The following is a 57671-nucleotide window of genomic DNA, read 5'->3' on the forward strand; positions in this document are numbered from 1 at the left end:
CACCACCGAAATGCCCGAACGTTGCTACGTCATCGGCGACCGGGGAATGATCGCGACCGTGTTGCGTAACCTGATTAATAATGCCGTCAAATTCTCACACCCCGACAGCGAAATACATATATCACTCGTCAGCAAGAGAACATCAGTCCTTATCAGTGTAAAAGATTCGGGTACAGGTATGACGGAAGCACAAGTCGAAACCATACGCGGCGGAGCGGTATCCGGCATCTCGTCGGCCGGCACGCAGGGCGAGAAAGGCAGCGGGCTTGGACTGATTATCTGTAAAGACTTTCTTCGCCGCAACGGCAGCCGTCTCGTAATCGAAAGTCGAAAGGGCGAAGGAACCCGCATGAGTTTCGAACTGAATCAAGTAAATTTTTGAACGTAAGATAATTTCTGTTTATAACCGAAAAATAATATGGACGGATTACGCATTGCATTAGTAGATGACCACGAACTTTTTCGTCTGGGAATACGTACCACACTTGGTCAAAGCGAAGACATCAAACTGCATGTGCTATATGAGGCAGGATCGGGTACCCTGTTTTTTGATCTACTCGAAAAAGAAACGCCTCCGGACATTGTTCTGCTGGATATTATGCTGCCGGATATCTCCGGAGTCGAAATCGCGCGACGTTTAAAAAACGATTATCCATCCGTCAAAATCATTATTCTCTCGTCCGAAGTATCGGAAGAGTTAATCACCGAGCTGCTGGATATCGGTGTGAACGGGTATATGAGTAAGCTGGGAAGCCAAGACGATTTGTTGCGAGCTATCCGGATGGTCTATCAGGGTAATCCGTATTACGGCCACAGCGTCTCGAAAATGATGTACGATATCTATCTACAACAGCGTTATATGCAGGAAAAGCCGAAGACTCGCTTTTTTCAGAAAAAAGAGGCTCCCTCCGACCGACTTTCGGAAAAAGAAATTATGGTCCTGAGCTTATTGGGTGATGGGCTGTCAGTAAAAGAAATGGCCGATAAAATGAATGTCAGTCCACGTACAATCGATACGCACAAAAGCGCGATCCTCAATAAACTGGGCTTTAAACATACGATCGACCTGATAAAATATGCTATCCGTGAAGGGATCGTGAAACTGTGATTCTCGACGACCGGATATTTTACAAGAGCACAGATCTGCTAAAAAATGATTTTTTTGTTTCATGGCAGCGTTTGGCGTATTTTTGCCGTCATGATAGTATATAAAAAGCTACAACATGAAAAAGATCGGACGTAAATTTTTGAAAGGCACGAACTGGGCACTGGCCGGGTTACTGTCGTTTTTAGGGTTTTCAGGGTGTGACCAGATCGGGGCAGATGAATATGGGACTCCCCATGCCGAATACGAAGTGAAGGGTACGGTAACCGACGAAGTCGGCAAAGCGATATCGGATATTCAAGTCGATCTTGCCCAACGTGTACAGGAATATCGCTATATCAAGTTAGGCTCCCCCTCGATAACGAACAGGGCCGGGCATTATGCCGTCTCTGCCGATACTTTTCCCGGTGAAGAACTAGCTTTGATTGTTACCGACACGGATGGAGAGAAAAACGGTAGTTATGCAACCGATACGATTGCGGTTCGGTTTGAAAAAAAAGATTACTACAAGAAAGGAAAGGGCTGGTTTGAGGGAGCTGCCAGAAAAACTGTCGATATCAAGTTAAAACCGAAGAAATAAAGGAGAATCAGAAGATGAAAAAGTGGAATCGCAGGTTCGTGAAGGGTACGAACTGGGCCTTGGCGGGGTTACTGTCGTTGCTCGGTTTCTCATGCAGTAAAGAAAACGGAGGAGAAATGCCGCTTGAGTATGGCACACCTTACGCCACGTTTTCCGTTTCGGGAAACGTGACGGACGAGAGTGGTAAGGCGCTTCCCGGTATTCGCGTAGTCGTTCCCGACGTGGTGCATATTACGGCGGCGAAGGCTTCTTTTGTTCCGAGTCAGCCCAGTCATCGTGTACCTGTGCGAGATACGACATACACTTCGTCGAAAGGGACGTTTGAATACACGTATAACGGTTTCCCGACAGATACGGTACTTGTGAACATGCAGTTTGAAGATGTGTCTGCGCATCCGGTCTATGAAAAGCAAGAAGGAACAGCCGTATTCGTATCGTCAGAAGCAAAAAACGGAAAAGGTTGGGATCGCGGTCAGATAAAGAAAGAAGTTAGAGTCACGTTGAGAAAGAATAACAATGATGGAAAGTAAGCCGGGGCTACGCAAGCGACTGGCGCTCGAAGCTTTTCGCAAGATGCATCGCAATCGTGTGAAGCTACACGAATTGCGGACACTCTTTTGGGAATGTACGTTGCGCTGCAATGTAGCATGTCGTCATTGCGGGAGCGACTGTCGCGTGTCGGCGGTACATCCCGATATGCCTGCGGCAGATTTTCTGCGGGTCATTGATGAAATCACCCCTTTTGTCGACAGACATAAAGTGCTGGTGATTTTTACCGGTGGAGAAGCGCTTGTACGTCCCGACATCGAAGCATGCGGACGCGCGCTTTACGACCGTGAATATCCGTGGGGCATCGTATCGAACGGAATGTTGTTCGTGCAGCGATTGAATGGGCTCCTTGCCGCGGGGATGCGTTCGGCAACGATCAGCTTTGATGGCTTCGAGGAGTCACACAACTGGCTTCGAGGCAATCCCCTCAGTTTTTGCCGAGCCGAACAATCGGTGAAGGCATTGGTGCAAACGGAAGGAGTGAATTGGGACATTGTCACCTGTGCGAATCGCAAGAACTTCGATGAGCTGCCGCGCTTTAAGAAATATCTGCGCGGTTTAGGCGTGAAGCAATGGCGAATCTTTACCGTCTTTCCTGTCGGACGCGCTGCTGATGTGCCGGAATTACAGTTGAGCAGCGTGCAGTTTGTACAACTGATGGATTTTATCCGTGAATGCCGTCGTGAAGGTTTTCGTGTATCGTACGGCTGCGAAGGCTTTTTGGGAGGCTACGAAATGGAGGTGCGCGATCACTTTTATGAATGCAGTGCAGGTGTCTCGACCGCGTCGATACTGGCCGACGGCTCTATCTCCGGTTGTCCGAGCATCCGTGCAAACTTTCATCAGGGAAATATCTACCAAGACCGGTTTATCGACGTCTGGGAAAACGCGTTCGTTCCTTATCGCGATCGTGAATGGGCGCGACGCGGCGCATGTGCCGAATGCAACATGTTCCGGTATTGCGAGGGAAACGGCATGCATCTGCACGACGACAACGGCGATTTGCTCGTCTGCCATCATCGCCGGATCATCGAAGGGCTTACCGCTCAATCGCCTGAGAAAGTCCCGACGAGCACTTCGCGATAAGCATTGAAGATTTTCGACTTCGAGACGAAGCCGATATATTTCCCTTCTTCGTTAACGACCGGCAGGTTCCATGCTTTGGTATCGTCGAAGATACGCATGATTTGTTCCATGGGCATTCCGTCAACGATTTTAGCCGGAGCCGAAACCATAAAGCGCGACACGTGGAAACGTTCGTACAGCTCGGGGCGGAACATGATATTGCGGATATTGTCTACCAAAACGAGTCCTAACAACACGCCGTCTTTATTCACAACCGGAAACATGCTCCGCGAACTTTCGGCGATCGCATTCTTCACAAGATGCCCGAGCGTCATTTCCGGGCGCACGGGGATGAAATCCGTTTCGATAACGCTGTTGACCGTCATCAGTGTCAGTACCGCCTTATCTTTATGATGCGTCAGCAGTTTTCCTTTCTGTGCCAAGCGCATGGAGTAAATACTGTGCGGTTCGAAGGCTCTGATCGTTGCATACGAACTGATGGATACGATCATCAGCGGAAGAAACAAGTCGTATCCGCCCGTCAGCTCGGCAATGAGGAACACGCCTGTCAGCGGAGCATGCATCACGCCGGACATGGCGCCGGCCATGCCCATCAGCGCAAAATTCTTTTCCGACAGTTCGATGGAAGGACCGAAATAGTTTATTATATGTGAGAAGAGAAAACCGGCAATACATCCGATGTAAAGACTGGGCGCAAAGATACCGCCACATCCGCCTCCTCCGTTGGTGGCGGCCGATGCCAACACTTTCGTGAGCAGGATTAAACCCAGAAAGATGATGATGCTCCAGTAACCGATATCAACCTGATGAAACGGACTGCGGTCGATCAGATTGGCAAACCGTCCGTCGAGAAGCGATTCGATCGTGTCGTATCCTTCGCCGTAGAGCGGAGGAAAGAGGAACAGCAGGATACTCAACATCGCTGCACCCAGAATGAATTTTTGCCATTGGTGCGAGAGCTTGCGATACCAGCCTTCGATGCGAATCATGCTGCGGGTGAAATACAGGGAAATGCCTCCGCAGAAAATGCCCAGTAGCAGCACGTACGGGATGCGTCCGACGTGAAACGCCTCGGTTTGTGAGAACTGGAACATGGCCTCGGTGCCGGAAAAGATGTACGACATCGTGGCAGCCGTTACCGAAGCAATCAGCAGCGGCAACACGGAGGTCATGGTCAGGTCGAGCATCAGTACTTCGATGACGAAAACGAGTCCGGCGATGGGTGCCTTGAAAATACCGGCTACGGCGCCGGCCGCTCCGCATCCGACGAGCAGCATCAGGGTCTTTTGCTCCATGCGGAACAGTCGTCCCAGATTCGAACCGATAGCGGCGCCTGTCAACACGATGGGGGCTTCGGCGCCGACAGATCCACCGAACCCGATGGTGACCGAGCTGGCTACTAACGAGCTCCACATGTTGTGCGGCTTGATCCGGCTCTTCCGTTGCGAGATCGCATACAGGATTTTCGTGACTCCGTGACTAATATCGTCGCGCACGATGTAACGCACGAACAAACCGGCCAGCAAAATACCGATAATCGGATAAACAAGCAGCCAGTAGTTCGCTCCTTCCTGAAAGTGTCCCATCAGCAAGTGCTGGATGGAATGGATGAGGAACTTGAGGATGAGCGCAGCCATCGCGGCGGCGATTCCTACCAAAAAACTGATGAGAAGAATAAAAGTTCGCTCTTTGATATGCTTTTCGCGCCAGAGCAGAAATTTATAAAATCGTCCTTCGTTTGTCAATGTTGTCAATTTATACTCCTTTCCCCGTAAATACAATCTTTACGGTATAGATTAAAATCGTAATATCAAGAGCCAGCGACATGTTTTCGTAATAAAGGATGTCGTAGGCGAGACGTTCGATCATTTTGTCGACCGTTTCGGCGTATCCGTATTTCACCATGCCCCATGAAGTGATGCCCGGACGGACATTGTGCAGGAGGTAATAATACGGTGCTTTGCGAACAATACGGTCGATGTAGTAGCGTTGCTCGGGACGAGGTCCGACGAGCGACATATCGCCTCGGAGCACGTTCCAGAACTGAGGTAACTCGTCGAGACGGTACTTACGCAGGAAGCGGCCGAACGGCGTCACGCGCGTATCGTTTTGGGCCGTCAGCATCGGTCCCCGTTTTTCCGCATCGGCATACATCGTGCGGAATTTATATATCGTAAACGGCTTGCCCCTGTATCCGATACGTTCCTGCCGGAAAAGGACAGGACCTTTCGAGCCTTTCCGCACGCGCACGGCAATGTAGGCGTAGAGCGGTGAGAGCAAAACGAGCGCAAGCAGGGCCGCGACCTTGTCGGCCAACCATTTGATGTTTTTGCCAGCTTCGGAAAAATTGTTACTTGTGACGTCGATCAGCGGAATGCCGTGTATGGTCTTCACCTCCGCGCGGGTCAACGGATTATTTTTGTCTGCCCAGATTTTGATGGGGCATTTGTAATGGTAAAGCGAATAGAGGATGCGTATGGCCTCTTCGTGGCGTTCGGGATCGGGAACGAGGATCAGTTCGTGTACCGAGCTTGTGGTCATAAGTTCGGGCAAATTGTCCATGGTGCCGGCTATCTCCTGCGGGTCGATGACCATATCGGCGGGCGCATGATCTTGTACGAAACCGAGCACCCGGTAACCTAACCTTGTCAGATCATTACGCACCCGGAGCGCTTGTCGTCCCGTTCCGATTACCAATACGTTCGTTGCCCATTTCCGTAGCTTCACCATGTGAAGAGCGTGGCTCGTTATCAGATAACGACACGTATAAGTGAGGATGAACTGCAACGCACCGAACGAGAAGAATATCTTGTAATAGATTTCAAAAGAACGAGGTAGGTCGTTGAGGATAACGGAAAAGAAAATCAGAACAACTCCGACGGTAATGCTGACGAATGTCGTGAACCATTCGATGATACGCGACTTCCCGAAAGGACGGTTGTAGTACCCCGAAAGATAGTACAACGCAAGCCAGAAGAGCGGGATAAAGAGCTGCATCTTAATGACCTTATGAAAGGTCAGAAACTGGCCTAAAGAATGAAAACCTTCGTACTGTGCTACTTCGTAGTAGCGCAGTATATTTATGACGCACCACACGATGGCCGCCGTCACGAAATCGGAAAGGAGGTATTTCAGTCTTTGCCTGTGCTTGTTCATTATTCCCGTATTACTTGAATCAGTCCGCCCCGTCCGACTTTGATGATGCCTGACGGCCGTGCCTGTATCTGCTCCGTCTGCCGATAGCGAACGATGTAATCTACTCCGTCACGGATCGATTGCGGGATGTCGCAGTACGATGCGGGCGAAGGTTCCCCGCTTTTATTGGCCGAAGTAGAAACGACAGGTCTGCGAAACCGTTCGCACAGGTTGTGTGAGAATCGCTCGCGTGTGATGCGTATGCCTACGCTTCCGTCTTCGCCCACCAAGTTAGGCGCTAAGTTTTTGGCATTGGAATAAATGATGGTCAGCGGCTTGTCGGAAAGTTCGATCAGGTCCCATGCCACATCGGGCACTTCGTCTACGTAGCCGTTCAGTTTGGCGGGATTGTCGACCAGTACCAGCATCGCCTTATGGTCGGCGCGTTGCTTCAGCTCATACACTTTACGCACGGCTTCCTCGTTCGTCGCGTCGCAACCGATGCCCCAGATCGTATCCGTCGGGTAGAGAATCAGTCCGCCTGCCTGTAACACCCGGCATGCTTTTTTTAAATCGTCTGTTATGTTTTCCGTTATTTTTTCCATGCTTTTTAGAAAAGACAAAAGTAGAAAAATATTAAATGAGCTCCAAAATTATACCGGAGAAACGACGGGAGACTTGGATGGCGGTTTCTGATGAAACGTGGATAAGCCGATAAGATGAAGAAGAGCGTCCGTTAAAAAGGAGGAAAATACAGCGTATTGGGAGCTTTATTAATCCATATTCAAAAGTTTGAAAACCATTTCGTTGAATCGGTCTACTTTAAATTTGTAGCCAATGTATAAAATGCCTGTCGTATTGCTTTTTCTGAAAATAAATCGTCCGGTTTGGAGGATATCAAGCTCATTATGCGCATGCAGTCCGATGAAAAAGTTCTTATTGTAGTAACATGCCCCTAACCGTGCGTAGTTGCATCCGCCGAACGTGGTTTTCCGGGTTGCTCCTTCGTCATGAAGCATTTCGTAGCTATAATGTTTGGCCGATAGCCCGATCATATCCGAGACGAAAAGTACCCAATGTCGACCCGTCACGAAGTTGTAAGAATATCCGGCGGCGACTTCGTACTTGAATAATTTCAGATAGTCGATACCGACCATTTCCGCAGTCCGAGCTACTTCATGTCCGTCTTTTGGGTTCGTTTCGAAGTTCATATCGAGCCGGTAATCCGAGTAGGTAAGTGCGAAGGCGAAGGTGCCCGCACTCTTAATTTGCCGGTAGACGGGGTTGATCGTGTTTCCGTATGCCATTTTGCGGCCGTTGGTAAAGAAACTTACTTGTGCGGAGCGGGAACGGAAATAACTTCCGCCCAATCGTGTTTCGTCCGGCGCGGAGTCTTCATAGTTCGAGGTGTGTAACTCTTTCAACCAATAGGCTTCGAGGTTGAGGGCGAAGAAACGTGTGTACGTATTGAAACTGAATCGTTCATTGCTGCTTTTGCGCGTTCTGTTCAGGCCGATGCTGTATCCTCCGGAGAAGATGTTCCACCCTAAATCGAATCCGATATATTCGAGCGGTTCGGAGCGAAACAATATTTCCCTGTTTCGGTTGCTCAGAGGAGAAATCCCGAATCTCGGTGCCTGAATCGTGTTGATGATACGAACTTTGAGCATATTACCTTCGTATTTCAGATAGGCTGAGTCCGGCTTGTTCTTTGCTTGTTGTCGGGCATATCTTGCGTACAGTTCGGAGGCGAAAGGGCTGAACGGTTTCGTTCCATCGGGTTCTTGTGCGTACAGGCTGTACGGAACGGTCAACAGTATGGCTGCAATCACGCAGACAGTAAGTCGGTAAAAGCCGATAAACGATTTAGCACAACCGTACTTCGCACCGCTTGCGTGAGTTACCCGGTGTAAAAAAGAGAACCGATGGTCAAACTCTCCCAAGAAGTTCTTATACCCGAAGGTTATCGGGTAGCTTGTCTCTTTCAATAGCCGAAGTTTATCAATCATCTCCGAAGATATTAAAAAGGCTGTGCCGAGAATCCATTTCGACACAGCCCGATCTTTACTTACGGCCTGTTTATTTCAGCAACGATTTCGGATCGAGGTTGTTTTTCTCGATATCCTTGAAATAGTTGTACGTTCCGACTTTGATTTCGGCACATGCGGCCTCGTCGCATACGATGATACCCTTCGGATGCATCTGCAAGGCCGTGATCGTCCACATCTGATTCACACTGCCCTCGATGGCTTGCTGCAAGGCGCGCGCTTTGTTATGACCGTTGGCGAGGATAACGACCTCTTTCGCGTCCATAACCGTTCCGACGCCGACGGTGAGCGCCGTTTTCGGCACCTTATTCACATCGTTGTCGAAGAAACGCGAATTGGCGATGATCGTATCGGTTGTCAACGATTTGATACGGGTGCGCGATGTCAGCGACGACCCCGGTTCGTTGAAAGCGACGTGCCCGTCCGGGCCGATGCCTCCGAGGAACAAGTCGATTCCTCCTGCTTTACGGATCCGTTCTTCGTAACCGGCACATTCGGCTTCGAGGTCTTTGGCGTTACCGTCGAGGATGTTTACGTTCTTTTCCTGAATGTCGACATGACTGAAGAAGTTCTTCTTCATAAACGTATGGTAGCTCTCCGGATGATCTTCGGGGATGCCTACATATTCGTCCATGTTGAACGTAATCACGTGTTGGAACGAGATTTTCCCACTCTTATACAGGTTGATCAACGCTTTATACGTACCCAGCGGCGACGAGCCTGTCGGCAATCCGAGTACGAACGGTTTTTCGGCCGTCGGTTTGGCCTGAATCATTTTTGCGGCGATATAATTCGCTGCCCATTGAGATATTAACTCGTAAGTCGGTTCAATAATTACTCTCATAAGAATATATATTGGATTAGTTTAGTTGTTACTTGTTTTTCTTTAACGCTTCCGCCATCGACCGGCCGAGGGAAATACATTCCTCTTCCGAACTGATGCTTTGTTTCTGTTCGACCGGAGTGCCGATGCACTCCCATTTCATGCTCTCTCCGAATGCTCCCAATCGTTTGACGGCCGCACCGGCCCAGGTGAACGAACCGAAATAGCCATATACCCTGTTTTTGATTTCGCGCAGTTCGATTTTCTGAAGCAACGCGTCAATTTCGGGGAACAACTGATTGCTGTAAGTCGGACAACCGATAATTACGCCCTTATAATTGAATAAGTCGCGCAGGATATAGGAAGAATGGCTCTTGCTCACGTTATGCATGGCGATGTTTTTGACACCTCCTTCGGCCAGTGCCGTCGCGATGGTCTCGGCCATCAGTTCGGTGTTTCCGTACATGCTTCCGTAAACGAGCGTCACTCCTTCGATGCCTTCGTAGCGGCTGAGACGGTCGTAAATTTCAATGACGCGACCGCGTTGTTCCGTCCAGACAGGGCCATGCGTCGAACAGATCATTTGCACATCGATTCCCGAAAGTTTCTGCAACGCTTTTTGCACCGGGCCACCGTATTTTCCTACGATATTCGAATAGTATCGCATCATTTCGCTCCAATAACGGTCCGTATTCATCTCCGTATCGAGTACTCCTCCGTCGATAGTGCCGAACGTACCGAAAGCATCGGCCGAGAACAGTACTCGTTCCGTTTCTTCGTACGTAAACATCACTTCCGGCCAATGTACCATCGGAGCCATGTAGAATGTCAGCTTATGTGTGCCCAAATCGAGGCTCTCGCCGTCTTTTACTTCATGCAGTCCTTCCGTGATGTTGTGATAGCCGGCCAGCATGCCGAACGTCTGCCGGTTTCCGACAATCTTCATGTCCGGATACTGCTGGCGCAGCAGGCGGATACTTCCCGCATGGTCCGGCTCCATGTGACCGACAATGAGATAATCGAGCGTGCGCCCATTTAAGATTTTGGCGATTTTTTTGAAAAACATATCTGAGTAGCAGATATCGACGGTATCGACGAGCGCGGTTTTCTCGCCGTCGATCAGGTACGAATTGTACGAAACACCACCCGGAAGCGGCCAAATGTTCTCAAACAATTGTTTCTGGCGGTCATTGACGCCTACGTAATAAATATTCTTCGCAATAGCTTTCATATCGTGTATATTAGCCTCATATATAGAATTAAAATTGTTTATGTCCTGTTGGGTTTTACGATGTTGAGATTCGAATGTCTCCATGCTCGCACGATGAAATAAATGCCCATCACGATGAACGGGATACTCAGGCATTGTCCCATGTTGATCGGCATGGCCGCCTCGAAGTCTTCCTGATTATTTTTCAGAAACTCGATAAAAAACCGTGCCGTAAAGATACAAATCATAAAGATACCGAAGATCAAACCTTCTTTTTTCCACGCATCTTTCTTGAAGTAAAGCCACATGCAGAGTACGAACGTAAGCAGATAGCAGGCGGCTTCGTAAATTTGCGTCGGGTGAGAGGGTGCCGAGAAGATCGGCTCCGCGCCTTGTCGCCATGCGTGCAGATTTTCAATGAACCGGAAACCCCACGGGAGATCGGTCGGCAGACCGTACACCTCGTGGTTCATCAAGTTGCCGATGCGTATCAGAGCGGCAACGAGTCCCGTCGGTACGACGAGTTTATCGAACGTCCAGAGCATGCTTTGTCGTGATACGTGTTTGGAATAGAAATAGATTGCGACAATAATCCCGAGTACTCCTCCGTGGCTGGCCAAACCGCCTTCCCAGACTTTCAGGATCTCGAAGGGATGGGACAGATAGTAGCCCGGATCGTAAAAAAGACAGTGTCCGAGGCGCGCGCCGACGACTGTACCGCCGAGGGTATAATAAAGCAGCGGATCAATCCATTTCGGATTGATGTTTTCGCGTTTCCACATCCGCTCCACGATTTTATAACCGATGCCGAACCCGATGATAAACATCAACGAGTACCAGCGTATTTCCTTCGATCCGATGGTGAAAATTGCCGGGTCTGCTGTCCAAGTGATTTCTGATAACATGTTCTTATAAGCTGATAATCGAAGCCGCAGGCCACCATTATCCGATAAATTGATTTGTTCGTATTTTTGTTGATTTAGATGCGCATTAAACGAGTTTCTTGATCCATTCTTCGCGATCGCCGGGGAGCAAGTCGATCACCGGTATTTCGATCATCGTGTAAGCGCCGGGGGGCTGTTTCATCGATGCCCGGGCGGACGCTACGAGAATCTGAGCCGTCAAAGCGGGGTTGTTGATCTTCATATCGAACGCGATCTGCTGATTTTGCGTTTTGCCCGAAGCGCCTTTGCGAACGAGATGAACGCCATGTCCCATGTCTTGTAAATCTTCGACCGAATCGACTTGCATCACGTGTGTCTCGTCGTGTGCGAAGTAGTCGTCTTTCTTGATGGCTTCGGCAACGGCAGCAAAGTCATGTCCCTCGTCCAACTCGATGTAAACCATCCGCCGATGAACGCCCGTGCCTAACGGAATCGTCATGCTCAACGCCGCTTTAACCCCTGCGATGGCTTTGACGGCGACGGTGTGTCCCATGCTCATGCCGGGCCCGAAGTTGGTGTACGTAATGCCTTTCGGTATGATGGCTTGCAACAAGGCGCGAATGACGGAGTCGCTTCCCGGATCCCAGCCGGCCGATACGACCGATACGACACGATGCTTTTTAGCTTCTTCGTCCAAGGAGCGACGCAGTGCCGCGATCCCGGTATGGATATCGAAACTGTCGACGGTGTTCATGCCGAGTGCGATTGCCTCTTTGGCGTAAGTTTCAACTTGTCGGGTAGGAGTGGCCAGAATGGCGACATCGGTATCGTTCAGTTTTTTCAGAGCGTCTGTTACGAGATAACCGTTCAATTCTGCCGGAACGTTTTCCGGATTGCGGCGTACGATGCCCGCGACCTCAAAATCGGGAGCTGTTTCCAGCGCCTCCAGTACATATTTCCCAATATTGCCATATCCTACGATGGCGGCTCTTATTTTTTTCATTTCTACGTGAATCCGTACTTCTTCATCGAATGGTTTTTATTTCATGTGCCCTGATGGTCGCGCCGGATGATACTTCGGTGCAGTGATCAGGCCGGTCATTCATATCCCCATCTTTTTTATTTTTCTGTTGCCTATCTATCATTTCAATCGGAAAGCGCCCAAAGCGCTTTCTTTGCTCCCCAAACGGGGCGATTTGAGGGTTCAAAAGTATTCTTTTTTTGAACATTCTCCAAGCTTTTGAACGAAAAATATGTATTGGCTGAAAACCGACCGCTGACCGCCGAATATACGAACGCGAATAACGCAAAAGGCGCAAATTAGCGCAAATGAAAACTTGCGAACTTAGCGAAACCCCTTGCGAACCTTGCGGTTTATCCGAATACCGGCGGCTAAACAACAAATACCTAAACAAATTAAACGTTCGAAAGACCGAATGCGCAAAAACGATCAACTCTTTCGCAATTATTCTGTGTTGAGCGCTTTTCGGAGTTTGTGCAGAAACTCGTCTGCTTCCGTAAACGAGAGCGAGAGGGGAGGAAGCAGGCGCAGGATATGCGTACCCGAGCTGCCGGTAAATACACGCTGTTCGTAGATGAGGCGTTTGCGTAGCGCTTGGATCGGGAAGTCGAATTCGAGGCCGAGCATCAGTCCTTTGCCGCGCACTTCTTTGATCTGCGGGAACCGGACGAGTTCGTCGAGCAGGTATTTTCCGACGGAGGCGGCATTTTCGACGAGATGCTCCTGTTCGATGACGTCGAGCACGGCCAAGGCTCCGGCGCACGCGAGATGATTGCCTCCGAAGGTGGTGCCTAACTGTCCGCGCACGGCCGTGAAACGTGGCGAGATGAGCAGAGCGCCCATCGGGAAGCCGTTGGCGATTCCTTTGCCGACGGTAATCAAGTCGGGCTTGACACCGAGATGCTGATGCGCAAAAAAGAGGCCTGAACGTCCGTAGCCGCATTGTATCTCGTCGCAGATAAGGAGGGTGCCGTATGCGTCGCACGCTTCGCGCAGTCCCTGCATGAATGCGCGCGTGGCCAGACGGATGCCTCCGACGCCCTGAATGCATTCGACGATGCACGCGCACACATCGCCCTTGGCCAGTTCGGTATGCCACGCTTCGAGATCGTTCAGCGGCACGAAGGTGGCGTGTCCGTTCGCGTTGACGGGCGCTGTGATTTTTGCGTTATCCGTTACTTCGACGGCCAGGGAGGTTCGTCCGTGAAACGAATTCGTGGCGCAGAGTACCCGTCGGCGTCCGTTGTGAAACGAAGCGAGCTTGAGAGCGTTTTCGTTCGCTTCGGCGCCGCTGTTGATCAGAAAGAGCGCGTAATCATCGTATCCCGATACGTGTCCCAGCTTTTCGGCAAACGATTGTTGGAGTCTGTTTACGACGGAATTCGAATAAAACCCTAACGTTTGCACTTGCCGGGCGATGGAAGCCGTATAAACCGGATGACTGTGCCCGATGCTGATCACGGCATGGCCACCGTACAAATCCAAATACTCATTACCCTGATCGTCCCAGATACGACAGCCTTCACCTTTCGTGATGGCGATGTCGAAAAGAGGATATACGTCGAAAAGATTCATGCTTTTGTCTTTGTTTTTAGGATGTTTGATCGTTAAAATGCCACGGGCTTCAACCGCAAGCCCGCTGTTTCGTCCAGACCGAACATCAGGTTCATGTTTTGAACGGCTTGTCCGGACGCGCCTTTAAGCAGGTTGTCGATAACCGCTGTGACGAGCCATTTATCCTCGAACGCATCGGCGTGAACCAGTGCCTTGTTGGTATTAACCACTTGCTTCAGGTCGGGAACCTGCGGGAGGTAGTGCGTAAAGGCGGCATCGGCATAGAAATCGGCAAAGAGCTTGTCGGTTTCTTCCTGCGTGAACAGTTTTTCCGTTCTGACGACGGCGGTACTGAAAATGCCTCGTGTGAAATCGCCGCGATAGGGGATAAATTCGATATCGCCGGCAAAAGCGGGTTGCAGTTGCCGCAGCGACTGTTTGATTTCGGGCACATGGCGATGCCGGAAGGCCTGATAGATGCTGATGTTACCGTTTCGCCAGCTGAAGTGCGTCGTATCCGTAGGCTTGACGCCCGCACCCGTCGATCCGGTGATGGCATTCACCGCAACATAACCGGAAAGCAGGCCGTGGGCTGCCAAAGGAAGCAGCGCGAGCTGGATACACGTAGCGAAGCAGCCGGGATTGGCTACGTGTTGTGCGTCGCGGAGCGCGTCGCGGTTTATTTCCGGCAGGCCGTACACAAAATCATGATTGGGCGAGGCCAAACGGAAATCCTGTGCCAAATCGATGATCTTGACGCGCTCGGGAATGTCGTGCGATTGCAGAAAACGCGTGCTTTCGCCGTGTCCGGAGCAGAGAAACAGCACGTCGACCGTATCGAGCGGCATTTGATCGGTAAAACGCAGGTCTGTTTCGCCATAGAGTCCGGCATGGACGTCGGTCAGGGCGTTGCCGGCGTTGCTCGACGAGTGCACGAAGGCAAGCGTCGCCTGCGGATGGTGTAGCAGCAGGCGTATCAGCTCGCCGGCGGTATAGCCTGCGCCACCGATGATTCCCACATGTATCATATCAAGCTCCGTTCTTCCTGATGGTTCGTATAATAGACGCGCAACGGAGTGGAAAGGACTTTGATGAAGCCTTTTGCTTCGTCGGCCGTCCAGCCTTTCTGTGTCTCTCCGTATTCTCCGAACTTCGTCTTCACCAAATCGTCTTTCGACTCGACGCCGACGGTCGAGAAGGAGTAGGGACGCAGTTCGAGCGTAACGGTTCCATTCACGTTGCGCTGACTTTCGGTCAGCATCGCTTCGATATCGCGCATCACGGGTTCGAGATACTGGCTCTCGTGCAAAAACATCCCGTACCAGTTGGCTACTTGGTCTTTCCAGTATTGCTGCCACTTGGAGAGCGTATATTTTTCGAGGAAGCGGTGCGCGGCAATGATCAGCATCGGCGCGGCGGCTTCGAAGCCCACGCGTCCTTTGATTCCGATGATGGTATCGCCCACGTGCATGTCGCGCCCGATCGCGTAGGCGGCGCCGATTTTCTCGATGGCGAGAATGGCTTTGATTTTGTCGGTGTATTTTTTGCCGTTCACCGCGACAATTTCGCCTTGCTTGAATTCGATTTTCAGTTGTTCGCTTCCGGTTTTCTCCACTTGCTTGAGATAAGCCGTTTCGGGCAGTCCCTGAGCCGAGTCGAGGATTTCGCCTCCGCAGATCGAGGTGCCCCAAATGCCTACGTTATATGAATATTTGAGTTTCTTGAAGTCGGCTTTGAAGCCGTTTTGGTTCAGATAATCGATTTCGAACTGGCGGGTCAGGTTCATGTCGCGCGTAAGCGTGATGATTTCGACGTCGGGGCACATGACGAGGAACGTCATGTCGAAGCGCACCTGATCATTGCCCGCACCGGTCGATCCGTGAGCGATGGCATGCGCCCCAATCTCGTTGGCGTAGCGCGCGATGGCCATACCTTGAAAGATTCTTTCGGACGAGACGGACACGGGGTAGGTGCCGTTGCGGAGAACGTTGCCGAAGATCATGTATTTTAAACTCTTTTCGTAATATTCTTTCGTGACGTCGAGTGTAACGTAGGCTTTGGCGCCGAGTTTGTAGGCATTGGCTTCGTTTTTGCGGAGTTGCTCTTTGGTAAAGCCTCCCGTGTCGGCACATGCGGCATAGACTTCGTAGCCTTTCTCACGCGCCAGGTACATAACGGTAAACGACGTGTCGAGTCCGCCGCTGAAGGCGACGACGACTTTCTTCTTTGCGCTCTTTGCCGTCGAGGCGGCGTTTTTACTTTCTTTTTTCATCTGTTTTGAATGATTGCGTTGTTTATGATTTTGTTTCTTTAGGCTTGGAACGTGAGGCGCCGCGCCGTTTCGCCCATGTCTTGTTCAGTTTTTCGAGCATGAGGCATCGCGGATCTTCGGGATCGAAGAGCATGGCGGTGCAGATGCAGTATTGACGCTGCGTGCGCGTAAGCACATCGTGGTTGACGCAGCCGTTACAGCCGCGCCAGAACGCTTCATCGTCGGTGAGGTCGCTGAACGTGACAGGCACGTAGCCTAATTCGGTATTCATCTTCATGACGGCGCTGCCCGACGTCAGACTGAAGAGCTTCGCCTTCGGCCATCGCAGCCGCGCCAGCTGAAACGCCGCCTGTTTAATGCGTTTCGCCAGTCCGTGGTTCCGGAACTTGTCTGCCACGATAAGTCCCGATGTGGCTACGTATTGTTTGTTTCCCCACGACTCGATGTAGCTGAATCCCGCGAATTCATCGCCCGCGAGCGCGATGATTACCTTACCTTCGCGCATTTTTTGAGCGACGTACTCGTGCGTACGCCTTGCGATGCCCGATCCGCGTTTGCGAGCGGCGATTTCGATCGTATCGAGGATGGTGCCGACGTATTTCTCGTGACTTTCGTCCGCTACCATTACGTCAAAATCCACTTCGTCCGTTTGTTTTTTTGTTGTTTTCGTCATTTTTTTTCTGCTTCATGGGCCTACCGGCCGGTTAAAAACGGTTCTAACGCTTTTGCTATCTGTGTATTCGAATATCCATCGCGCGGAATGACGAGGATGGTGTCATCGCCGGCAATCGTGGCAAGAATTTCGTGCGGCGCAATGCGGTCGATGTCCGACGCGATGGCCATAGCATAGCCCGGCGGCGTTTTGAGCACGGCCAGATGTCCCGAAAATTCAACGGCCGTTTTGCCGGACGGCGTCGCATCGGGTAAAACGTAGATATACCGGTTATCGCCGTCGTGCCTTTTCACGATTTTCAGTTCGCGAATATCGCGCGAGAGGGTGGCCTGCGTCACTTCGAATCCTTTGTTGCTCAATGCTCTCTGTAACTCGTCCTGATTTCGTATCATCTCCGAACGGATGATGCTCGTAATCGTGTTCAAGCGTTTTTGTTTAATGTTCATGATGAATAAATATTCAAAATTCGATGCAAATATACGTATATTCTCGAATAAATATTCTGAAATCGTATTTTTTTTGAATTTTTATTCTACTTGGAGTATTCGATTCTTTCCTAAAAGCGATGGAAAGGGTATGTATTTGCTCTTTTTGAGCATGAATATAGTCCGAACAGACAGGCAACGCGTCTTATTGGATATTGAAGTCGTCTGATTCGATGCTCGATGTGTCATTTTGGGTCGTGTCGGCATCATGATAAGGAATGAATGGAACTAAATCGACAGTGAGGAGGTCATACTTTGTTGTTTGCCTGTCAGAATGAACAGGCGAGTCACAAAAAATGAAAAGAAAAGCAAAATAATTGACAGGAAAGACGTCATAATCGATTATGAAGTCTCCATATTTCGTTGTGAAGGTCTCATATTCGATTGTGAACTGACAATATTTCATGCTTCACGCATCATATTTGATTGTTCACGCATCATATTTGATTGTTCACGCATCATATTTGATTGTTCACGCGTCATATTCGATTGTTCACACGTCATATTTGATTGTTCACACGTCATATTTGATTGTTCATGCGTCATATTCGATTGTTCACGTGTCATATTCGACTGTGAACTGACAATATTTATATCGCAACTGACAATATTTCATAGTTCACGTGCCATATTCGATTGGTAAGGTGTCATATTTCGTTGTAAAGGCGTCATAATTGAATGCGAACGGGCCATAATTGATTGTAAAGACATCTTAATTGATAGTGGAGGCTTCATTATTCGTTGTGAAGGTGTCGTCATTGAATGGAAAGGCGTGAAAATGGATGATGAAGGTGTAATAAATATAAGGTGTCATATATCGAAAGGGAACGTAGGCTGTTCAAATCATTCGTCGCGGAGCATTGTTGGCTTCCGCCTCGGACAAAGAGGGAAAAGAGGCGGATCTTATTTTTAAATCCGGATGAAACTGCTATTTTTGCATGGATTTTAGAAATGAACAACGTATGAAACGATTATTACTATGGATTTGGGTCGCTTCGCAGAGTGTGTCTTTGATGGCGCAGAAGCAAATACCGAAATGGGCGGAGAAAGCTAAAAAGGCCGTTTTCACGATAGAGGCGGTAGACAAGAGCGGAAACGTAACGAAAGGTACGGGATTCTTTATCAGTGAAACGGGAGAGGCGGTATCGGACTATTCGCTGTTTATCGGAGCGGAAAAAGCGACCGTGACCGATGCGGAAGGGAAGCGCTTGCGCGTGACGCATATTCTCGGCGCCGACGAAATGTATGATGTTGTTCGTTTTATGGTATCCGTGCCCAAAAAAACGGCTTGGCTGACGGTTACAAATGAGTTGCCTCCCGTCGGAGCGGCAGCTTATCTGCTTCCGGCCGGATTGTCGAAAGGGGCTTCGCTTCCGAACGCGACCGTTTCGGAAGTGTCGAAAGTAAAAGACCGTTACGGATATTACAAAGTCGAGATGCCGCTGAGCCGGGAGCAAGTGAGCGCGCCTTTGTTGACCGAGAACGGCGAGGTTTTCGCGATGGCGCAGGCCGATGCGTCGGGGAAAGGGAAAACATACGGTATCTCGGTGCCTTATATTCAAGATATCCGTATCGGACAAATGGACATCCTGAACAAAGCCTATTCGTCGATCGGTATACGGAAAGCGTGGAGCGACAGAGTGGAAGACGCGCAGGTGGCTTTGATACTCTACTCGTCGCAACAGGACGCGCCGACGTATTTAGAGACACTCAACGAGTTTATTGCCAAATTTCCGAACGAACCGGACGGTTATCTGAGCCGCGCATCGCATTATGTCTATCAGCGAAAGCAGTTGACCGACGTGGGAACCGAAGCGGAGCTGCTCGAACGTGCCCGCGCGGATATGGAAATGTCGCTGAAGTATTTCGGAGACAATCGGGCCGAAGGCTATTACAATCAGGCGAAGCTGATTTACGGCGTGGCGGCCGGCGATACGACGCTCAAGTCGGCCGAATGGAGCATGGAGCGAGCAGCCGAACTGATCGGCAAAGCGCTTGCCGCAACGGATATGCCGCTATACCGACAATTGGAGGGCGATATCGCTTTCTTTCAGGAAGATTACCGTAAGGCGGCGGCATCGTACGCGTTGGTGAATCAAAGTCCGATGGCTTCGGCCACCTCATTCTATATGGCGGCAAAAGCAGAAGAGCAGATCGAAGGGGCAAACCTCGGCAAGGTGATCGCATTGATGGACAGCGCCTGCGCACGCGCCATGACGACGAACCCAACCGATGCGGGAGCTTACCTTCTCGAAACCGTCGACCTGAAAATGCGGATGGGACAGTATGAAGCGGCAGCGAAAGACTATGATCGGTATTACGAACTGGCGGGAGGCAATGTAAACGCTTCGTTTTATTATTATCGCGAGCAGGCTAAGTTCCGCGCGGGCGATATGGACGGAGCGCTGGCCGATATTCAGTCGGCGTTGGCCAAGGAACCGGAGAACGCGCTGTATTATGCCGAAGAAGCGTCGATTTATCTGCGCAAGCAGGAGCTGGAAAAGGCTCAGGCAAGCCTTGAGAAATCCATCAGCCTGCAACCCGACTTTGCGGCGGGGCATCGTTTGTTAGGACTTTGCCTTGTTCGTCAGCATAAGAAGGAGGAAGGTTGTCGGGCTTTTCAGAAAGCGAAGGAGCTGGGCGATCCCGTCATCGACAAGTTGATGAAAGAGCATTGTTTTTAATGGTAATTGTCTGTTAGCGTTCAGCCATCGTCTGCCGCGTAGGGGCGAACCCATAGATTAATTGTTAATTGTCAATTGTTAATTGTTATGCCGGGTACACGTTGTAGATACGCAATGAATTGCGTCTCTACGGGGCGTACCTATACATTTCTTTTCTGTCACTTTTGGCTTGACCCAAAAGTAACCAAAAGGTCAAGGCTTCGTGCGCTTCGCACGCCTTCGCTACGCTCGCAGGTCGGAAAATCAGGTAACTCGCTTCGCTTCGGACAGCCTGATTTTCTTTTGTCCTGCTCGCTGCTCCGTCGGCTCACCGCCCGAGGCCGAATGACGAACGCCCATATTAATGTTAATTGTCAATTGTTATGCCGGGTACACGCCGGATCATGTACCCGGTAAATAACCATTAACCATTGACCATTGACAATTAAATAATTGTTATGCGTGGTACATGTTGTATTCGCGTTCGGACATTTGTCATTCAGAGCGAAGCGATGAATCTCTTTCCTCTTTCGGGGTGGGATTCCTCACTCTGTTCGGAATGACAGATTAATGGTCAATGGTTATGCGTGGTATATGCTAAGCCCTGAAAGGGCGTGTTAATTCAGCCCAATGCGAAGCGTTGGGAAAGAGGTAACCCCCCATTGGGAGGGCTGAAAGCCTGAATTCATTCAGTGATCAGTGATCAGCAGTCTGATTAAACTTGCCGTGTCCTGAGTTCTTTGCCGGTTCGTGTTTATACCGGAAGAAGATGGCGAAAAGAATCGTGACTACGAGTGCATAACCCGCGAAGATGTACCATGCCGTCTGCCAGCCGGCCAATTGCGCGGCCGGGTCGGCGATTTGCGAATAAACCGTGCGATTAACGACTGTTTGCGCGGCTAACATCCCAATCGATGCTCCCAAACCGTTTGTCATCATCATAAAAACGCCTTGCGCGCTGCTGCGAATCTCCGGATTCGTTTCCCGATCGACAAACAACGAGCCGGAAATGTTGAAGAAGTCGAACGCGATGCCGTACACGATCATCGAAAGGATAAACATCCACACGCCATCGCCGGGGTTTCCGGCTCCAAACAGTCCGAAGCGAAGCACCCACGCAAGCATGGCCATCAACATCACCCGTTTGATGCCGAAACGGTTCAGGCAGAAAGGTATCAGCAGAATAAAGCATGTTTCGGACATTTGCGAGATCGAGATCAGGATATTGGCGTGCTGTACTCCGAAGGTCTCTTTATAGAGGGGGATTTCGGCGAAGGTCGCAATGAAAGGATTGGCGTAGCCGTTCGTGATCTGCAACGATACACCGAGCAACATGGAGAAAATAAAGAAGACGGCCATCTTCTTTTCTTTGAAGAGGCTGAACGCACGCAGACCGAGCGCGTCGACGATCGAGTTCGTGTTGGCTTTACGGTTGACCGCGCACCGCGGAAGCGTGAACGAATAGGCCGCGAGCAGAAGTCCCAGTACACCGGAAACGGCGAACTGCTTCGGTCCTGCCTGATATCCGGTCAGATCAATCAAAATCATGGTGCAGATGAATCCGATCGTGCCGAATACGCGAATCGAGGGGAACACTTTCACCGCATCCAGCTTGGCTTTGTCGAGCGCCGAGTAAGCGACCGAGTTGGCCAAGGCCACGGTCGGCATATAAAAGGCGATGCTGAGTGTGTAAAGCGTAAAAAGCAGCAGGAAGGAGACGTCGGCCCCGGCGGAAAGGCCATACATCGAAACGGCGAGCATAAACGACCCGGCCAGAAAATGACAAAGCCCGTACACGCGTTGCGCTTCCATCCATCGGTCGGCCACAATCCCCATGAGGGCCGGCATGCACAGCGAGACAAATCCCTGTACCGAATAAAACCAGCCGATGTGGCTACCCATACCGACCTGACTCAGGTAGCGACCCATCGAAGTGAGGTACGCTCCCCATACGGCGAACTCCAAGAAGTTCATGACAATGAGCCGAATCTTTAAATTCATATCGAATGATGTTTTTTTATTTAACTTTGTTTGTTTTTCAGTCGGGCAAAGTTAAAAAACTTTTTCAGGAACACAATAACCGGTTTTTTGAGGAATTATTTTTTTGCCTTACCTTTGCGAACGCATATAAAAACAAAGCATTCAGGAGGTTTATTTGACAGAGCAGTAGACTGCGTGACCTCCAAACATTAACAAACTGATTGTATGAAGTTAAAATTGATATACCCTAAGTGGAAGAAACTCAAAGGACAGACAACATTTAACCTCCCTCCTCACGGGCCGGTCGTCTTTGCCGCAACGCTTCCCGAATATGTCGATATATCATTTACGGACGAGAACGTCGAAGCACTCGACTTTGATGAGGAATGCGATCTGGTAGCCATTTCGATGATGCTCAGTACGCAGGTGAAGCGCGGCTGGGCTATTGCCGACGAGTATCGGCGGCGGGGTAAACAGGTGATCTTCGGAGGCATCTCGACCATGTTGCATGCCGAAGAAACGATCGAACATGCCGATGCGGTATTCCTCGGCGAGTCGGAAGGACGGATGGAAGAAGTGCTGAACGACTGGCGCAACGGCCGGTTGAAGAAAGTCTACAACTACATGACGCAGCAACCGCCCATCGGCGATGTCGGTCCCGCGCGGCGCGACCTCTATAAACGCGAATTGTATAATCACAAGGGCGTACAGATGGTCGATCTCTTTCATGCTTCGCGCGGGTGTCGATTCAGCTGTTATCCGTGTGCTGTGTCGTACCTCGGCGGACGTATTTTCCGTCCGCGACCGATCGACAAGGTGATCGAAGACCTCGCATCAATCGAGAATAACCGCCTCTTTATCGTCGACAACTCGTTGGCTCAAAATAAAGAGTGGGAGATGGAGCTCTTCCGCGAAATGATTCCGTTCAAGAAGAAATGGATCAGTCATACGATCGAAGACGATCCGAAGGTGCTCGATCTGGCGGCGCAAGCCGGTGCCTGGTATGTGTATCAGGCTGTCTACGACACGTCCGACTATATCAAAGAGCGTGTGAAACGTTATCACGATCATGGCATCGGGGTAGAAGGGACGATCCTGCTCGGCATCGATAACCAGTCGGAGGACGATATCAAACGGCTCATCGATTTTCTGCTCGAGATCGACCTCGATCTGGCCGAATTTACCGTCATGACGCCTTTCCCGCATACGAAAGGATATGACGATTATCTGCGTCAGGGACGCATTTTCGATTTCGATTGGGATCATTACAACGCGGGTCAGGTCGTTTTTCATCCGAAGCAGATGTCGGCCGAGCGATTGCAGGAATTGTATGAATATGCGTGGGATACGTTCTATCAGGACGAAAGTCAGGAGCAGAAAATGTTCCGTCTGTTTACGCAAGTCGTGATGCGCGAGATGGAAGACGGTACGTTCCGTCCGAGAAACCGTGAGCTGGCCAACAAATCGTTCGGCAAAGACGTGGTAAGGAACATCAAGGTGAGTTGAACGGCCGTACAGATGAAACAAGCGTTTAAGATCGCTGTTTTTTATTATACGCAGACCGGACAGGCATTGGCTATCGCTCAAAAAATATGCGAGCCACTGGCGCAGGCCGGTTGCAGCGTCGTCTACAAGGAGATCGTGCCCGAAAGGCCGTATCCTTTCCCCTGGTCTGCGAATGACTTTTTTCAGGTCTTTCCCGAATCCCGTCTGGGCATTGCCTGTCCGTTAAAACCTTTCGATCTGAATGATGTACATGATGCCGATCTGGTGATGATCGCGGGGCAAAGCTGGTATCTTTCGCTCTCTGTCCCTTTGCATGCTTTCTTTCAGTCGGATGACATCAAAGCGTTCCTGAAAGGACGTCGTGTCGTGTTTGTCAATGGTTGCCGGAATATGTGGATGATGACGCAACAGAAAGTGCGTGAATACATCCGCGAGGCAGGCGGCGATTACGTCGGTTGGGTCGTATTGCAGGACCGGTCGTCTAACTTGATCGGCGTACTGAGCACGGTTCGGTGGCTGATTCGCGGTCGAAAAGAAGCCACGCGATGGTTGCCGTCTGCCGGGGTATCGCAGGCAGAGATCGACGGATCGACACGCTTCGGCGATGTACTTCTAACCACTCTGCGCGACGGAGCATTCGACCGTCTGCAGGAACGGTTGATGGAAAAAGAGGCGATCACGTTTATTCCTCACCTTTACTTTATCGAGCGCAATGGCTATCGTATCTGGGGGAAATGGGCACATTTCGTACGGAAGAGAGGAGGCTATCTAAGCCCCGCGCGTAAGCTGCGGCTGGATCTGTTCCGCGTCTATCTGTTCTTTGTTCTCTATGTCGTTTCTCCTTTCGGCCTTTTATTTCATTATATTACTTACCCGTTTCGCAAGAAGGCGTTCGTAGAAGCGAAGCGGAAGATGTGTTACGAACGCGCATAATCAATGAAGAAACGAATGAATCCCGTTTATATTACCCGTCTGTCCGCATTCTTCCCGAACCGTCCGGTTGGGAATGACGAGATGGAAGATTACATCGGCCTTGTCAATGCGAAATCGTCTATTGCCAAGCGGCTTATTCTGGAGAAGAACGGTATCAAACAGCGTTATTACGCGCTCGACAAGTCGGGGCGGGTGACGCATACGAATGTCGAAATGGCAGCACTTGCGGTGCGCGGATTGTTCGACGAACAGGTGACGCCGGCCGATATCGACTTGCTGGCTTGCGGCACGGCTTCGCCCGAACAGCTGATACCGTCGCATGGCGTGATGGTGCACGGTGCATTGGGAGGCGCCGCGGAGACGGAGGTCGTCTCGTTCGCCGGGTCGTGCTGTACGGGGATGCACGCGTTGAAATACGCGTATCTGTCGATGCTTGCGGGCGAATCGGAGCATGCGGTATGCGTGGCTTCGGAACGATTGTCGGCATGGATGAAGGCGTCTTATTTCGAGAAAGAGGCCGAGCTGATCGGCCGTTTACACGAAAGACCCATTCTTGCCTTCGAAAAGGAGTTTTTACGATGGATGCTTTCGGACGGCAGCGTGGCGGCTCTGCTCAGTCATACGCCGGCAGGAGAGAAGTTGTCGTTTCGTATCGAATGGATCGAAACGATGTCGTATGCCGACCGGGTGGAGACGTGCATGTATGCAGGAGGAGAAAAAGATGAGGCGGGAAGGCTGATGGGATGGGCACAGTTTCCCGAAGAAGAGTGGTTGGCTCGTTCCCTCTTCTCGTTGAAGCAGGACACTCGCCTGCTGGAGCAGCATATCGTCGCTCTTGGCGGGCGGTTTTTGCAGCGTATTGTGAAGAAGCGGCAGTTCGACCCCGAACGTGCGGACTGGTTCCTGCCGCATCTCTCGTCGATGTATTTCAAGGAGAAGATCGAATCCGAACTCCGTCGGGTCGGCTATCATATTCCTGAGGAGAAATGGTATGTCAATCTGCCGGAAGTCGGTAATATCGCGTCCGCTTCGGCATTGGCCATGCTTGACGGGTTAGAGCGTTCGGGACGTTTGAAGAAAGGAGACACGATCCTTCTCATGGTGCCCGAGAGTGCGCGGTTCTCGTATGCGTATGCGTTACTGACTGTTGTTTAAACCGGAAAACGGATGGTGTGATGAAGACAAAAGATGTACCTCAGGATTTGAAGTATTTTAAAGACAAAGTGATCCGCGATGTGATGTACGCTGTCGATGAAGACGGGCGTTACACGGGCGTGGTCAGTGACGGCTGGTCGGTCAAGAACGATGTACTGGCCACCGTTTGGGAAGATATACTGGAAGACTGCGAGCCGATCCGTCAGCAGGTGTTGAGGAAAGAAGCCAGTCCGTTGGCTTATCATATGAAAAAGAACTTGCAGGATGTCGCGATGCTGGCCTCGTATGCGGGTATTCCGAAGCGTAAGGTCAAGAAGCATCTCGAGTACGAAGCCTTTGCCGGGCTGGATGATCAGACTCTCGCTCAATATGCCGACGCTCTGCGTATAACGGTCGATGAGTTAAAACGAGTAGAATAATGGAAATCCCTTTTGAACATCGCAGCGCGGCGCATTGCGAGAACGGTGTCACCGGTAATCTGCTGCGCTTCTATGGTTACGACTATTCCGAGCCGCTCCTCTTCGGCCTGTCGGCATCGCTCTACTTCGTCCATCTGCCGTTTGTGCATCTCGCGGGCTTTCCGGTCACGTCGTTTCGTCCGTTGCCGGGTACCATCTTCGCACGTGCGACCCGTTTGCTGGGCTTCAAAGTGGGCCGGACGATTTTTCTGCGTCCGAAACGTGCGGAAAAGAAACTGAACCATCTGCTTGCCCAAGGCATCCCGACAGGCGCGGTGGTAGGTATGTATTTCCTGCCTTATGTACCGAACGAATACCGGTTTCACTTTAATGCACACAATATTTGCGTGATCGGAAAAGAGGGAGACGATTATCTCGTCAGTGACCCGGTAGCCCTTGAAAAGGTGAAACTGTCGGCACGCGATATGATGCGCGCACGCTTTTCGAAAGGCACGTATCCGCCGATGGGGAAGCTCTATTGGATACGGTCGTTACCTAAAAAGCAGCCCGACTTGCCCAAACTCATCCGCAAGGCCATCCTCAAAAACTGTTACCGCATGCTCTATCAGCCGGGGCCTGTCCCTTGGGTCGGCATCAACGCGTTCGAGCACCTCGGCAACAAGATCCCGAAGTTCCCACAGAAATACGGCGCGCGTCGGGCGGCCTTGCATCTGGCACAGCTTGTGCGGATGATGGAGGAGATCGGCACGGGCGGTGCCGGATTTCGCTTTCTCTATGCGGCGTTCCTGCAGGAGGCCGCCACGATTACGGGCATCGCTGCGCTCAACGACTTCTCCGAACGCCTTACGGCTATCGGCGACGAGTGGCGCACGTTTGCGGCGGAGGCCGCACGCATCTGCAAGAACCGTTCGGCGGCTAACGTCGATTATCAGACCATCGGCAACCGCCTGAAAGCCATCGGCGAAAGCGAGAAGCAATTCTTCGTCGAACTGGAAAAACTCATCAAGAAGCATCAATGACCCCTCCGATGATCGATATTCGTAAGTTGCGCAAGACGTATCGCGGAGCGGCTCATCCGTCGGTTGACGGGTTGACGCTGCAAGTATCCGAAGGAGCTTTCTTCGGGCTGCTCGGCCCCAACGGCGCAGGCAAGACGACAACGCTCTCCGTGCTTTGCGGCTTGTGCCCGTACGACACCGGCGAAGCCAAAGTGGGCGGGTTGGATGTGCGTCGTGAGATGGGGCGGATCAGGCGGATGATCGGTGTCGTCCCACAGGAGATCGCGCTTTATCCCGAACTGACGGCACGTGAGAATCTGCATTTCTTCGGCGGGATACAAGGCATACCTTCGACGACGTTGCGCAAACGCATCGACGACTATATCGAACTGTTCGACCTCGCGCCGCATCTCTCTAAAAAGACGTCGCACCTCTCGGGCGGTATGAAACGCAAAGTTAACTTGATGGTGGCGATGCTTCACCGTCCCCGAATCCTTTTTCTCGACGAACCGACCGTCGGTGTCGATGTGTTGTCGAAGCAAGAGATCGTTACGCATCTGCAGGCGCTTCATCGGGAGGGGATGACCCTCGTTTACACTTCGCACGATATGGCGGAGGCGGAAAAGCTCTGCACGCATGTGGCGTTGATGAATCGCGGTCGGGTTGTATGTGAAGGGGCTCCCGCCGAACTGCTGAATCGGACGGGAACGGCGACGCTCGAAGAACTGTTTATGGCCCGAGCGGGTAGTGAGGTATGAAGCTCCGGGCGTTGATATATAAAGATCTCTTGTTGCTTGTGCGCGATGTGTGGGGCATCGTGTTGCTGTTCTTCATGCCGTGGGCGCTCGTGCTGCTGATGACGTACCTGCAGGACGGTACCTTCCGCTCGATCAACGAAAACCGCATCTCGCTTTACTTGCTCGATGCCGACCACGACTCGTTGGGCCGGCGCGTGAGCCGTCAACTCGCGGCAAGCCGTATTTTCAACGTCTCGACCGAAGCGGCCGGCCGGTTTCTCACGGCCGACGAGGTGGAAGAGGCCATCGCGCGTGGCGATTACCTGATCGGTATCATCATCCCCGAAGGCACGACGGAGCATCTGCGTGAGCAGGTGCGTCACGGTGTCGAGCGCGCATTCGACGGAGTGCCTTCGGCCGTTGCCGATACGGCGCGGGCTCCCTTAACGATCAGGGTGTTGGTCGACCCGACGGCCAAGCCGTCGTTCCGTTCTTCGGTGATGTCTGCCGTACGTGAGGAGATGCTGACGATTCAGAACCGACTGCTTCTTCAGGAAATTTCGGCGCAGGCCGGCCGTTTGCTCCCCATACCTGTCGACCTGAATATCGAAACGGGCGAATGGCTCACCGTCGACGAAGCATACGCCCGAAGCGAAGAGGGGCGAATTGTCCCGAACGCTACGCAGCATAACGTGCCGGCCTGGAGCATGTTCGCCATCTTCTTTATCGTCGTTTCGCTGGCGGGCAACATGATCCGCGAGCGTGAAACGGGCTGTCTCAACCGGTTGATGACGATGCCTTGCTCGTACGCGGCGTATCTGTTCAGTAAAATGTTCGTTTACCTGTGTGTGTGTCTGTTGCAGCTTGGTTTGATGATGGTGACCGGCATGTATCTGACGCCTCTGCTCGGACTGCCCGCGCTCAAACTCGGACACCATCTCGGCGCGTTGCTGCTGATGTCGGTGTCGGCGTCGCTATCGGCCATCGGCTACGGGCTGGCTATCGGGAGCATCGCGCGTACGAATCAGCAGGCAAGCATCTTCGGCGCCGTATCCGTCGTGATGCTGGCCGCTCTCGGAGGGGTATGGATTCCCACCTTCGTGATGCCTTACTTCATGCGTCTTGCCAGCCGTATCTCCCCGCTGAACTGGGGGTTGAACGGTTTTAACGAACTCTTTGTTCGCGATGTGGGCATGGCGGGTATTCTTCCGTATGCGTCGGCGTCGCTATTGTTTTTTGCCGTGACGCTTGGCGTCGCGGTCTACGGCAGAACATCGCAACACCGAAAAAATTAACCGGCCGGCGACGTCTCATTCGCTTTTTTTTACTACGTTTGCCACACGTATAACGACCGAATTGAATCATGAAAAAGAAACTTCGCATATCCTTGTTAGGTTGGGTGGCTATTGCAATTGTGAGCGGTATCGTGTTGGGACAGGTGATGCCCGCCGGTATGGTTCGTCTCTTTGTCACGTTTAACGGCCTCTTCGGCAACTTCCTGTCGTTTTCTATTCCGCTGATTATTCTCGGACTCGTAGCACCGGCTATCGGCGAGATCGGGAAAGGAGCGGGGCGGTTGCTCCTCGTCACCGCGCTTATCGCTTACGGGTCGACGATTTTTTCCGGCTTCTTCACCTATTTCAGTGCCTCGGCTGTTTTCCCGACGATGCTGACTCCCGATACGCAACTGACGGCGATGGAGAATCCCGAAACCCTGATGCTCGCTCCTTATTTCACCGTCGCCATGCCTCCGCTCATGGACATTATGACGGCACTGCTTCTTTCGTTTGTCATCGGGTTGGGGTTGACCGTGATGCTGGGTGATGCGCTGCATCGCGCTTTCGTCAATTTCCGCGACATCATCACACGACTTATCGAATCGGTCATCGTTCCGCTGCTGCCGCTCCATATCTTCGGGATCTTTCTGAATATTACGGTGAGCGGACAGGTGGCCGGTATCATGGCCATGTTTCTGAAAGTGATTCTTGTCATCTTTGTGCTTCACGTTCTGTTGCTTCTGACGCAGTTTACGATAGCCGGCGCCATCGGCCGTCGCAATCCGCTGCGGCTGCTGATGAATATGTTGCCCGCGTATGCCACGGCGCTCGGTACCCAGTCGTCGGCCGCCACGATTCCCGTCACGCTGAGGCAGGTGATCAAAAACGGCGTGCGCGAAAACGTGGCGGTGTTCACCGTGCCGCTCTGTGCGACGATCCACCTGTCGGGCAGTACGATGAAGATCGTCGCCTGCGCCATGGCCATCCTGATGGTGTCCGGCGAGCCGGTCACGCTCGCCCGGTTCGGCGGGTTTATTCTGATGCTCGGTATCACGATGGTGGCGGCTCCCGGCGTGCCCGGCGGAGCGATCATGGCCGCCCTCGGTCCGCTTCACAGCATGCTCGGCTTTAACGAAACGTTGCAGGCGCTGATGATCGCGCTGTATATCGCCATGGACAGCTTCGGTACGGCGTGTAACGTAACGGGCGACGGCGCCATCGCCGTGGTCGTAGACCGTATCGCCCCCGCTGCCGAAGGCTCGGAAGTGAACGAGAATCGTTGAGATGTTGATTTGTTTAGTTGTCGCGGCTGAATTGGTTGTCATCGCGAGCGAACACAGAGGTTTGCCCTTACACGACATACCGAATGCTGATTGCTGACTAACCATGAAAGGACGGATGAATTCAGCCCGATGTGGAGCGAAGCGGAGCGTTGAGGAAAAAGGACGTATTCTTATTGGAAGGGCTGAAAGGCTGAATGAAGGATTGTTTGGACGTTAGTTTGTCCAAATGTTTGTCGGTTGAATGCTGGAAACGGGAAGTTGATCGCTAAATAAGACGCTTATCTTCGGTTATCACAGAATATAAACTTCTGCTCTTGAGATACACTTTTTTCTGATTCTATATGTATCTTTGCGCCACGACGCTTGCAGAACTCTTACCGGATAGAAAAAACTGCGAACCATTGTGGATCGTGATTGTTATATAATATAATGTATATAGATTCGATTGGAAATTAAAATAAGATTTTTATGAAAAAGATTTTTGTACTTGCGGTCTCGATAGCCGCATTAACGGGTTGTAACCAGGGCGGACAAAAGGCCGGTTACGTGATTGAGGGACGGATTGCCGAAGCACGCACAGACGTGGAGGGGCGATACGTTTATCTGACTTCTCTCGGGAAAGAAGGAGAGGTAATTGACAGTGCGTTGATTGCGAAGAATACGTTTAAGTTCGAGGGTACCGCCACGCAGGGAAAGCTCTGTAAGCTTTCTTTTGAAGAAGGTACAGGCGCACGACCGGGCGAATCAGCTACTTTCTCGACCTTGTTCGTATTGGAAGACGGGAAGATGCAAGCCGTGCTCGATACGTTCTCGTATGTGACGGGAACGCCGGAGAACGACGCATTTAAGACCGTGCGCGAGTCGATTGCGAACACACGTAAAGGATATGCCGACTTGGTAAAAGCCATCAGAGCAGGCGATCAGGAAGCTGAAAAGAAGGCCTATCAGATCGATACGGATGTGTTGAATGCCGTAAAAACGTATATCGACGCGAACCCGACGAAGTTGTCGGCGGCCAAACTGCTCCATGAATTCCGTTACTATATCGATGAAAAGGAGCAGGAAGCCATCTTTGCCAAAGCCGATTCGACGTTTATGAGTCTCCCGGGTATCAGCCCGATGGTCGCTCACCTCGAAGTGCTGAAAAGTGTAGCTCAGGGAAAGACGTTCGTCGACTTCGAGATGCCTGATCCGAAAGGAAAAGTGCGCAAGCTGTCCGATTACGTCGGACAAGGCAAGAAAGTCGTGCTGATCGATTTCTGGGCATCGTGGTGCGGTCCGTGCATGCATGAGATGCCGAACCTGACGGCAACGTACAAGACGTATCGCAAGAAAGGTTTCGAGATTGTCGGGATTTCGCTCGACAAGGAGGAAGAAGCCTGGCTGAAAACGATCAAAGAGAAGAAGATGGACTGGATTCATCTCTCCGACCTGAAAGGCTGGAAGTCCGGCGGTGCGGCACTTTACGGCGTGAACAGCATCCCATGCACCATCCTTGTCGACAAGGACGGCACGATTCTGGCACGCAACCTTATGGGCGACGAACTGAATAAGAAGCTCGACGAATTGTTTGCCAAGAAATAAAATCGGAAGGGAGGGAGGAATAGTTCCTCCTTTCCTGCTGTCGGATGGATGTCCGTACTTCGTGCGTTTATTCCGTCAGCGCTTTCCAAAGCGGTTCGTCCGGTACGGGCGCGACGATATCGACCGGTTGTTTCGATACCGGATGAACGAACGATACGCGACGGGCGTGCAGGCTGATGCCCCCGTCGGGATTGGAGCGACCGGCGCCGTATTTGAGATCACCCCGAATGGGGCAGCCGATGGCCGCAAGCTGGCAGCGGATCTGATGATGCCGGCCGGTTTTCAGGTCGATTTCGAGAAGGTAATAATGTTCGGATTGCGCGAGGAGCCGATAATGCAATACGGCTTTTCGCGCATCCGGCTTTTGGGACGGAGCACAAACGTAGCTTTTGTTCTGCTTCTCGTTGCGGACGAGCCAGTGGGTCAGCTCCTGTTCTATCGCGGGCGGACGATTACGCACGATGGCCCAATACGTTTTCTTTATCTCTCCGGTGCGAAATAACTCGTTCATCCGGGCAAGGGCTTTGCTCGTTTTGGCGAAGACGACGACGCCCGTCACCGGACGGTCGAGGCGATGCGTGACACCCACAAACACATTGCCGGGCTTGGCGTACTTCTCCTTCAGCCACGTCTTCAGCAAATCGGCCAGCGAGGCATCGCCCGTTTTGTCGCCCTGCACCAGCTCGTGCCCGTTCTTGTTCACCGCAATCAGGTGATTATCTTCGTAAATGACTTCCATACGTTTCGTTTCTTAGGGTCTCATATAAGCCGTCGAGACGCGTTGACCGATCCGAATCAGTCGTCCCGCGTCTACCAGTTCCCGCAGTTCTTTCAGTGCGGTACGTTTACTGCAATGGCGCAGATGCTGATAAATACGACGTGTCAAGATTTTCTCGTTCGCGAAAAACTCCGACAGCAGCCGGTCTCGTTCCGCGTCATCGATCGGAGGTTGTTCGTCCTGTGTCGGGAAACGCTCTAACCGGATTCCGGCCAGTTCGCGCCAGAACGCTTTCGATGTGCGCAGCGTGATGTCTCTCACTTTGACCGATTGGGCGCGTAGTTCGCTCTTTTCCATCACCGGACGAGCTTTCAGCACCAGACTTACCGTGCCGATGTTGCCCAATTCGACGATATGGCCGCGGTCGAGCAAACGGAGCAGTTTGTGCTCCAACTCACTGAAAACGGCCGCAACCTCGCCCGTACTCAAAGTTGTACCGTTTGCTATCTCATCACATAGCTCGTTGGCTGTGATCTTTCCTCTCGTCACCGCTCGCGCATGAAGCGGCTTGCGCTCTCCTTTTCCTGTCGGATCGGGTGTCTCGTATAAGTTGTAATAAGCCATTTCCTTTCTCTTTATGATGTTGTATCGTACGTTTTAATCTTGCCGTAACCGGAGCTAAGCTTTTTTCTGCGGTTCTTTTATTTAAACAACAATTGTGGTCTTATTGTTCCACAGTTGTGATCCAATTGTCTCACAGCTGTGGTCCAATTGGACCACCATTGTGTTCCAAGTTAAGGAATGTGTCCGCATCCCTTAAAGAATATGATTCCTTTCTTTAGTCGGTGTGACGAAGAAGCTAAACGTAAGTGATGCGTCACCGGAGATGTCGCGGCCTCTCGTTTCTGCACCGTAGAAGAGGGGCTTTGTTCCGCCGTACGGTTAGAGCGCGGGCAGCCAATGTTCCCAAATCATATTCAGTTCGGCCTGCATGTCGGCGATGTGTGCCGTCGTGACGATAACAGCGTCTTTTTCGGGCAGGATAACAATGAACTGTCCGTTGGCGCCGTCGGCACGGAAGGCGTTATGTCGGCATCGCCACATCTGATAGCCGTAGCCTTGCAGCCAGTCGCTGTCTTCGGACTTCGTTTTGAGCGTCTCGCGGCGTGCTCCGGCAGCGAGCGAAGCGATGTGCGAAGTGCTGGCTTCGTCGATCCATGCGGCGGGAAGCAGCCGGCGTCCTTTCCATTCTCCTTTTTGCAGGAGGAGTTGTCCGAGCTTGGCCATATCTTCGGTACGGACATACAGTCCCCATCCGCCGCAGTTGATGCCCTGCGGACTTTCATCCCATCTCACCGTCCCGATGCCGAGCGGGTCGAAGAGACGCGGGCGGAGGTAATCGACCGTTTTCTGGTTCGTCACTTTCTGTACGATGGCGGCAAGCATATACGTGGCCAGACTGTTGTAAACGAATACTTGTCCCGGCTCATGGGCGAGCGGAGCGGCCAGAAACTCGGCAACCCAATCTTTGTCGTGATGCTGACGGATGTTGGCCGTCGGGTCGGTGTCGTGCCCGGACGACATGGTGAGCAGGTGACGTATTTCCATCTTCTTCAACTTTTCGTCTACGTTTGCCGGTAGTTTATCGGCGAAGAAATCGACGACTTTGTCGGTCGTCCGGATCCGTCCTTCAGCCACGGCAAAGCCTACGGCCATCGAAGTAAACGTTTTGCTGACGGAGTTGAGGATATGCAGCTGGTCCGGAGCATGATCGCCCAGCCATCGCTCGGCAATCACTTCGCCGTGCTGCACGACCATGACACTGTGCAAGTCGTGGCCGGCCGAACGGACGGCTTCCAGATAGCGCGCGATGACGGTGTCCATCTTCCGTGCGGCGTCTTTGTTACGCGGCAACGGGTCTTTGTGTTCGAACTTACCGGAGGTAGCCATGCCGCTGCTTTCTGCGGACGCGGAGTACCGCGCATTCATCGGTACGCAGAAAGACAGCAAGGCAAGGCATAACCACCACGTAAGAAAATCGTTTGTCCGTTTCATGATACGGATTTTGTTCGGAGGGGAAGGCTTGTGCGCTTCGCCCTCGTTACATGTTCATACCGCCATCGATCTGGAGCACCTGTCCGGAAACGTACGACGACATATCCGAAGCGAGGAATACTGCCGTGTTAGCCACATCTTCGGGTGTACCTCCACGACGCAAGGGGATTCCTTTGATCCATTCTTCGCGGATGTTTGCGGGCAGTGCTGCCGTCATGGCCGTTTCGATAAAGCCCGGAGCAATGGCGTTGGCACGGATGCCTTTCGGTCCCATCTCCTGTGCGATGGACTTGGCCATGGCGATCATGCCGGCCTTCGAAGCGGCATAGTTCGCCTGACTGGCGTTGCCGTGTACCCCTACGACCGAGGCCATGTTGATGATGTTTCCGCTACGCCGGCTCATCATCACGGGCAGGCAGGCGTGAACGAAGTTGAACGCCGATTTCAAGTTGACGGCGATGACGGCGTCCCACTGTGCTTCGCTCATGCGCAGCATCAGGCCGTCTTTCGTGATTCCTGCGTTGTTGACGAGGATGTCCACACCGCCGAAGTCCTTCACAATTTCTTCAACCACCTGATGCGTTTCGTCGAAGTTCGCCGCGTTCGATGCGTATCCTTTCACTTTCACGCCGAAGGCTGCGATTTCTTTTTCCGTTGCCTGCGCGTTCTCGTCGATTACCAGATCGGTAAATGCTATGTTTGCTCCTTCCGAAGCGAATTTCAGGGCAATCGCTTTTCCGATGCCTCGTGCAGCGCCTGTCACCAGGGCTGTCTTTCCTTCCAGTAGTTTCATTTTATTGAATTTTTAAAGGTTTGTAATTCGTAAATTCTGTATCGTGTCTCAATTATATACGGATGAGGCAGGCTCCCGCCGAATATCCGCCGCCGAAAACGGTGATGCACACCAGATCGTTTTTCTTGAACCGGTCGATATGCTGGGCGAAGACGAGCGCGCAACTGGCCGAGCCGGTGTTACCCAGTTCCTCGATGTTACTCAGTATTTTTTCGTTGGGCATGCGGATGTTGCTCGCGATGTTCTTTAATATCCGCAAGTTGGCCTGATGGCCGATGAAGTAGCTGAGATCGTCGAGTGTATAGCCTCTCTTTTCCAACAAGCGCTTGGCGTTTTTGGGCATGTACGTGCACGCTTGTATGAAGACGTCTTTGCCTTCGGGCATGCGGATGCCTCCGTCGCGCGGACGCAGCTGGATGCCTTCAGGGCCTTTGCCGAGTGTACCGAGCGCCTCGGTGTAAATCTCCAGCACTTCGTAATCCTTCTCGCTCACACGCTCGTCCGAAATAAAAAAAGCCACGGCCGTGTCGCCCCAAAGATGGCCGGCCTTCGGATCGTCTTCGTTGCTGTAAGCCGAGTTTTTATCCCCTCCGATAATCAGCGCTTTTCGCGCCTTCCCGCAGGCGAAATACCCTTCGACGATTTCGAGCGCGTTCACAAACGACGAACAGGCCGACGAGATGGTGAATGCCTTGGCATCCTCAATTCCATAGGCGTGCTGTACGACATGAGCGGCTGTACCGACGGTGTCGTACGGTGAATACGTGGCGGCCACGATCAGGTCTACGTCTTTGATGTCGTACGGGAGCGAAGGCAAGGCGTTTCGTACGGCTTCGAGTCCCATCGTATTGATGTTCTCGTCGGCTCGCGCCCTCGCCCGTGTTTTTATGCCGGTGCGCTGCACGATCCAGTCGTCCGTCAACCCTGCTTTCTCCGTATAATACGAATTCGGGATTCGTTGTTCGGGGATATAAAATCCTGTAGCGTTAATATACATTAGTTCTTGATTTTAATACCGTTGAAGATGAGATTCATCATGTTCTGCCGCTCAATGATCCGGTCTCTTTCCGAGTCGCTGATATGTCCGCGAATGTAGGGAACCTCCAGCCCTTTCAGTGCATGATGAATAATCAGCGCCGTCACCCGGATGTCGGGAACATGGAAGATGCCTTCTTGGACGCCTTCCTCCAGAATATTGCAGATGATTTCCGTTTCGCGCTGATCGAACTTTTTGCGGGCTTTCTCGACCCGCCAGATATCGCGGAAGAACGTAGCCCGCAACGTACCGTTACGGAATACGATCGTTTTAACCGCATCTAAACGTATATATATAAAGGAAATCAGTTTCTCGTCGGCCGGCAGTTGTTTCGCGGCGACTTCGAGCAGCATCTCGAGCAGCTTGTTAAGCTCCGCTTCCACGACGGCCGAAAAGATATCGTCTTTGTTCTTGAAATACGTATACAGGGTGCGTCTGCCCTTTTGCGAAGCTTGTGCAATGTCGTTCATCGTCGTATTGTGATACCCCATGCGGGCAAAGAGTTGACGGGCGACATCAACTAACGTATCACGCGTTTTGGAAACGGCTATGGACATAAACTGCACACTTTCGTTAAATTTGTGCGCAAAAATAGATAAAAAACTTGCGATTTACCAATGCGCAGGAAAAAAAAACGGAATATTTTGTTTTTTCAAAAGAGTGTCGTATCTTTGCAGCCTCAAACAACAAATTTGAGACGATATATCGCGGAGTGGAGCAGTGGCAGCTCGTTGGGCTCATAACCCAAAGGTCGTAAGTTCGAATCTTGCCTCCGCAACTTTTCAAAAGGCGGATTTCCGAATATCGGAATCCGCCTTTTTTAGTAGATTGACCGGCCTGTTTTTTCGAAGAAATTCTCTCTAATCCATCATTAAGATGTGAAGGAGAGTAGGGGGCTACTTCTTTAGTTTCGCATAGAAAATATAGTTGTTATCGTTCTCACGAATATCGTTGCGAAGCTCCTGCAAACGTTTACGCTCTTTCTCACTTAACGATGTATTGTTTTTAAGCTGCGCCTCCAACTGGTCGATTAAATCGCCCGGATCCACATTCCACACATAATATCCGTTATAAAACGTAGGCCATTCCAGCGGCATATCGCCTAAATAATCGTTGTGTATTTTGTAGAATGCGCCTTTCAGCGTGTGCTTATCGACGATAAATTTCGCAGGATACTCGGTCGTTGATGTTGTTTCGGTCACTTTCTTCTCAATCGTGATATCTCCGATAAAATGGTTGGGAAGTTCCTGATACGAGTGAATCTTCCAAGAGCTTCCTTTGAAGTCGAGCGTAAACTTCGGGTCAAGGCGATTCGCGGCTGTGTTGTAATGATACACACTGTCCGGACGTTGCTCGAAGAATGTAAACAACGAACAATCGTAAGCTCCTGCATTTCGGTTTGAGAATACTTCGTTGCTGAAATCGGGTTGTATGGTCAAATGACCGGCAGGAATACTATCGATCATTTGGCCGGCAAAATCCTGCGTCCACGCCACGGCAGGAGCGCCGGTGAAGGGCAACATGAAAACCGAGATTTTAGACGCGCCGGCATCGACAAAGATTTTGCCTTTCGGCACACGGTATCTCAGCGGAATAGGATCGAGCGGTTCTCCTTGCAAGTTAAAACGTAATACCTTGTCGCTTTGCCACGGCAGAAGAAATATTTGCCCGCTTTGTTCGTCCAGCCATTCGTCATACACATTCTGATATTCGTTCGGCCCTTGTCCGAATGCTCCGATCGCGGTGATAAACTTACCGCTTTTGTCGAATAGTTTGAACGGATTGTTACGGTTGTTACGCACCAAAATATAACGTTCGCTCACTAATGTTGCTCCACCGCCTACCAACGCTTCGTCACGGTTATCGAGCTTGACCAGTTGTAGCTCTTCGGCGAAGAGACTCAGCGGCAGATCGACCGTGTCTTTGAGCTTCGTCAGATCGCACGAAATCACATCGGAGTCGCCGACTTTCACTTTTTCGGCGACCACATCCATGTCATTCAGTCCGGTTGCTTTTTCGTTTTTGCATCCCGGTAACATCATTCCGCCACATAGCAGAAAAGTCATAAGAAAATGTTTCTTCTTCATACCTTCATTTTTTAGTGTTATAACATTTGGAAATACCTTTGATCGGTACGACAAAAATAGCTTCAACAAGCGGTCTTGCGAAATTTTCAGGCGGACAATATATGATGTTTGTTTGGCTCTATTTTATTGAATAGTTGTTGTTTGCAAAATGAAGTGGCTGAAACAAGGCGGACAATCATACGGTGATTGTTACTGATCTTGCAGGAATGTGTCAAGATCGGTGTGTTTTTCCGTGATTTTAAACTTGTCGGTTTTCAGGCGATATTTTCGCTTCGTGATGGCTGATTTTGTTACGCAATAAATGTCGGATAAGTCTTGCAGGTTGACTCTCATTTTCACGAAACAGCAGAAATAAAGATCGTCGTCGGTTAACGACGGGTATTGCGTTTTAAGCTGCTCGATAAAGCCCGGATAGACTTCGTTGACACTTCGCGTAAGCTCGGCCCAATCGGTTTCTTTCATCCTGATTTTGTTACCGGTATCGGGTAATCTTTCATATAGTTCGCCTGCGTTTTCTTCATCGATATGTAACGACGGTATGCGGTGGAAGAAGTGGATGCGTCGGAACAGCGATTCTCGCAGCAATGCTTCTTTTTCTCGTAGCGCACTGATTTCCTGTTGCTGTTTAAGCAACACGTTTTGATGTGCTAACTCTCTGGCTTTGGTTTGCAGGCGAAGCGCTTGCCGATTCTTCTTCTGTCGCCAGAAAACAAAAAACAAGGTGACGGAAACCGCAAATACAACCAAAAGAATGGCTAACAATAAAATATCTTTTTCTTTCTGTTCGATTTTCAGCCGGTTGTTCTCATTCTTGAGCCGTTCGCTTTCGTAGCGGCGCTCAAGGGCTGCCATACGGATGTTCGATTCGATATGTTGCTTGGTCTCCTGTTTTTTCCAAAAGGTGCCGAACGCTTTTTCATGCAGTCCCTGCTTTTCATACCAGTTGGACAAAAAGCCATAGGCGATATCGGCCACGATAGGATCGTTTCCCTGAATCGCTTGTTCAAAATAGTATCGGGCTGAGTCAGGCTGGTTTTGCTTGTCAAACAGCATGGCCTGTGCCAGGTTGCGTGTCGGAATGTCTTCACGATTCACCCGCAAGGCATGTTCCTGTTTCTTGTATCGTAGGGCTTCTTCGAAATCGTCCCGGTCTGCATAGAGATCGCTTAGCCTGCTGAGAGCGACGCTTTGCTGAGCGGGAGCATGGTTTTTCTCGGCTATTGCCAATGCTTGCCGACACATATCAATAGCATCTTCTATCGCGTGATCGTATTTATAGGCCTGTGCCAGATCCAGCAATGTGTAAACTTTTCCTTCGGTATTGGTTTCTCCGTCAAGAAGGTTGAGTACCGTCCGGTAATTTTTTACAGCTGCTTTCGTACGACCAAGATATAAGTTCGCATAGCCGGACATGCCTTGCGTGCGGATACGTTTGTGGTGACCACTCACTTCGGGAGAAATGACGTTCTCGGCAGCGGCAAAATAATGTACCGCCGAGTCATACTTTGAGGTCGAGAAGAAAAACATCGCTTTGGTGTACAGGGCATCGAATAACGCGGTAGAATCGTTTGTTTCTCGATAATAGGCGATCGCGAAACTGACGAGCGAGTCGGAAGGAGGCCGGTTGCCCGTCATCAGCATGGTACGGGTCAGCAACAGTCCGTACTTTGCATAGTCGGGTCTCTTGAAGTTTTCACTGTTGTTGACGGCTTGCAGCTTTGTCAGGGCATCTGCGGGCAACGAATCCGATAACATTCCCGCCTCATGCAGCAGTTGTTGGTCACGATATGCGTCTCCGCATGAAAAAAGGAGGAGCTGCATGATGACGGGAATGTATCGTATGACAAATGAATGTCTTAAACTCATGGAATCCGTTACAAAGATCACTAAAAAGTACGCGATGTTCCTGTTTTATTATTCAAGACTAAACCGAACCGTTTGGACGTCGGCGCTGTTGCGGCCGATCATCAGTTCGAATTCGCCCGGTTCGCACACATAGTCGAGGTCGGCATTATAGAAACGGAGATCGTCCGTTGTGACATCGAACGATACAGTCTGCGTTTCACCGCGTTTCAGACTGATTCGCCGGAATCCTTTCAGCTCTTTGACCGGACGGGATACACTGCCTACCACATCGCGAATATAGAGTTGTACCACCTCGTCCGCGTCGTATGCGCCCGTATTCGTTACTTCGACCGTAGCCGTGATCTTCCCCCCTTCGTAGAGCGTATGACGATCGAGCCGCACTTCGCCGTATGAAAAAGTCGTGTACGAAAGTCCGTAGCCGAACGGGAAAAGCGGATCGTTGTCTACATCGAGGAAGTTGCTCCGGAACTTGGAAAACCATCGGCGTTCGGGGCGTCCGGTGTTCAGGTGATTGTAGTAGAGGGGGAGCTGCCCGGTGCTTTTAGGCATGGAGATGACTAACCGTCCGCCCGGCACCCGCTCGCCGAACAGTACGTCGCAGATGGCATCGCCTGCTTCGCTTCCTCCGAACCAGACGTTGAGAATGGCCGGAAAATGTTCGTTCTCCCACGTCATCACCGTGCTGCGACCCGAAAAATATACAAGGACAATAGGCTTTCCGGTCTTTTTTAAGGCGGCCAGCAGGTCGCGCTGGGCATCAGGCAAGGTGAGGTCGCTGCGGCTGCTGCATTCCCCACTCATTCCCGACGATTCGCCTACGGCGGCTACGATCACATCGGCTCCGGCTACAGTTTCGAGCGCTTCGCGCAGGATTTCTTCCGCCGGGCGTTCGTCTCTTTCCGGACCTCCGAAGGCTTTCGCGTTTTTCTCCAGTCCGGCATCGTGCATCAGATTCGAGCCTTTGGCATACACGACTTCCGCCTTCGTGCCTACGGCATCTTTCATCGCTTCGTAGAGCGACTTGTATCCTTCGGGACGGGCGGCAACGCTCCACGTTCCGGGCATGTCGAAGCGACTGTCGGCCATCGGGCCTACCACCGCGATACGTCCGCTGCGTCGAAGCGGTAATATTCCGCCGTCGTTCTTAAGCAGCACGAACGTTTGCGCCGCTATGCGACGGGCTTCGGAACGATGCGCGGAGGTGAAGATTTCCTTTTCGGCCCGGCGAGCGTCCAGATAACGGTAAGGATCGTCGAACAATCCCAGTTTGTATTTGGCTTCCAATATCCGCCGACAAGCACGATCGATCGCTTCTATCGTCACTTTTCCTTCACGGAGCGATGCTTCGAGCGTACCGACAAACCCGTCGGAGACCATATCCATGTCTGTGCCGGCATGGAGCGCGAGAGCCGAGACTTGTTTCAGATCGCCCATGCCGTGCTCCGTCATCTCCGCAATCGCGGTATAGTCCGTGACGACAAAGCCTCCGAAATCCCACATGTCGCGCAGCACGTCGGTCAGCAGCCACTTATTGCCTGTTGCGGGAATACCGTCGACGACGTTGAACGAGGTCATTACCGAGCCGGCTCCGGCGTCGATGGCTGCCTTATACGGCGGAAAGTAGTCGTTGAACATAGTGCGCCGGCTCATGTCGACCGTATTATAATCGCGTCCGGCTTCCGAAGCTCCGTAAAGAGCGAAGTGCTTTACGCATGCCATGAGCGTATTCGCGGCAGATAAATCATGGCCCTGATACCCTTCGACCATTGCCCGGGCGATCTGCGCGCCCAGATACGGGTCTTCGCCGGCCCCTTCGGCCATCCGTCCCCAACGACCGTCCCGACAGAGGTCGACCATCGGGCTGAACGTCCAGCAAATGCCGTCGGCCGAAGCTTCCACGGCCGCGATACGTGCCGACTGTTTCACGGCGTCCATGTCCCAGCTGCATGCTAACGCAAGAGGGATCGGGAAAACGGTCTCATATCCGTGAATCACATCCATCCCAAAGAGAAGCGGAATTTTCAAACGGCTTTTTTCTACGGCAATCTCCTGCAAGGCGCGGATGTTCGCGACGCCTTTCAGGTTGAACAGTCCGCCGACCTGTCCACGCTCAATCTTCGCCGCAATATCGCTGCTCTTGGCTTCGCCCGTAACGATATTTCCCGAAACAGGCAAATTCAACTGACCGATCTTCTCTTGTAGCGTCATTCGGTTCATCAGCTCATCGATAAACCGGTCCATCTTCGAGGTTTCCCGGCCTGCAACCGTCGTTGACACGAACCAGCACCCCGCTAACATGATACTCACAATATACTTCTTCATAGGTTCTGTTTATTAAATGGATTAACGTAAATTCGACGTAAAATTAGTAAAACATTTCTTGTTTGGATGATTTCTCGTGTAAATAGCGTTTTTCGTTTAGCAAGAAAATGGTTTACAACCGAAAGAATTCGGTTTTCTCGTTCAGAGACGTGATGGCAATATCGTTACAGGATAACACAAAAGAGACGACCACCGGAAACCGTTCGATCGGTTGGGGGAGGCCGCCTCTTTCTGTTTTGTGATCCTTTGAAAGGATTATTCTCCGGCTTCTCGCTTGGCTTCCTTTACCATCTTTTCGTTCGCACTGATCATGATTTCAACGCGTCGATTCTGTGCACGTCCTCCAACGGTCGTATTATCGGCCACCGGCTGATGAATGCCTTTGCCTTCGTACATCATTCGTTTCGTGCTGACTCCCTGCTCTACCAAATAGTCGTACACGCTTTTGGCGCGCCGCTCCGAAAGCGTCTGATTGTAGTCCACCTTTCCCGTGTTGTCCGTATGACCTACGATGCGGAGGTTCGTATCGAGGTTTCTCTCCAGATTCGTAGCTAAGTTACGCAGTGCCGACTTCGAAGCTTCGCTGACGGTGCTTGAGTTCGTAGCAAACAAGATGCCCGAGTCGAACGTCACCTTCAATGCCGGTGCCTGTCCTTCTTCTTCCACCACTTCCACCTTTGTTTCTTCCGGAAGTACTTCCTCCAACTCTTTCTTCTGCTTGTCCATCTTCTTGCCGATGATGGCGCCTGCCGCGCCGCCTACCGCCGCGCCGATCACGGCGCCCAAGGCCGTATTTCCGGCAATCTTTCCGACTCCCGCGCCTACCGCCGCACCACCGCCTACACCGATGGCTGTTCCTTTCGTCGTGTTGCTTGCCCCACAGCCGGAGAGCAATATCGCTGCACTAAGCAGCATCATAATCCATAGATTCACTCTTTTCATATTCTTTGCAAATAAATTAATGTTTGTAATGTTCGTTTCTTTTTGCCTTTGTGTCTATATAACAATTGAAATACGCCGCAAGTTACGAAAAAGTTCATTTATCCGCAAAATAATTTCAAGAGGTGCCGTTTGGGTAAATTCGACCAACAAAGACTTTCTTTCTACTGACAAATTTACAGAAAATTATCCGCTTTTCACGTCCGGGCTCTTTGTTTCACCTGCGGAATCTGATGCACTCTTGCCGACGATGTTTTTTTGTTTCCGGATTATTCGATGCTTTTGTGATAAGTCTTCAAAATATTCCCGATTTGTCCTGATATCCAGCCAACCCTTTCTTCCGTCACGGACGATGTGGTAAAACGATCGGGGATGTTGCTTGATTTCATCATACTGTGCTGTGGTGTGACGTGGAAAGATGCCGATCTTGCCTTCGTTGTGAAAATAGAACAGTCCGTCTTTGCCGAAAGTAATGGAATCATTGACAAGCGGCAGAACGATTTTCCAAACGATGCTTTTTGAGGGATATTGTTGCAACGTTATTGAAAAATAGGGGTTATTGGTATATTCCTCTGACTTTGTTGCAACGGTAGTAAAGACAGTATTTTTCTTTTCTGTGGTTGCACTGTACATTAAGATATTTTGTAAGCTTCGGGCACACCTATCCCGATGAATTTGTTCAATACCATACAGTTGAGTTTTATTTCGGTCGTCTGATCCTCAAGTGTTCGGGCATTTAATTCTCCTCCGAAAATCGTCTTATACCGGAACATCGCCACTTCGTTGAGACTTTGTCGGTGGTAGCCGTTTTCCTTTTTCCAACGCTTCGTGCCGTGTTGGTTTATGACTTCCACGGCTCCATTACCCTGAATCAGATAATCGGGCAAAGGTTTCTTTCTGGTACCCTTTTGTATGACTGCATTTTTCGGAGGCGGAATGATCTGAAGAATATCGCTTCCCAAAAATTCTCTGAATCCGAACTTATCGTATGCCCCATCTGGGATAAATCGATCAATATGAGAGGTCTTACCTTTGAGCAGTTTAGCCCCTACGGAGGCATCATCCTCATCGTAGCCGGTTAATTCCCCCCAGAGGATTTCCTGTGTGTCCAAATCCATTCAGAGCTGAAGCTTTTGCCACGTGCGACGTTTCGAATAGCCCTGTTTACGCACTTTCCATTCGCCTTCCCCATACACTTTCAAGCCCGTAGAATCTATCCCCACCGATAAATTCTCACCCCTTGCCAACCTGTTCCCGATGTCTACAGGAAGGCTCTTCTGACGACGGCAAAGCGTTGTGTAATCCGGAACCGGCAAATGACTTTTACCCATCAGCATAAATAAACTTTCAAGAAAACCCGTACTCCGGCGTAGTTTCAGCCCATAATTGATTTTCAACAACAGGCAACACTTCAATGATACTGTCGCAATAAGTTCGTTCGCCCACTCTCTTACCCTTTTGGGAGGCTTCTTCCCACTCATCGAATACCGAATCATGTAGCCATAATGTGATACGACCACGACGGCATAAACTTCCATTGTATTCTTTCCAATTCCTTATTTTATAGCTATCTTTGTGCGAGGTTGTTGGTAAGGTACTCATACGTATCTACATTTTTAGTTTGCAAATACAAAAATAGACCAATAACCCTTACTTTTAAATACCGTTGCAACAAAGTCGTTTTCAACTCTGGATTCGCATTATTTACATAATGCTACTTATTTGCCGGTTAATGATGTAGGGACTTTAGAAGAAAAAAAGGACGAGGCAAATGCCCCATCCTAAATGTTTTCACAACGGAATAATCCTTATTGTGATTTGCTTCAAATTAGTGAGACAAAGATACGAAATAATTTTTATTATAATGTTTGTTTATGAGAGAAAATTAATATATTTGGGGTGTTTTAACAAAATAAGTTAAATATGAAAAGGATATTAGGATTAGATTTAGGGACTAATAGTATCGGTTGGGCATTGGTAGACGAGGCGGAAAATAAAGACGAAAGGTCGTCAATTGTTAAGCTTGGTGTGAGAGTAAATCCTTTAACAGTAGATGAATTGACTAATTTCGAGAAAGGAAAAAGCATTACGACGAATGCGGATAGAACATTCAAGAGAGGCATGCGGCGTAATCTACAACGCTACAAACTTCGTCGTGAAACTTTAATGGAAGTGTTGAAAGAACACAAATTGATAACAGAGGATACTATACTTTCGGAAAATGGTAACCGAACAACATTTGAGACATACCGATTAAGGGCAAAGGCGGCAACAGAGAAAATCTCGTTGGAGGAGTTTGCGCGAGTATTGCTGATGATTAACAAAAAACGTGGTTATAAAAGTAGTCGCAAAGCAAAGGGAACGGAAGAAGGTACGTTGATTGACGGTATGGATATAGCTCGTGAACTTTATAATAACAACCTTACGCCTGGTGGGTTATGCTTGCAACTTCTTGATGCAGGTAAGAAATTCTTGCCCGATTTTTATCGCTCTGATTTGCAGAATGAACTTGATAGAATTTGGGAAAAACAAAAAGAATATTATCCGGAGATTCTTACTGATGTATTAAGAGAAGAGTTGAGAGGGAAAAAGCGTGATGCTGTTTGGGCTATTTGTTACAAATATTTCGTATGGAAAGAATCCTATACAGAATGGAACAACGAGGAAGGCAAAACCGAACAACTGGAAAGAGAACATAAGCTGGAAGGTATTTATAGTAAACGGAAAAGGGATGAAGCGAAAAGAGAGAATCTGCAATGGCGGGTAAATGGTTTGAAGGAAAAATTGTCGTTGGAACAATTGGTTGTTGTTTTGCAAGAAATGAATACCCAAATCAATAATTCAAGCGGTTATCTTGGCGCAATCAGTGATAGGAGTAAGGAGTTGTACTTTAATAAACAGACTGTTGGGCAGTATCAAATGGAAATGCTGGATAAGAATCCCAATGTGAGTTTGCGAAATATGGTGTTCTATCGCCAGGATTATTTGGATGAGTTTAATACGCTTTGGGAAAAACAAACTGTATATCATAAAGAACTGACAGAGGAGCTGAAAAAAGAAATCCGTGATATTATCATTTTTTATCAGCGTAGATTGAAGAGTCAGAAAGGATTAATCGGTTTTTGCGAGTTTGAAAGCCGGCAGATAGAGGTAGAGATAGATGGCAAGAAAAAGATTAAAACTATAGGCAGTAGGGTGATCCCCCGTTCTTCTCCCTTGTTTCAGGAGTTTAAAATATGGCAGATATTAAACAATATCGAAATAACAGTTGTCGGGAAGAAGAGCAAACGGAGAAAACTGAAAGGCAATTCTCCTGCTCTTTTTGACAAGCTTGACGACACCGAACAATTGGAACTGAGAGGCAGGCGTAATTTGTATCAAGAAGAAAAAGAATTGCTTGCCCAAGAACTCTTTGTTCGTGATAAGATGACGAAGTCGGATGTTTTGAAATTATTATTTGATAATCCACAAGAATTGGATTTAAATTTTAAAACGATTGATGGCAACAAGACTGGGTATGCGTTGTTTCAGGCGTACAGCAAAATGATTGAGATGTCCGGGCATGAACCAATTGACTTCAAACAATCGGCTGAGAAGATTATTGAGCATGTAAAAACGGTTTTTGCTTTTCTTAATTGGAATACGGACATTCTATGTTTTAACTCGAAGGAGGAATTAGACAGTCAATCTTATTACAAACTCTGGCATTTATTGTATTCTTTTGAGGGGGACAATACGACAACAGGAAACGGTCGGTTGGTTCAAAAGATGACAGAACTGTATGGCTTTGAGAAAGCATACGCCACTATATTGGCAAATGTTACTTTTCAAGATGATTATGGCAGTCTGAGCGCAAAGGCTATTCATAAGATTCTGCCTCATTTAAAAGAAGGTAATCAGTATGATGTGGCTTGTGCGTATGCCGGATACAGGCATTCAAAATCGTCCTTAACCAAGGAAGAAATAGTAAACAAGGAGTTGAAAGACAGGCTTATGCTTCTTCCCAAGAATAGCTTGCGCAATCCTGTGGTGGAAAAGATTCTGAACCAGATGGTAAACGTAATCAATACCATTATAGACACTTATGGTAAACCGGATGAGATACGTGTAGAACTTGCCCGTGAGTTGAAGAAGAATGCCAAAGAGCGTGAAGAGCTGACTAAAGCCATTTCACAAACTACCAAAGCGCATGAGGAATATAAGGCACTTTTACAGAAAGAGTTTGGTTTGACAAATGTAAGCCGTACTGATATTCTGCGTTATAAGCTTTACAAAGAGTTAGAATCGTGTGGGTATAAAACTCTTTATTCCAATACGTATATTCCGAGAGAAAAACTGTTTAGTAAAGAATTTGATATTGAACATATCATTCCACAAGCACGGCTTTTCGATGATAGCTTTTCAAATAAAACACTTGAAGCTCGTAGTGTAAATATTGAAAAAGGGAATAAAACAGCGTATGATTTTGTCAAAGAAAAATATGGTGAAAGCGGATCCGACAATAGTTTAGAACATTATTTAAATAATATCGAAGATTTGTTTAAGTGGGGGAAAATATCAAGGAGCAAATACAACAAGCTGAAAATGAATGAGCAGGATATTCCTGACGGTTTTATTGAACGTGACCTGCGTAATACGCAATATATTGCGAAAAAGGCTCTGTCTATGTTGAATGAAATTTCTCGTCGTGTGGTTGCTACAAGTGGTTCGGTAACTGACAAGTTGCGTGAGGATTGGCAGTTGGTTGATTTGATGAAAGAATTGAACTGGGAAAAATATAAGGCATTAGGATTGGTTGAATATTTTGAAGATAGAGACGGAAAGCAAATAGGTAGAATCAAGGATTGGACGAAACGGAATGATCATCGTCATCATGCGATGGATGCGTTGACAGTAGCATTTACAAAGGATGTATTCATCCAGTATTTTAATAACAAAAATGCTAGTCTGAATCCTAACACAAATGAGTATGCAATAAAGAACAAATATTTTCAAAATGGTAGGGCGATTCCGCCTATGCCCTTGGGTGAGTTTCGTGCGGAAGCTAAAAAGCACTTGGAAAATACTTTGATTTCGATTAAAGCGAAGAATAAGGTCATTACGGATAATGTTAACAAGACGAAGAAAAGGGGGGGGGTACACAAAAAAGTACAACAGACACCACGTGGGCAGTTGCATCAGGAAACAATCTATGGCAGTGGCAAACAATATTTGGCAAGGGAAGAAAAGGTGAATGTTTTGTTTGATATCGGGAAAATTATGACTGTGAGCAAACCTGCTTATAGAGATGCATTGTTGAAACGTTTACATGAAAATGGTAATGATCCGAAGAAAGCGTTTACTGGAAAGAATTCACCGGATAAACAGCCCATTTGGTTGGATAAGGAACAAACCAAGAAAGTGCCTGAAAGAGTGAAAACTGTAACACTTGAAGCGATTTATACTATACGTAAAGATATTATACCTAAGGGCTCCTCTTCTTATTTGAAAGTTGATGAGGTGATAGATGGAGGTGTACGGAAAATACTAACTGACAGATTAAATGAATATGGCAATGATGCAAAAAAAGCATTCTCCAACCTTGATGAGAATCCTATTTGGCTGAATAAAGAGAAAGGTATATCCATTAAGCGAGTTACGATTTCAGGAATCAGTAATGCGCAGTCATTGCATGTGAAAAAGGATAAGGATGGCAAACCTATATTGGATGAGAATGGTAGAAATATTCCTGTTGATTTTGTTAAGACAGGGAATAATCACCATGTGGCAGTTTATCGTAAGCCAGTTATAAAAAGAGGGCAATGGGCGGTTGATGAGGCTGGCAATCCCAAGTATGAATTGGAGGAGGTTGTGGTTAGCTTCTTTGAAGCAGTCACAAGGGCCAATCTTGGTCAACCGATTATTGACAATGATTATAAAACGAGTGAAGGTTGGCAATTCCTTTTCAGTATGAAACAAAACGAGTATTTTGTTTTTCCAAATGAAAAGACTGGATTTAATCCGAAAGAAATTGATTTGATGGATGCAGAGAATTATGGGTTGGTAAGTCCTAATTTGTTTAGGGTGCAGAAATTCTCTCATAAGAATTATGTTTTTAGACACCATTTAGAAACTACGATTAAGGATACAAGTTCTATTCTGAGAGGTATTACATGGATAGATTTTCGTAGTTCAAAAGGCTTGGACGCTATTGTTAAAGTTCGTGTTAATCACATCGGCCAAATAGTGTCGGTAGGAGAATACTAATGTGATAAAAGACTTATGAACAACAATAGTACACCAATTTCCTCTGATTTCTTTCTTTACAAAGACAGTAATGGAGAAGTGAAAGTCGAAATCTATATCTTTAAGGAAAGGGTATGGCTGCCGCAGGACCAGATTGCACAATTGTTCGGTGTGCACAGAAGCGTAGTGACTAAACATTTAAAGAATGTATATAAAAGAGGAGAGTTGTTGAAAGAAAAAAACTTGTGCAATTTTTGCATAAGTTCAATGAATGATTGAAGAATCCACAAACGCTGTTTTGTAAGGATTATTTCAAAGAATAATTAGTTCGCATTCGTGACATTCGTAGCAGCGAACGACGCCTCTATCAGAAAATAACAGATATTTATTCACAACGCAGTGCCGACTATGAAGCGGGTAGCGATGTAACCCAAGAAGTTTTTTTGCAAATAAATTGTATTGGGCAATTTCTGGGAAAACGGTAGCTGAAATTATTGTTTTTCGTGTGGATGATGGTAAGCCTAATATGGGATTGACTACTTGGAGAGTGCATCTCAACGAAGAGGCCGTGCTACAACATAGTGGGGTGAGCCATGAGATGGCCAAAGCATTAGTGGAACAGGAATATGACAAATTTTATGTTGAACAATCTTAGTGTTATGAATTAAATTTTAACAAAACTTAAAAAGAGATGGGCCATGATTAAGAAAACACTTTATTTTGGGAATCCGGTTTATCTATCGTTACGAAATGCACAGCTGGTCATCAAGCTGCCCGGTGTGGAAAAAGCAACGGCTTTGCCGGAAACGTTGAAAAAGCAGGCGGAAGTAACGAAGCCTATAGAGGACATTGGAATCGTTGTGTTGGATAACAAGCAGATAACCATTACTTCTAGTGTGCTGGAGGCTTTGCTTGAGAATAATTGTTCCGTAATCACTTGTGATAGAGGTGGTATGCCAGTCGGATTAATGCTTCCTCTTTATGGAAATACAACGCAGAATGAACGTTTTCGTAAACAATTGGATACGTCGCTTCCTTTGAAGAAACAACTCTGGCAGCAAACTATTCAAGCGAAAATCAACAATCAAGCATCTGTACTTAAAGATTGTATGAACGAGGAAATAAAGTGTATGCGTGTTTGGGCTACCAATGTGCGTAGTGGCGACCCAGACAATTTGGAAGCGCGTGCTGCTGCATATTATTGGAAATCTTTATTCGCTGATGTTGATGGTTTCACTCGGGAGCGTGAAGGAATTCCTCCCAACAATCTATTGAACTATGGATATGCCATTCTTCGTGCGGTGATGGCGCGTGGACTGGTGATAAGCGGACTGCTTCCTACGTTGGGAATCCATCATCACAATCGCTATAATGCTTATTGTTTAGCGGATGATATAATGGAACCTTATCGTCCTTATGTGGATGAATTAGTGTTTAGTTTGGCACAAGAATATGGAAAAAATGCGGAGTTGACGAAAGAGGTAAAAGCCCGATTGCTTACTGTTCCGACATTGGAAGTGATAATTGGAGGCAAGCGTAGTCCGTTGATGGTTGCGGTGGGCCGAACTACTGCTTCACTTTATAAATGTTTTAGTGGAGAGCTTCGGAGAATTGCCTATCCTGAACGATAGACTATGAATCGCTTTAGTGAATATCGAATTATGTGGGTGCTTGTTCTTTTTGATCTGCCTACTGAAACGAAGAAAGAAAAGAAGGCTTATGCGGATTTCAGAAAGAATTTGCAAAAGGATGGTTTTACGATGTTTCAGTTTTCCATTTATGTACGTCATTGTGCTAGTAGCGAGAATGCTGTAGTACATATAAAAAGAGTTAAATCTTTTCTTCCAGAATTTGGGCATGTCGGAATCATGTGTATTACAGACAAACAATTTGGGAATATAGAACTTTTTTATGGAAAAAAAGTGCAAGATGTCAATACACCGGGACAGCAATTGGAGTTGTTCTAGAAAACAAAATCTCGCATTAATGCGAGATTTTGTACTAGGAACGCCCGTCTTTTTCTTTTTTCTGAAATACTTTTTAATTCATTGAAAAACATTTCGTTATTTAAAATGTGCTGTTTCCAATGGTTCAAAGATACTAATTTGAAAGCAAATCACAACCCGACGCTTTTACTCCTTCTTCTCTAAGGCTGTTTCCAATGGTTCAAAGATACTAATTTGAAAGCAAATCACAACTGCTTCCTGCGACACCTGATAGGCGTCGTTGCTGTTTCCAATGGTTCAAAGATACTAATTTGAAAGCAAATCACAACTGTTGACATATTCTTTCGTCGATACACCTGCTGTTTCCAATGGTTCAAAGATACTAATTTGAAAGCAAATCACAACATCAGTCGAGCTTATCAAGAGCATTAGCTGCTGTTTCCAATGGTTCAAAGATACTAATTTGAAAGCAAATCACAACAAAAGAACATTGACTTTGCAGCGTATGTAGCTGTTTCCAATGGTTCAAAGATACTAATTTGAAAGCAAATCACAACCGTCGAACGCTTGTACACGAAATCCGCCGGCTGTTTCCAATGGTTCAAAGATACTAATTTGAAAGCAAATCACAACCGGCACTTTGTGCATAATTTCGCGCCACGTGCTGTTTCCAATGGTTCAAAGATACTAATTTGAAAGCAAATCACAACACCCTGTTCGTTTTTACTTCAATCTTAAACGCTGTTTCCAATGGTTCAAAGATACTAATTTGAAAGCAAATCACAACATGCCTCTGGCAAGTGTAATAAACTCTTCGGCTGTTTCCAATGGTTCAAAGATACTAATTTGAAAGCAAATCACAACATCATCGATATACACGTGCGCATACACCTGCTGTTTCCAATGGTTCAAAGATACTAATTTGAAAGCAAATCACAACTTGATTTCTCTACAGGTTTCTTCTGTAATGCTGTTTCCAATGGTTCAAAGATACTAATTTGAAAGCAAATCACAACCGGTCGGCTTTGCGGCCTGCCTGCGACGTGGCTGTTTCCAATGGTTCAAAGATACTAATTTGAAAGCAAATCACAACCTCAGTCCGCATATTCATGTATAATAGATGCTGTTTCCAATGGTTCAAAGATACTAATTTGAAAGCAAATCACAACTATTGCTCTCATTACAATCCGCAAAACGAAGCTGTTTCCAATGGTTCAAAGATACTAATTTGAAAGCAAATCACAACACGTGACCATGTGGCCCTCCAGCCGGGGGAGCTGTTTCCAATGGTTCAAAGATACTAATTTGAAAGCAAATCACAACGAAAAGGGGTGTATCCAAAACATGAGAAAGCTGTTTCCAATGGTTCAAAGATACTAATTTGAAAGCAAATCACAACTCAGGTTTATTTTATCCGCACTGATCGTCGCTGTTTCCAATGGTTCAAAGATACTAATTTGAAAGCAAATCACAACTATTTCATATTTCCGGTCTAAATGGGGGCTGTTTCCAATGGTTCAAAGATACTAATTTGAAAGCAAATCACAACATCCTTCACAGCCGCCTTGATAAACATGCTGCTGTTTCCAATGGTTCAAAGATACTAATTTGAAAGCAAATCACAACTTCTTCGCCGTCGGCGCACGGCAGTCGCCGGCTGTTTCCAATGGTTCAAAGATACTAATTTGAAAGCAAATCACAACTTCGCCGTACCAGAAGACCGATACCCACGTGCTGTTTCCAATGGTTCAAAGATACTAATTTGAAAGCAAATCACAACACCGACGGAGTTTCCTATTATTTCCACGAGCTGTTTCCAATGGTTCAAAGATACTAATTTGAAAGCAAATCACAACTGTAGCCCCCGAAGAAATCGGTCGCATAGCGCTGTTTCCAATGGTTCAAAGATACTAATTTGAAAGCAAATCACAACTGGATAGTTTTACTATATTTGTAGCATAAGCTGTTTCCAATGGTTCAAAGATACTAATTTGAAAGCAAATCACAACCACGCTTTTGTCGCGAGCTTGTCTCCGATGCTGTTTCCAATGGTTCAAAGATACTAATTTGAAAGCAAATCACAACTGACCTCAACTCCATCGCTCGTCGAATGAAGCTGTTTCCAATGGTTCAAAGATACTAATTTGAAAGCAAATCACAACTGCACGCCTGCGGCATAAGCAGACATTTTTGCTGTTTCCAATGGTTCAAAGATACTAATTTGAAAGCAAATCACAACTTCAGCATCTCGGCTTCCTTTTCCGTCGTGCTGTTTCCAATGGTTCAAAGATACTAATTTGAAAGCAAATCACAACGGAATGCAGGATGTACTCATCTCGTTCTCAGCTGTTTCCAATGGTTTAAAGATACTAATTTGAAAGCAAATCACAACAACTCCGGGAAAGACAATTCGGAATGGTATGCTGTTTCCAATGGTTCAAAGATACTAATTTGAAAGCAAATCACAACCCCTTTTCGATTGCTTCTATACCCAGCCCGGCTGTTTCCAATGGTTCAAAGATACTAATTTGAAAGCAAATCACAACTAGACACCTTAGCCGGATAGGGAGTCCGGAGCTGTTTCCAATGGTTCAAAGATACTAATTTGAAAGCAAATCACAACTTAGCTTCCAAAGATAACTGTGCTTTATCGCTGTTTCCAATGGTTCAAAGATACTAATTTGAAAGCAAATCACAACCGCAAACGTCATGCTCGCGATCGGCTTTTCGCTGTTTCCAATGGTTCAAAGATACTAATTTGAAAGCAAATCACAACCTCTGCGCTTGTAGGATCGCAGGCTCTCGCGCTGTTTCCAATGGTTCAAAGATACTAATTTGAAAGCAAATCACAACGCCTTCCGGTATCCGGATCGACGGCGATCGGCTGTTTCCAATGGTTCAAAGATACTAATTTGAAAGCAAATCACAACCTTGCTAAATTCAACTGTTTTCCACCCTTAGCTGTTTCCAATGGTTTAAAGATACTAATTTGAAAGCAAATCACAACAGCAGTGCTTTATCAAGCCGTTTATACAAGCTGTTTCCAATGGTTCAAAGATACTAATTTGAAAGCAAATCACAACGAAACTCGCACACGCTTTCGATAACGTGCGGCTGTTTCCAATGGTTCAAAGATACTAATTTGAAAGCAAATCACAACTAACATATGCTACATAGTCGATTGATTTTGCTGTTTCCAATGGCTCAAAGATACTAATTTGAAAGCGTTACCCTTACATCGTTTTGTCCGGGCGTTTGCGGGATACCGTTAAATACCGTATCTTTGGAATCCGATTGATTTTGATTTCAGTGTCATGACGGAACGAAGAAGAACGAAATACGATACGACATTTTTTGAGCGGTATGCCCGCCAATCGCTGATCGACTTGGTGGACGACCGCTTCGAGGCATTAAAGAATTACGACCGCCCGGATTTGCAGGACGAAGTACGTAGCATCGGCATCGAGGTGACACGAGCCATCCGCGAAGACCGTGACGTGGCGCACGCGCTGATCAACGAAATAGCCGGACGTCCGGTGATGAAGGTCTCGGAAGAAGACTGGATGGACATGACGAAATACGGGTACGGATACGGCATCGACGATACGATTATCGGGCGAATGGAATACGAATATTGGGCGGCGGCTCTGCCTTTGCAGCGCATCATCAGGAGTAAGGTGCGTAAGGTAGCCGACGGATTCTACGGTCATTTCCGAAAGTTCGGACTGTATATCTTTTCGAAAGAAAATCTGACAGACGATACGGTTTTCTCGACCATGGAATACACGAGGCAACTGCAAGAAGGAAATGCGCTGAAATACGATGTGATGTATATCTCGCAAATCCACGAACTTTTCGTTTGCGATTTGACCCAAGCCTCGTTCGACGAAATTCCCATCAGCCGTGCTCAATGCCGCAGATTTTACAATGAGGCGCTTCGTCCGGAGGGTGACATAACGAAACATGAAAACCATTAACGATTAAGAGATATGAAGTACAAACTGGTAGTGCTCGATGTAGACGGTACATTGCTTACGAACGAAAAAACAGTCACGCCGCGGACTCGCGCGACCTTAATCAAGGTACAGCAGATGGGTGTCAAACTTGTGCTGGCTTCGGGAAGACCGACGTATGGCGTGGTCGGACTGGCGAAGGAATTAGAGCTGGATAAAAACGGCGGATATATCCTCTCGTATAACGGCGGACAGATCATCAATGCGCAAACGAACGAACTGCTTTTCGAGAAACGCATCGATCCCGAATTTATGCCTTACCTCGAACGAAAGGCGCGAAAAAACGGTTTTGCCATCTTTACGTATCGCCAAAATACGATCCTGACGAATGACGCTTCGAACCCGCGCGTCGTTCAGGAAGCGCGGCTCAACGGGATGGAGCTACGGGAAACCGATCGATTTGCGGAAGAGATTGATTTCCATCCCTGCAAAGTCATGCTCGCCAGCGACGACGAAAAAGCGCTCGTTGGCCTCGAAGAACATTGGAAGAAACGGCTGGCCGGTACGTTAGACGTGTTCCGTTCCGAGACGTATTTTCTCGAAGTCGTGCCGCAGTTTATCGATAAGGCGAATACGCTCAGCGTACTGCTCGAAAAACTCAATATCCCGTCAGCCCATATCGTGGCGTTAGGCGACGGAGTGTGCGACGTAACGATGATCCAGCTGGCCGGACTCGGTATCGCCATGGGAAATGCGCAGGACTCGGTTAAGGCTTGTGCCGACGTCATCACCTTCTCGAACGAAGAAGACGGCGCCGCCGTCGCGCTCGAAAAAGCGATCCTTGCCGATATACGCCCGACGGACATCCCGCTCGACCAGCTGAATGCGGCCGGCAAACACGCGCTGATGGGAAATCTCGGCATCCAATACACGTATGCTTCGGAAGGCCGTATCGAAGCGACCATGCCCGTTGACGAACGTACCCGTCAGCCATTCGGTATCCTGCATGGCGGGGCTACACTGGCCTTGGCCGAAACGGTGGCCGGCCTTGGCTCGATGGTGCTTTGCGCACCCGACGAGATGATGGTCGGTATGCAGGTAAGCGGTCATCACCTCTCGTCGGCGCACGAAGGCGATACGGTGCGCGCCGTGGCGACGATTATCCACAAAGGACGCTCGTCGCACGTATGGAATGTCGATATATTTACTTCGACGGATAAGCTCGTTTCGTCCGTTCGCGTCGTGAACAGTGTTATGAAGAAGCGGTAGGCCCCGGCTTGCGGTAAGCTTCGACGGCTTTTTTCACCGATCCGTGCAGCAGCAGCAGCGCGTTGGCCTGATCGTAGGGCAGCCCCAGCTCCTCGACCAGCATGCGTGTGCCGCGATCGACGAGTTTCTGATTGCTCAATTGCATGTTCACCATCTTATTGCCTTTCACGCGTCCGAGTTTGATCATAACGGTCGTCGTAATCATGTTCAGGATCATTTTCTGTCCTGTGCCCGATTTCATGCGTGAGCTGCCGGTGACGTATTCGGGGCCTACCACCATCTCGATCGCGATGTCGGCCTCGGCAGCCATCGGCGAACCGGGGTTACTGGTGATGCAGCCTGTCAGGATGCCGTGGCGACGTGCCTCGCGCATCGCTCCGATCACGTAAGGGGTGGTGCCCGATGCGGCGATGCCGATCACCGAATCTTTCGGCGTGATATGATGCGCCTGCAATTCTTCCCATCCCCGCGCCATGTCGTCTTCGGCATTCTCCACCGGGTT

General features: G+C 49.0%; 48 protein-coding genes, 1 tRNA gene, 2 pseudogenes and 1 CRISPR repeat array (1 of these 52 running past the window's edge). Of the genes and pseudogenes, 22 read left to right on the plus strand and 29 right to left on the minus strand.

The annotated features are described in order from the left end of the window. From EII41_RS00005 to EII41_RS00025, 5 genes are all read left to right on the plus strand, one after another. The coding region (locus EII41_RS00005) for a sensor histidine kinase (protein ID WP_148091731.1) at nt 1-382 on the plus strand (382 nt) is incomplete at its 5' end. A gap of 36 nt (nt 383-418) precedes the next feature. Continuing rightward, nucleotides 419-1108, plus strand: coding sequence for a response regulator transcription factor (locus tag EII41_RS00010; RefSeq protein WP_124788917.1), 690 nt, complete (start codon nt 419-421; stop codon nt 1106-1108). Between the two features lie 115 nt (nt 1109-1223). Next, nucleotides 1224-1685: a radical SAM-associated putative lipoprotein gene (locus EII41_RS00015; protein WP_124788918.1), complete on the plus strand. Its 462-nt coding sequence runs from the start codon at nt 1224-1226 to the stop codon at nt 1683-1685. Between the two features lie 14 nt (nt 1686-1699). Then, nucleotides 1700-2215: a radical SAM-associated putative lipoprotein gene (locus EII41_RS00020; protein ID WP_124788919.1), complete on the plus strand. Its 516-nt coding sequence runs from the start codon at nt 1700-1702 to the stop codon at nt 2213-2215. Next, nucleotides 2205-3320: a TIGR04133 family radical SAM/SPASM protein gene (locus EII41_RS00025; protein WP_124789008.1), complete on the plus strand. Its 1116-nt coding sequence runs from the start codon at nt 2205-2207 to the stop codon at nt 3318-3320. Before EII41_RS00020 ends, EII41_RS00025 begins: the two co-directional genes overlap by 11 nt. Here EII41_RS00025 and EII41_RS00030 read toward each other — a convergent pair. From EII41_RS00030 to EII41_RS00095, 14 genes are all read right to left on the minus strand, one after another. Next, nucleotides 3281-5065, minus strand: coding sequence for a chloride channel protein (locus tag EII41_RS00030; protein WP_124789009.1), 1785 nt, complete (start codon nt 5063-5065; stop codon nt 3281-3283). The genes EII41_RS00025 and EII41_RS00030 overlap by 40 nt on opposite strands. Nucleotides 5066-5075: 10 nt before the next feature. Continuing rightward, on the minus strand, nt 5076-6476 hold the full coding sequence (locus EII41_RS00035) for a sugar transferase (protein ID WP_124788920.1): 1401 nt from the start codon (nt 6474-6476) through the stop codon (nt 5076-5078). Beyond that, on the minus strand, nt 6476-7039 hold the full coding sequence (locus EII41_RS00040) for an L-threonylcarbamoyladenylate synthase (protein WP_124789010.1): 564 nt from the start codon (nt 7037-7039) through the stop codon (nt 6476-6478). The genes EII41_RS00035 and EII41_RS00040 overlap by 1 nt, the downstream gene beginning before the upstream one ends. A 189-nt stretch (nt 7040-7228) precedes the next feature. Next, nucleotides 7229-8509 (minus strand): DUF4421 domain-containing protein, encoded by a 1281-nt coding sequence (locus EII41_RS00045; protein WP_124788921.1) that lies wholly within the window; start codon nt 8507-8509, stop codon nt 7229-7231. A 25-nt stretch (nt 8510-8534) separates the two neighbouring features. Next, nucleotides 8535-9347, minus strand: a complete 813-nt coding sequence (gene nagB / locus EII41_RS00050; RefSeq protein WP_124750449.1) for a glucosamine-6-phosphate deaminase — start codon at nt 9345-9347, stop codon at nt 8535-8537. A gap of 28 nt (nt 9348-9375) precedes the next feature. Then, the gene (locus EII41_RS00055) at nt 9376-10557 is read right to left on the minus strand and encodes an FprA family A-type flavoprotein (protein WP_124788922.1); all 1182 of its coding nucleotides are present in this window, start codon (nt 10555-10557) and stop codon (nt 9376-9378) included. Nucleotides 10558-10595: 38 nt separating this feature from the next. Continuing rightward, nucleotides 10596-11441: a prolipoprotein diacylglyceryl transferase gene (gene lgt, locus EII41_RS00060; RefSeq protein ID WP_124788923.1), complete on the minus strand. Its 846-nt coding sequence runs from the start codon at nt 11439-11441 to the stop codon at nt 10596-10598. 85 nt (nt 11442-11526) lie between these two features. Next, on the minus strand, nt 11527-12423 hold the full coding sequence (locus EII41_RS00065) for a diaminopimelate dehydrogenase (RefSeq protein ID WP_124788924.1): 897 nt from the start codon (nt 12421-12423) through the stop codon (nt 11527-11529). Nucleotides 12424-12445: 22 nt separating this feature from the next. Beyond that, complete coding sequence (locus EII41_RS00070) at nt 12446-12649, minus strand: hypothetical protein (protein ID WP_124750445.1); 204 nt, start codon at nt 12647-12649, stop codon at nt 12446-12448. A 236-nt stretch (nt 12650-12885) separates the two neighbouring features. Next, nucleotides 12886-14016, minus strand: a complete 1131-nt coding sequence (locus EII41_RS00075; RefSeq protein WP_124788925.1) for an aspartate aminotransferase family protein — start codon at nt 14014-14016, stop codon at nt 12886-12888. A gap of 32 nt (nt 14017-14048) precedes the next feature. Further along, the gene (gene argC, locus EII41_RS00080) at nt 14049-15023 is read right to left on the minus strand and encodes an N-acetyl-gamma-glutamyl-phosphate reductase (RefSeq protein WP_124788926.1); all 975 of its coding nucleotides are present in this window, start codon (nt 15021-15023) and stop codon (nt 14049-14051) included. Further along, the gene (locus EII41_RS00085; protein WP_124788927.1) at nt 15020-16267 is read right to left on the minus strand and encodes an argininosuccinate synthase; all 1248 of its coding nucleotides are present in this window, start codon (nt 16265-16267) and stop codon (nt 15020-15022) included. Before EII41_RS00085 ends, argC begins: the two co-directional genes overlap by 4 nt. Nucleotides 16268-16289: 22 nt before the next feature. Then, nucleotides 16290-16940, minus strand: a complete 651-nt coding sequence (locus EII41_RS00090; RefSeq protein WP_124750441.1) for a GNAT family N-acetyltransferase — start codon at nt 16938-16940, stop codon at nt 16290-16292. Between the two features lie 20 nt (nt 16941-16960). Beyond that, on the minus strand, nt 16961-17386 hold the full coding sequence (locus EII41_RS00095; RefSeq protein ID WP_124788928.1) for an arginine repressor: 426 nt from the start codon (nt 17384-17386) through the stop codon (nt 16961-16963). Nucleotides 17387-18387: 1001 nt separating this feature from the next. Here EII41_RS00095 and EII41_RS00100 point away from each other — a divergent pair. Beyond that, a complete protein-coding gene (locus tag EII41_RS00100; RefSeq protein ID WP_124788929.1) occupies nt 18388-20109 on the plus strand; it encodes a tetratricopeptide repeat protein in 1722 nt (573 codons plus the stop codon). A 675-nt stretch (nt 20110-20784) separates the two neighbouring features. Here EII41_RS00100 and EII41_RS00110 read toward each other — a convergent pair. Continuing rightward, nucleotides 20785-22089 carry an MFS transporter gene (locus tag EII41_RS00110; RefSeq protein WP_124788931.1) on the minus strand — a complete coding sequence of 435 codons (1305 nt, stop codon included), beginning with the start codon at nt 22087-22089 and terminating at the stop codon, nt 20785-20787. Between the two features lie 204 nt (nt 22090-22293). Between EII41_RS00110 and EII41_RS00115 the strand changes: the two genes are divergently transcribed. The 9 genes from EII41_RS00115 to EII41_RS14705 all read left to right on the plus strand — a co-directional run bounded on the left by EII41_RS00115 (nt 22294) and on the right by EII41_RS14705 (nt 31960). Further along, nucleotides 22294-23574 (plus strand): B12-binding domain-containing radical SAM protein, encoded by a 1281-nt coding sequence (locus EII41_RS00115; protein ID WP_124788932.1) that lies wholly within the window; start codon nt 22294-22296, stop codon nt 23572-23574. A gap of 12 nt (nt 23575-23586) precedes the next feature. Continuing rightward, complete coding sequence (locus EII41_RS00120; RefSeq protein ID WP_124788933.1) at nt 23587-24507, plus strand: flavodoxin family protein; 921 nt, start codon at nt 23587-23589, stop codon at nt 24505-24507. A 3-nt stretch (nt 24508-24510) separates the two neighbouring features. Then, complete coding sequence (locus tag EII41_RS00125) at nt 24511-25662, plus strand: beta-ketoacyl-ACP synthase III (RefSeq protein WP_221620683.1); 1152 nt, start codon at nt 24511-24513, stop codon at nt 25660-25662. 20 nt (nt 25663-25682) lie between these two features. Then, entirely contained in the window at nt 25683-26081 is a 399-nt protein-coding gene (locus EII41_RS00130; protein ID WP_124750434.1) for a hypothetical protein, read from the plus strand. Next, a complete protein-coding gene (locus EII41_RS00135) occupies nt 26081-27100 on the plus strand; it encodes a BtrH N-terminal domain-containing protein (protein WP_124788934.1) in 1020 nt (339 codons plus the stop codon). Before EII41_RS00130 ends, EII41_RS00135 begins: the two co-directional genes overlap by 1 nt. Nucleotides 27101-27108: 8 nt before the next feature. Then, complete coding sequence (locus tag EII41_RS00140; RefSeq protein ID WP_185711775.1) at nt 27109-27837, plus strand: ABC transporter ATP-binding protein; 729 nt, start codon at nt 27109-27111, stop codon at nt 27835-27837. An 11-nt stretch (nt 27838-27848) separates the two neighbouring features. Next, entirely contained in the window at nt 27849-29111 is a 1263-nt protein-coding gene (locus tag EII41_RS00145) for an ABC transporter permease (protein WP_185711776.1), read from the plus strand. Nucleotides 29112-29179: 68 nt separating this feature from the next. Next, on the plus strand, nt 29180-30376 hold the full coding sequence (locus EII41_RS00150; RefSeq protein WP_124788937.1) for a dicarboxylate/amino acid:cation symporter: 1197 nt from the start codon (nt 29180-29182) through the stop codon (nt 30374-30376). Between the two features lie 468 nt (nt 30377-30844). Continuing rightward, nucleotides 30845-31960: a TlpA disulfide reductase family protein gene (locus EII41_RS14705; protein ID WP_124788938.1), complete on the plus strand. Its 1116-nt coding sequence runs from the start codon at nt 30845-30847 to the stop codon at nt 31958-31960. A 67-nt stretch (nt 31961-32027) separates the two neighbouring features. On the opposite strand, the gene EII41_RS00160 is transcribed toward EII41_RS14705, so the two are convergent. The 6 genes and pseudogenes from EII41_RS00160 to EII41_RS00185 all read right to left on the minus strand — a co-directional run bounded on the left by EII41_RS00160 (nt 32028) and on the right by EII41_RS00185 (nt 37119). Then, entirely contained in the window at nt 32028-32699 is a 672-nt protein-coding gene (locus EII41_RS00160; protein WP_124750428.1) for an RluA family pseudouridine synthase, read from the minus strand. A 12-nt stretch (nt 32700-32711) separates the two neighbouring features. Then, nucleotides 32712-33302, minus strand: a complete 591-nt coding sequence (locus EII41_RS00165) for a DsbA family protein (protein ID WP_124788939.1) — start codon at nt 33300-33302, stop codon at nt 32712-32714. 318 nt (nt 33303-33620) lie between these two features. Next, nucleotides 33621-34592: pseudogene (locus EII41_RS00170) on the minus strand (serine hydrolase domain-containing protein); the annotation flags it as partial. 187 nt (nt 34593-34779) lie between these two features. Beyond that, nucleotides 34780-35526, minus strand: a complete 747-nt coding sequence (gene fabG / locus EII41_RS00175; RefSeq protein WP_124750425.1) for a 3-oxoacyl-[acyl-carrier-protein] reductase — start codon at nt 35524-35526, stop codon at nt 34780-34782. A 52-nt stretch (nt 35527-35578) separates the two neighbouring features. Beyond that, complete coding sequence (locus EII41_RS00180; RefSeq protein ID WP_124788941.1) at nt 35579-36523, minus strand: 3-oxoacyl-ACP synthase III family protein; 945 nt, start codon at nt 36521-36523, stop codon at nt 35579-35581. After that, the gene (locus EII41_RS00185) at nt 36523-37119 is read right to left on the minus strand and encodes a TetR/AcrR family transcriptional regulator (RefSeq protein ID WP_124750423.1); all 597 of its coding nucleotides are present in this window, start codon (nt 37117-37119) and stop codon (nt 36523-36525) included. The genes EII41_RS00180 and EII41_RS00185 overlap by 1 nt, the downstream gene beginning before the upstream one ends. Before the next feature lie 149 nt (nt 37120-37268). On the opposite strand from EII41_RS00185, the gene EII41_RS00190 reads away from it, so the two are divergent. Then, nucleotides 37269-37340 (plus strand) — tRNA-Met (locus EII41_RS00190). A 118-nt stretch (nt 37341-37458) separates the two neighbouring features. On the opposite strand, the gene EII41_RS00195 is transcribed toward EII41_RS00190, so the two are convergent. From EII41_RS00195 to EII41_RS00220, 7 genes are all read right to left on the minus strand, one after another. After that, the gene (locus EII41_RS00195; protein ID WP_124750422.1) at nt 37459-38649 is read right to left on the minus strand and encodes a 6-bladed beta-propeller; all 1191 of its coding nucleotides are present in this window, start codon (nt 38647-38649) and stop codon (nt 37459-37461) included. A 189-nt stretch (nt 38650-38838) separates the two neighbouring features. Continuing rightward, nucleotides 38839-40515 carry a tetratricopeptide repeat protein gene (locus EII41_RS00200; protein WP_124788942.1) on the minus strand — a complete coding sequence of 559 codons (1677 nt, stop codon included), beginning with the start codon at nt 40513-40515 and terminating at the stop codon, nt 38839-38841. A gap of 48 nt (nt 40516-40563) precedes the next feature. Beyond that, the gene (gene bglX, locus EII41_RS00205) at nt 40564-42837 is read right to left on the minus strand and encodes a beta-glucosidase BglX (protein ID WP_185711777.1); all 2274 of its coding nucleotides are present in this window, start codon (nt 42835-42837) and stop codon (nt 40564-40566) included. A 255-nt stretch (nt 42838-43092) separates the two neighbouring features. Continuing rightward, on the minus strand, nt 43093-43779 hold the full coding sequence (locus EII41_RS00210) for an OmpA family protein (RefSeq protein ID WP_124750420.1): 687 nt from the start codon (nt 43777-43779) through the stop codon (nt 43093-43095). Between the two features lie 183 nt (nt 43780-43962). Next, nucleotides 43963-44313, minus strand: coding sequence for a hypothetical protein (locus EII41_RS14030; RefSeq protein ID WP_148091733.1), 351 nt, complete (start codon nt 44311-44313; stop codon nt 43963-43965). A gap of 95 nt (nt 44314-44408) precedes the next feature. After that, on the minus strand, nt 44409-44894 hold the full coding sequence (locus EII41_RS00215; RefSeq protein ID WP_124788943.1) for a hypothetical protein: 486 nt from the start codon (nt 44892-44894) through the stop codon (nt 44409-44411). Further along, on the minus strand, nt 44895-45314 hold the full coding sequence (locus EII41_RS00220) for a transposase (RefSeq protein WP_124788944.1): 420 nt from the start codon (nt 45312-45314) through the stop codon (nt 44895-44897). Between the two features lie 385 nt (nt 45315-45699). Between EII41_RS00220 and cas9 the strand changes: the two genes are divergently transcribed. The 6 genes and pseudogenes from cas9 (at nt 45700) to EII41_RS00255 (ending at nt 57169) form a co-directional block, all read left to right on the plus strand. Further along, nucleotides 45700-50022, plus strand: coding sequence for a type II CRISPR RNA-guided endonuclease Cas9 (cas9, locus tag EII41_RS00225; protein WP_124788945.1), 4323 nt, complete (start codon nt 45700-45702; stop codon nt 50020-50022). A 362-nt stretch (nt 50023-50384) separates the two neighbouring features. Continuing rightward, nucleotides 50385-50656, plus strand: a pseudogene (gene rhuM, locus EII41_RS14060) (RhuM family protein). Between the two features lie 43 nt (nt 50657-50699). Then, nucleotides 50700-51632 carry a type II CRISPR-associated endonuclease Cas1 gene (cas1, locus tag EII41_RS00240; RefSeq protein WP_124788946.1) on the plus strand — a complete coding sequence of 311 codons (933 nt, stop codon included), beginning with the start codon at nt 50700-50702 and terminating at the stop codon, nt 51630-51632. Between the two features lie 3 nt (nt 51633-51635). Then, nucleotides 51636-51968: a CRISPR-associated endonuclease Cas2 gene (cas2, locus tag EII41_RS00245; RefSeq protein WP_124788947.1), complete on the plus strand. Its 333-nt coding sequence runs from the start codon at nt 51636-51638 to the stop codon at nt 51966-51968. A 109-nt stretch (nt 51969-52077) separates the two neighbouring features. Next, a CRISPR array of direct repeats spans nt 52078-55183; the repeat unit is 47 nt; unit sequence GCTGTTTCCAATGGTTCAAAGATACTAATTTGAAAGCAAATCACAAC. Between the two features lie 78 nt (nt 55184-55261). Continuing rightward, complete coding sequence (locus tag EII41_RS00250; protein ID WP_124788948.1) at nt 55262-55924, plus strand: hypothetical protein; 663 nt, start codon at nt 55262-55264, stop codon at nt 55922-55924. A 12-nt stretch (nt 55925-55936) separates the two neighbouring features. Further along, entirely contained in the window at nt 55937-57169 is a 1233-nt protein-coding gene (locus EII41_RS00255; RefSeq protein ID WP_124788949.1) for a Cof-type HAD-IIB family hydrolase, read from the plus strand. On the opposite strand, the gene murQ is transcribed toward EII41_RS00255, so the two are convergent. Continuing rightward, a protein-coding gene (murQ, locus tag EII41_RS00260) for an N-acetylmuramic acid 6-phosphate etherase (RefSeq protein WP_124788950.1) crosses the window boundary here: on the minus strand, nt 57153-57671 show its 3' portion. 315 nt of this gene lie beyond the right edge of the window; 519 of the gene's 834 nt are visible here — the last part of the coding sequence; the start codon falls outside the window, past its right edge — the gene reads right to left on this strand; the stop codon is at nt 57153-57155. The genes EII41_RS00255 and murQ overlap by 17 nt on opposite strands.

The sequence above is a fragment of the Tannerella forsythia genome, from assembly GCF_003860135.1.
GTDB lineage: Bacteria > Bacteroidota > Bacteroidia > Bacteroidales > Tannerellaceae > Tannerella > Tannerella forsythia_A.

Coding starts and splice junctions, on each gene's coding strand:
- EII41_RS00090 (WP_124750441.1), bottom strand. CDS start 16,940: ATGACGAAAACAACAAAAAAACAAACGGACGAAGTGGATTTTGACGTA.
- EII41_RS00220 (WP_124788944.1), bottom strand. CDS start 45,314: ATGGAAGTTTATGCCGTCGTGGTCGTATCACATTATGGCTACATGATT.
- cas2 (WP_124788947.1), top strand. CDS start 51,636: ATGAATCGCTTTAGTGAATATCGAATTATGTGGGTGCTTGTTCTTTTT.
- EII41_RS00130 (WP_124750434.1), top strand. CDS start 25,683: ATGAAGACAAAAGATGTACCTCAGGATTTGAAGTATTTTAAAGACAAA.
- EII41_RS00140 (WP_185711775.1), top strand. CDS start 27,109: ATGATCGATATTCGTAAGTTGCGCAAGACGTATCGCGGAGCGGCTCAT.
- EII41_RS00200 (WP_124788942.1), bottom strand. CDS start 40,515: ATGAGTTTAAGACATTCATTTGTCATACGATACATTCCCGTCATCATG.
- EII41_RS00185 (WP_124750423.1), bottom strand. CDS start 37,119: ATGTCCATAGCCGTTTCCAAAACGCGTGATACGTTAGTTGATGTCGCC.
- EII41_RS00070 (WP_124750445.1), bottom strand. CDS start 12,649: ATGTTCAAAAAAAGAATACTTTTGAACCCTCAAATCGCCCCGTTTGGG.
- EII41_RS00180 (WP_124788941.1), bottom strand. CDS start 36,523: ATGTATATTAACGCTACAGGATTTTATATCCCCGAACAACGAATCCCG.
- EII41_RS00010 (WP_124788917.1), top strand. CDS start 419: ATGGACGGATTACGCATTGCATTAGTAGATGACCACGAACTTTTTCGT.
- EII41_RS00115 (WP_124788932.1), top strand. CDS start 22,294: ATGAAGTTAAAATTGATATACCCTAAGTGGAAGAAACTCAAAGGACAG.
- lgt (WP_124788923.1), bottom strand. CDS start 11,441: ATGTTATCAGAAATCACTTGGACAGCAGACCCGGCAATTTTCACCATC.
- EII41_RS00165 (WP_124788939.1), bottom strand. CDS start 33,302: ATGGCTTATTACAACTTATACGAGACACCCGATCCGACAGGAAAAGGA.
- fabG (WP_124750425.1), bottom strand. CDS start 35,526: ATGAAACTACTGGAAGGAAAGACAGCCCTGGTGACAGGCGCTGCACGA.
- bglX (WP_185711777.1), bottom strand. CDS start 42,837: ATGAAGAAGTATATTGTGAGTATCATGTTAGCGGGGTGCTGGTTCGTG.
- EII41_RS00095 (WP_124788928.1), bottom strand. CDS start 17,386: ATGAACATTAAACAAAAACGCTTGAACACGATTACGAGCATCATCCGT.
- EII41_RS00135 (WP_124788934.1), top strand. CDS start 26,081: ATGGAAATCCCTTTTGAACATCGCAGCGCGGCGCATTGCGAGAACGGT.
- EII41_RS00110 (WP_124788931.1), bottom strand. CDS start 22,089: ATGAATTTAAAGATTCGGCTCATTGTCATGAACTTCTTGGAGTTCGCC.
- argC (WP_124788926.1), bottom strand. CDS start 15,023: ATGATACATGTGGGAATCATCGGTGGCGCAGGCTATACCGCCGGCGAG.
- EII41_RS00085 (WP_124788927.1), bottom strand. CDS start 16,267: ATGAAAAAAGAAAGTAAAAACGCCGCCTCGACGGCAAAGAGCGCAAAG.
- EII41_RS00210 (WP_124750420.1), bottom strand. CDS start 43,779: ATGAAAAGAGTGAATCTATGGATTATGATGCTGCTTAGTGCAGCGATA.
- cas1 (WP_124788946.1), top strand. CDS start 50,700: ATGATTAAGAAAACACTTTATTTTGGGAATCCGGTTTATCTATCGTTA.
- EII41_RS00250 (WP_124788948.1), top strand. CDS start 55,262: ATGACGGAACGAAGAAGAACGAAATACGATACGACATTTTTTGAGCGG.
- EII41_RS00100 (WP_124788929.1), top strand. CDS start 18,388: ATGAAACGATTATTACTATGGATTTGGGTCGCTTCGCAGAGTGTGTCT.
- EII41_RS00075 (WP_124788925.1), bottom strand. CDS start 14,016: ATGAATCTTTTCGACGTATATCCTCTTTTCGACATCGCCATCACGAAA.
- EII41_RS00055 (WP_124788922.1), bottom strand. CDS start 10,557: ATGAAAGCTATTGCGAAGAATATTTATTACGTAGGCGTCAATGACCGC.
- EII41_RS00120 (WP_124788933.1), top strand. CDS start 23,587: ATGAAACAAGCGTTTAAGATCGCTGTTTTTTATTATACGCAGACCGGA.
- EII41_RS00255 (WP_124788949.1), top strand. CDS start 55,937: ATGAAGTACAAACTGGTAGTGCTCGATGTAGACGGTACATTGCTTACG.
- EII41_RS00035 (WP_124788920.1), bottom strand. CDS start 6,476: ATGAACAAGCACAGGCAAAGACTGAAATACCTCCTTTCCGATTTCGTG.
- EII41_RS00150 (WP_124788937.1), top strand. CDS start 29,180: ATGAAAAAGAAACTTCGCATATCCTTGTTAGGTTGGGTGGCTATTGCA.
- EII41_RS00195 (WP_124750422.1), bottom strand. CDS start 38,649: ATGAAGAAGAAACATTTTCTTATGACTTTTCTGCTATGTGGCGGAATG.
- EII41_RS00065 (WP_124788924.1), bottom strand. CDS start 12,423: ATGAAAAAAATAAGAGCCGCCATCGTAGGATATGGCAATATTGGGAAA.
- EII41_RS00215 (WP_124788943.1), bottom strand. CDS start 44,894: ATGGATTTGGACACACAGGAAATCCTCTGGGGGGAATTAACCGGCTAC.
- EII41_RS14705 (WP_124788938.1), top strand. CDS start 30,845: ATGAAAAAGATTTTTGTACTTGCGGTCTCGATAGCCGCATTAACGGGT.
- EII41_RS00020 (WP_124788919.1), top strand. CDS start 1,700: ATGAAAAAGTGGAATCGCAGGTTCGTGAAGGGTACGAACTGGGCCTTG.
- EII41_RS00160 (WP_124750428.1), bottom strand. CDS start 32,699: ATGGAAGTCATTTACGAAGATAATCACCTGATTGCGGTGAACAAGAAC.
- EII41_RS00025 (WP_124789008.1), top strand. CDS start 2,205: ATGGAAAGTAAGCCGGGGCTACGCAAGCGACTGGCGCTCGAAGCTTTT.
- cas9 (WP_124788945.1), top strand. CDS start 45,700: ATGAAAAGGATATTAGGATTAGATTTAGGGACTAATAGTATCGGTTGG.
- nagB (WP_124750449.1), bottom strand. CDS start 9,347: ATGAGAGTAATTATTGAACCGACTTACGAGTTAATATCTCAATGGGCA.
- EII41_RS00015 (WP_124788918.1), top strand. CDS start 1,224: ATGAAAAAGATCGGACGTAAATTTTTGAAAGGCACGAACTGGGCACTG.
- EII41_RS00125 (WP_221620683.1), top strand. CDS start 24,511: ATGAAGAAACGAATGAATCCCGTTTATATTACCCGTCTGTCCGCATTC.